Origin of the sequence: Thermus igniterrae ATCC 700962 (assembly GCF_000376265.1) — a bacterium.
In the GTDB taxonomy this organism is placed as follows: domain Bacteria; phylum Deinococcota; class Deinococci; order Deinococcales; family Thermaceae; genus Thermus; species Thermus igniterrae.
Genome location: NZ_AQWU01000062.1, coordinates 1 through 54,503 on the forward strand (window position 1 = coordinate 1; position 54,503 = coordinate 54,503).

Sequence of the window (54,503 nt, forward strand, 5' to 3'; positions counted from 1 at the left end):
CCTCCCGGGCCAGGCGCAGGCAGTGTTCCAAGACCTCCTTGGGGCTTGCCTCCCTGCGAAGGAAGCCTCGCTTGCCCATCAGGAGAGAGATATACACCCGTCCTCCTGACCTTTGCAAGGCAAGCCCAGCTTGAGCTGGAGCGAGGTCTTTGCCTTCCACGGCACCCGCAGGGGGATCGGTCGGCAAAGCCTCCTGGTGGACCGGGGGGAGTCGGGCTACCGGAATGTCTTTTTGCCCGATGGGCGCATCCTCTACATGGGGGAGGGGAAGCGGGGGCACCAGGAGCCCCTTGGGGGCAACCTCCGCCTCCTCCTGGCCCACCGGGAGAGCATCCCCTTGCGGGTCTTCCTGCGGGAGCGGCCAGGGCGCTGGCGGGACCTGGGCTGGTACCGGGTGGAGGGGTGGCGGTATGCCCTCCTGCCCGAGGAGGGGCGGTATGTTTACTGGTTCACCCTTGCCCCTGGTGGATGCGCAGGAGGCCCTTGAGGGTGAGGTCCTCGTCCACCACGTCAAAGGAGGGGCAGAGGTCCTTGAGGGTTTCCGCAAACCCCCCGGTGGCGATCACCAGGGCCTCCCCCGTCTCCTCCTTGAAGCGGCGCACCATCCCCTCCACCAGGGCGGCGTAACCCAGGACGAGGCCGGAGCGGAGGGCTTCCAGGGTGTTCCTGCCCACCACCCCCTTGGGCGGCACCAGGTCTATACGGGGGAGCTTGGCGGTGCGGGCCGCCAGGGCGTCCGCCGCCGTCTGGGGGCCGATGGTGATGGCCCCGCCCAGGTAGCGGTTGGGGGCCTCCACCAGGTCAAAAGTGGTGGCGGTGCCGAAGTCCACCACGATGTAGCGGCCCGTGGGGCTTTCGTAGCCCAAAGCGCCCACGGCGTTCACCAGGCGGTCGGTGCCAGCTTCCTTGGGGTTGTCTATGCACACCTCGAGCCCTGTGGCCCCGGCATCCACCACCTGGGCTTTGATGCTGAAGAGCTTCTCTATGGCTTCCTTCATCTCCCTCTCCACGGGGGGCACCACGCTGGAGAGGAGGGCGGCATTGGGAGGGGGGAGGTTTTCCAGGGCGAAGAGATTTCTTAGCATTACCCGGTACTCGCTTTCCATGCGCATCCGATCGGTGTGGATGCGGAAGTGGGCGATGAGATCCTCCCCGGAGAAGACCCCAAGGGCGGTGGAGGTGTTGCCGATGTCTATGGCCAGGAGCATGGCGCTTAGCCTTGGGTCTCTTGGCCTTCTTCCCAGGGCTCCAGCACCACCTTGACGGTGATCTCGGCGTTGAGGCTGGCGGAAACGGAGCAGTACTTGGTGTGGGAAAGGTGGGCGGCGCGCTCGAGGGCCTCCAGGGTCACGTTGGGCCCTGAGGCGATGTGGGTCACGGTGATGTGGGTGTAGCGCCTGGGGTGGGTTTCCGCCCGGATGCCCTCCACCTCCACCCGGTAGCGGGCCAGGGGCTGCTTTTTCTTCTTCATGATGTCCACCACGTCGTAGGCAGTGCAGGCCCCTAGGGCCATGAGGAGGAGCTCCATGGGACGGGGGCCGGTGGCGGGCTGGTCCCCGTCGATCATCACCTTGTCCCCCTGCTCGTTGACCCCAAGGAAGCGATGCCCCACCAGGTTGTAGACCACCACCTTCTTCGTCATGAGCCGGATTTTACCAAGCCTTCATCTGGACCGCTAGAATGGCCGTAGATGCGGCTATTGCCTTGGCTTTTGCTGGTATGGAGCCTGGCCTGGGCCTTTCCCCGAGTGGGGGTGCACGAGGGCTTCACCCGCCTGGTCTTTGACCTGCCTTCCCCGGAGGTGGCCCACACCCTCACCCAGGAAAACGGCCTTCTCACCCTGGTCCTGGTGGGGGTGAAGGCGGCGCCCCTGGACCAGGTAGTGAACTCCCCCGAGGTGGTCTCGGTGCAGACCCTTCCCGAGGAGGGGCGGGTGCGGGTCCATGTGCGCCTCAAGGCCCCGGTGGAGGTCTCGGTACGCCGCTTTTCCGACCCCGAGCGCCTGGTGGTGGACCTGGCCCTGAAGAAGGAGACCCCTCCTGCCGAGAAGCCGGCACCCTCACCTTCCCAGACCCGGGCGCCCAAGCCTCCCAGGCCCGTGGTGCTTCTGGACCCCGGGCACGGCGGGGTGGACCCGGGCATGGTGGGCTATGTGGTGGAGAAGGAGGCGGTGCTGGACGTGGCCCTGCGCCTGAAGCGCCTCCTGGAGCGGGAAGGGGTTGAGGTGCGCCTCACCCGGGACAAGGACGTCCACCTCTCCCCCGACAAGCGGGAGGACCTCTCCCGCCGGGCGGCCATGGCCGACAGTTCCCAGGTGAACCTCTTCATCTCCATCCACGTGAACGCCACGCCCACCCATACCGGGCGCGGGGTGGAGGCCTTCTACTTCGGCCGGACCCAGGACGCCCGGGTCCTGGCCCAGGTAATCCGGGAAAACGGTGGGGGGGAGCTGGGCCAGCGCCTCACCCAGGAGGCGCGTTCCGTGGCCGAGCGGATCCTTACTGACATCGTGGCCCAGGCCAACCAGCGCTACAGCCAGCGCCTGGCGGAGACCCTGGGGCGCCACCTGGCCCAGGCCACGGGGAGCCCCTACCGGGGGGCTTTCCCCGGCGACCTCTTCGTCCTGCGCTACGCCAAGGTGCCGGCGGTGCTGGTGGAAATCGGCTTTGGCGACCATCCGGTGGAGGGGCGGCAGCTGGCGGACCCCGCCTATCGGGAGAAGGTGGCCCAGGGCCTCCTGGCGGGCATCCTCACCTTTCTGGCCCACGGGGCCTACGCCCGCTAGCCCCAGGGGGGCTAAAAGGGAAAGGCCCTGAGGGCCTCCTGAGCGTTAGGGAAGCGGTCCTCTGGCCGCTTGGCCAGGAGGCGCTCCAGGAACGCTGCCGCCTTGGCCTCGAGGCCCGGGATAGGGGGTACGGGGTTTTGCAGGTGCCCCAGCATCACCTCCTCGGGGGCGCCCACGAAGGGGTGCTCCCCGGAAAGAATCCAGTAGAGGATGATGCCGGCCGCGTAGACATCCGCCTCGGGGCCGGGGCTTTTCCCCAGAACCTGCTCGGGGGCCAGGTAGGGAAGGGTGCCCACGCGCAGGGGTTTTTTGAAGGCCTCCAGGGCCGGCCCCGAGAGGTCAAAGTCCACCAGCCGGGCCTCGTCCGTACCGGCCACGATGATGTTTTCCGGCTTCACGTCCCGATGGACCAGGCCCTTCTCGTGCATGTGGGCCAGGGCCATGAGGAGCTGGCGGAAGACGAAAAAGGCCCGATGCTGTTCCGGGCGGCGCAGCATCCACCTGCCCATTTCCTCTCCGGGGGCGTAGGCCAGGAGGAGGGCGGGGCCCTCCTCGAGGTCCAGGCTTTCCAGGACGGGGTTGAGGTTGGGGTGGTCAAGCTGCTTCCCCACCCAGAACTCCCGGTTGCGCCTTCCCTCGGCCCCCTTGGGGAAGACCTTCAGGGCGTAGGGGGTGCCGAAGGGGTCAAAGGCCAGGTAGACGGTGGCCAAGGCTCCCTGCCCCAAGGGGCGCACCACCCGGTACCTGTCCAAGAGGGTCTTCCCCGCCAGGCTCACTGCTTCCACTATACCCGTCCCTCATTCCTTTCACCCTTGAGTCGTTAGGATTTTCCCGTGCGCGGGCTGGCGCTTTCCGGAGGTGGGGCCAGGGGCCTGGCCCATATCGGGGCCCTGGAGGCCTTCCTGGAGGCGGGCCTGGACTTCCAGGTGGTGGCAGGCACCAGCATGGGGGCCATCGTGGGGGCCCTCTTCGCCGCGGGGAAGACCCCGGAGGAGATGCTCCACATCGCCCGCCGGACGCCCTGGCTGGGGCTTTTGGGCCTTTCCCCGCGGGAGGGGATTTTCTCCCGCAAAAAGCTCAAGGACTTCCTGGCCGAGCACCTGCCCCCAAGCTTTGCCGAGCTGAAGCGCCCCCTGGCGGTCACCGCGGTGGACGTGGTCTCGGGGCGCCTCCTCTTCCTCACCCAAGGGGACCTGGTGAGCGCGGTTTTGGCCTCCGCCGCCTACCCGGGCCTCCTGGCCCCGGTGGAGCGGGAAGGGAGGCTTCTTTTTGACGGGGGCGTCCTGGACAACCTGCCCGTAGACGCCGCCCGCCTCCTAGGGGCCACGGAGGTTTACGCCGTGGACGTCACCCCCGAGCGCATGGCAGACGAGGCCCCCCGGGGGCTTTTGGCCCTGGCCCGGCGGGCGGTGGATCTGATGCAGCTCCACCTCACCTCCGTGCGCCTCACCCTCTATGCCCCCGAGGTGTACGTGAAGCCCAGCCTCCCGGGGGTGGGCCTGGAGGACTTCCGGCGCCTGGAGGAGATTGTGCAAGCAGGGCGCGAGGCGGCAAAGCGGGCTCTAGGGGGTAGAGTGGGAGGGGTATGAAGGCCTTTTGGGACTACCTTTTCAAAGAATGGTTTCGGCAGGTGGGGGAGGCCCTCCTGGTGGCCTTTTTGGTCACCACCTTCGTTTTCACCACCGTGGGGGTGGTGGGGCAGAGCATGTTCCCCACCTTGAAAAACGGCGAGCGGGTTCTGGTGCCCAAGTGGGAGACCTGGCTGGTGCGCTTCGGCCTCACGGAGTGGCGTCGGGGGGAGATCGCCATCCTCAAGCCCCCGGAGGGTACCCCCTACGCCACAGCCCGCTTCCCGGTGCTGGGCTTCTCCTTCCGGGCCTTCTTCATCAAGCGCATCGTGGCCGTGCCCGGGGATGAGGTTTACGTGGAGCGGGGGGTGGTCTATGTGAACGGAAGGCCCCTGGAGGAGCGGCACATCACCGACTACCTTTCCCCCTGGCCCGACTCCTTCCCCGGGGTCTGCTACAAGGAGGGGCGCATGACCCGCATCATCACCCAGCAGGGGGATTTTCCCGTGGACCTCCTCCCCGCCTACCTAAGACCCCTTCGGGAGATGCTCCTTCCCCCTTCCCCCGGGGTCTTGGAGCGGAGCCGGCTGGAGGAGTCCTGCGAGGTGGGGCGCATCCGCCTCAAGGAGGGGTACTACTTTGTCATGGGGGACAACCGCACCCTGGGGGGCTCCGAGGACTCCCGCACCTTCGGCCCGGTGCCCGTGGAGGCCATCGCCGGGCGGGCCAACTTCGTCTGGTGGCCCCTTTTGGTCCGGGAGGAGGGGGGTGTGCGCTGGAACCTGCGGCGGCTCTCCCCCCCGGAGGCCTACCGCCTCAGATGAGGACCACCACCATGAGCCGTCCGGGGCCGTGGACCCCCTTCACCATCACCTGGCCGATGTCCGCGCTCTTGGAGGGGCCGGAGTGGAGGCCTAGGGCGCTGGGGAGAGGGCCCAGGTGGGAAAGGGCCATGAGCAGGGTGGGGTAGACCCTCTCCGCCTCCACCAGGACCAGGTGGGCGGGGGGAAGGAGCTGGGTCCGGCGGCCGTCTTCGGCGGAGAGGGCCACGGTCCCGGTCTCCGCCACGGCGAAGAGGGCCCAGGAAATCCCCAAGGGGGCCTCCTCCGGGGGGAGTTCCGGCAAGGGGGGGCGGAGCTCTGGGGGCACCCCCTTGCCGAAGGCGGCTCCAGGAAAGCCCGGGAGGAGCTCTTTAAGGAGGGCCAGGGCCTCCGCCCGATCTACCCGGTGCCCCTCGGCCCCGTTTTCCCCAAGCCGCTTCAGGAAGAGGTCCAGGGGGTCCTCGGGAAAGGTGGCGTGGGGGTGTTCGGGCAATAGGGCCTTGGGTCGGTCCTTGAGGGCCCGGCGGACCCGAGCGAGGATGCGGGTTTTAGCCTCCATCGCCTTCCTCCTTTGCCTCCTTTAGGGTCTGCCAGAGCTCGTGGAAGGGCTTGGGGCTGGGCTTCAGGGGGCCCCTTCCCTGGGTCCAGGCCCGGAGAAGGGGGAGGAGGTCCTGGGGAAGGGGCAGGCCCCGCAAGGCCCGGCTGAAGAGGCGGTAGAGGGTAGGGCTTGCCATCACCTTGAGGAAGGCCCCCATGGCGGCCTTCTCCCAGGCGGGGCTCAGGCCTTCCTCCGCCGCCCGGTGCCGCCAGGTGAGGAGGAGCTTGGGGATGGGGATTTTCACGGGGCAGGCCTCCTGGCAGGCCCCGCACAGGGTGGAGGCGAAGGGGAGGGGGTGGGCCTCCTCGAGGCCCAGAAGCCCCGGGTCCAGCACCGCCCCGATGGGGCCGGAGTAGACGTAGCCGTAGGGGTGGCCCCCGGTCTGGCGGTAGACGGGGCAGGCGTTCAGGCAGGCCCCACAGCGCACGCACCGAAGCACCTCCCAGGCCTCGGGGTCGTGCAGGAGAGCGGTGCGCCCGTGGTCCACCAGGACCACGTGCACCTCCTCGGGGCCCTCCTCCCCCGGCCTGGCCGGTCCCTGGAGGAGGGAGACGAAGGTGGAAAGCCGCTGCCCCGTGGCCGCCCGGGCGGTGAGGGGGAGGAAGAGGCCCAGGTCCTGGAAGCGGGGGAGGAGCTTCTCCAGGCCCACGAAGGCCACGTGGACCCGGGGGAGGCTGGTGGAAAGCCGGATGTTCCCCTCGTTTTCCATGAGGGCCAGGGTGCCGGTCTCCGCCACCAGGAAGTTGGCCCCGCTGATGCCGAGCTCCGCGGTCAGGAAGGCTTCCCTGAGCACCCGCCGGGCCACCTGGGCTAGCTCTTCCGGGCTGGCCTCCAGGGGCGTGCCGAAGCGCTGGTGGAATAGCCGCTGGATCTCCTCCAGGGGGAGGTGGATGGCGGGGCCCACGATGTGGCTTGGGGGTTCGCCCAGGAGCTGGATCAGGTACTCCCCCAGGTCGGTCTCGTAAACCTCCACCCCCAAGGACTCCAGCAGGGGGTTCACCCCCAGCTCCTCGGTGAGCATGCTCTTGGCCTTCACCGCCCGCCTGACCCCGTGGCGGGCCACCACCTCCCGCAGGACCCGGTGGGCGTCCTCCGGGGTCTCCGCCCAGTGGACCTGGACCCCGTTTTCCCGAAGCCGCTTCTCCGCCAGCTCCAGGTAGTGGTCCAGGTGGGTGAGGAGATGATTTTTCACTGCCTTGGCCCTCTCCCGCCAGGCCTCGGCGTCAATCTCCCCGTAGGCCTTAAGCCGGTTCCTTTCAAAGTGCAGGGTGGCTCCGGTGACGGCGGTGCGCACCTGGGGTTTTTCCTTGAGGAGGCGGGCGGCCTCCTCGGGGTAGCGCTTAGCCTTGGCCTGCATACGCCTCCCAAAGGAGGGTGGCCAGGGGGGCCACCCGTAGGTTCAGGCCCTTTTGCGCCAGGCGCCCGGAGAGGTGGAGGAGGCAGCCGGCATCCGTGGAGGTGAGGACCTGGGCCTCCGGCAGGGTGGTGAGCTTCCGGTCGGCCATGGCCAGGGAGACCTCGGGGAGCTTCACCGAGAAAAGCCCCCCGAAGCCACAGCACTCCTCCGCCGCCTCCCAAGGCAGGAGCTCGGCCCCGGCATTTTGCAGGAGAAGGAGGGGTTCTTCCTTAACCCCAAGCTCCCTTAGGGCATGGCAGCCGTGGTGGTAGGCCACCTTGACCCCCTTGAGGCCCTCCCCCAGCCGCTCCACCCCCAGGACCCTCACCAGGAACTCCGAGAGCTCATAGGTCTTTTCCGAAAGGGCCAGGGCTTCCTGATTGCCTGGGAGGAGCTCTAGGTAGTGGTGGCGCACCATGCTGGCGCAGCTTCCCGAGGGCAGGACCACATACTCCGCTTCGCCGAAGATCTCCAGGTTTCTCAGGGCCAGGGGCCTAGCCTCCCTCCAGTGGCCGGCGTTGAAGGCGGGCTGGCCGCAGCAGGTCTGGCCCTGGGGGAAGTCCACCTCCACCCCCAAGGCCCTGAGGAGCCGCACCGCCGCCACCCCGGCCTCGGCGTAGAACTGGTCGGCCAGGCAGGTGATGAAGAGGGCCACCCGCATTTGTGCCATAGCATACCCCCTTTGGCCCAGGAGTCTAGGGTTCCTCCTCCAGAAGGGGGAGGCGCACCCGGAAAAGGGTGCGCCCGGGCTGGCTTTCCACGGCGATCTCCCCCCCGTGGGCCCTGGCGATGGCCTGGGCGATGGCTAGGCCCAGCCCCGCCCCACCCCCGGGCCCCCGGGCAAAGCGCTGGAAGAGGCGGGGAAGGAGCTCGGGGGGGATGCCGGGCCCCTGGTCCTCCACCTCGAGGCGGGCGAAGCCCCCCTCCTTATGGAGGCGCACCTGCACCCCTTCAGGCCCCGCAGCCCGCACGCTGTTGGCGATGAGGTTGCGGAGGAGTTGCAGGAGGCGGTCGGGGTCCCCCAGGACCTCCGCCTCCTCCCCCGTGAAGCCCACCCCGTACTCCCGGGCGGCCTCCGCGGCCAGGGCGTGGAGGTCCACGATGTGGGGGTTGAGGGTGCGCTCCGCCTCCCCCCGGGCCAGGGCCAGGAGGTCCTCCACCAGGCGGCGCATCCTCTCCGCGGTGGCTTTAGCGGTGGCCAGGGCCTCGAGGTCCCCTGGGTTCCGCCCCAGGCGGTCCAGGTGGCCCAGGAGGACGGTGAGGGGGGTGCGGAGCTCGTGGCTGGCCTCGGCCAGGAAGGCCCGCTCCTTGGCCTTGGCCTCCTGCAGGGCAAGAAGGAGGCCGTTCACCGCTTCCACCATGCGGCCGAACTCGTCCTTGGGGAGGCGGAGGGGGACGGGGTCCAGGCGCTCGGGGCTCCGCTCGGCGATGGCCCGGGCCGCCTTTTCCAGGGGCCTGGCCGCCAGCCGGGCGGTGAGGTAGACCAGGACCACCCCCAGGGGAAAGAGGAGGAAGAAGGCCTCCAAAAGGGCCCGCCGCAGCGCCCTGAGGGCCAGCTCTATGGGGGCGGTGTCCTGGGTGAGGGCCAGGAGGCCCAGGGGGGTGCGCACCAGGGCGGCGGCGAAGCCCTCCTGCCAGACCACCTTGGGGACCTCCCCCACCCCCTGCAGGGCCTCCTGGGCCAGGCGGTGGGCCTCCTGGGTGAGGATCAGGGCCTCCCCGTCCTCGGCGTAGAGGTGGAGGTAGACCCCCCCCGTGGGGAGGAGGGTCCCTGCCTGGCCCTTGCGGTAGGCCTCCGCCGCCCGCCGGGCGTCCTCCAGGAGGGTGGCCTCGAGGTGCCCCCTCAGGGCCCGCTCCACCCCCCGGCCCGCCAGGTACAGGGCCGCCACCAAAAAAAGGAGCCAGAGGAGGCTGAAGGAGAGAAAAAGCCGAAAGCGGAAGGAGAAGGGCGGCATGCCCCCCTAACCCTCCTCTTCCCCTTTCCCGGGGCGCACCGCATACCCCAGGCCCCGCACCGTGCGCAGGTAGCCGTAGGCCCCCACCTCCCGCAGCTTGGCCCGCAGGTTGGCCACGTGCACGTCCAGGACGTTGGAGTCCCGGCCCAGGGGGCGCCCCCAGACCCTTTCCTCAATCTCCTGCCGGGGAAAGACCCTCCCCGGGCGGCTCATGAGGAGCTGGAGGAGCTCAAACTCCTTGGGGGAGAGGCGCACCTCCTGCTCCCCGAAGAAGACCTGGCGCCTTTTGGGGTAAAGCTCCAGCCGCCCCACGCTCAGGACCTCGCTGCCCCCCCTGTGGCGGAGCTGGACCTGGATGCGGGCCAAAAGCTCCGCGGGGTGGAAGGGCTTGACCAGGTAGTCGTCCGCCCCCTCGGAGAGGAGGCCCACCTTGCGCTCCACCGCATCTTGGGCGGTGAGGACCAGGATGGGGGTCTCGTCGGTGGCGCGGATCCTCCGGGCCACCTCGGCCCCGTCCAGGTCGGGCAGACCCAGGTCCAGGACCACCAGGTCGGGCTTTTTCTCCCGGTGCCGCACCAGCCCCTCCATGCCGCTTTTGGCCCACTCCACGGCAAAGCCGGCCTCCTTGAGCTCCAGCTCCACCAGCCGGGCCACCTCGGGGTCGTCTTCTATGAGCAGGATCCGCTTCATGGCCAGAGCCTTTCCGGCGGGGCGAGGCCATAGACCTCCTTCAGAAGCCTGAGGAGGCTCACCCGCTCCTTGTCCTGCAGGAGGAGCACGTCCCCCCGGTCCGCCACCCCGGGGAAATTGCGGGGCTTCTCCCCGGGGAGGACCAGGAGGAGCTGGACCTCCTGCCCCGTCCGGGGTGGCACGGGCGGGGAGAGGGCCAAAAGGCGCCTCCCCTCCACCCGCCAGGCCCCGTGCAGGGTGCGCAGGTCCTGGGAGAGGAGCCTAAGCTCCGTCCCCGGGGGCAGGGCGGGCCCCAGGAGGGGGAAGAGGACGGCCAGGCCCATCCCCAGAAGGAGAAGGAGAGCCAGGGGGCGCATCATGTCCCATTCTAGGAGGGCCGCTCGGCCCTTTGTGGGAGGGAGGTTAAGGGGCCTGAAGGTTTCTCCGGCAGGAGGAAACCCGCCGAGACCACGTACTTCAGGGCTTCCTCCACGCTGATCTCCAGGGGAATCACCTCCTCGGTGGGCACCAGGATCACCATGCCGCTGGCGGGCACGGGGCTGGTGGGCACCAGGACCACGGTGTACCCCTCGGGCAGAGGGGGAAGCCGCCGGTCCACGGGCTGGACCACGAAGCAGAGGGTGTAGAGGCCCCGCCTGGGGTACTCGATCACCGCGGCCCGGCTGAACTTCACCTCCTTCTGGCCGAAGAGGGTGTGGGCGATCTGCTGGACGGCCTTGTAGATGTCCCGGACGATGGGCAGGAGGAGGAGGGAGCGCTCCAGGGAGACGATGAGCTGGCGCCCCAGGTAGTGCTCCGCCAGGGCGCCCACCAGGTAGATGAGGACCGCGGCCAGGAATAGCCCCACGAAGGGAAGCAGGGGCTGGTAAGCGGCGGGAACCTCCAGGCTCAGGAAGCTGAGGAAGGTCTGGATGTAGCTGCCGGAATAGGTGTAGACCCAGCCCAGGAAGTAGAGGGTGACCAGGAGGGGCAGGAGGGTGACGAGGCCGGTGAGGAGACGCTGGCGCAACCGCATGGCCCTCAGTCTACGCAAAGGCCCCCGCCCCAGAGGCGGGCGGGGACGCATTCAGGCTGGGCAAGGGGCTAGCGCCCGTCCCCCCGGCTTTGGGCCAGCTCCTTGAGGCCCCTGAGGTCCTTGAGGACGATCTTGCCGTAGCCGGAGCGGATGTAGCCTTCGCGGGAAAGCTCCCCCACCACCTTGGTGACCGTCTCCCGCACGCTCCCCACGGCGGCGGCCAGCTCGTCGTGGGTGGCCCGGAGCACCAGCTGCCCTTCCTCCTCCCTGGCCAAGGGGGTCTCGGCCAGCTCCAGAAGGGCGGCGGCCATGCGGTTTTTGAGGCGTTGGGTGGCCAGGCGCTCAATGCGGCGGTAGGACTCGGAAAGGGCCTGGGCCAGCTGGGCCACCAGGTCCAGGACCTCCTCGGGGCCGGGCTCCTTGGGCAGGGCCTCGGCCACCACCTCGGTCACCGCCTCGGCGAAGTAGCCCCGCTCCAGGCCGGAGAGGGCCTCCTCGCCGAAGTAGCCCCCGGGGCGCACCAGGCGCAGGGTGAGGGCGTTGCCCTCCTCGTCCACGGCCTCGAGGCGCACCAGGCCCTCGAGGACCCGGTAGACCCGGTCCCTGGGGCCCGGCACCCCCGGGTAGAGGATGACCTCGCCGGGCTTGAAGCTTAGGGTTTCACGGGCCTGGGTCATGGCTTCCTCCTTCCCCCAGGCTAGCACGCCCCCGGGGATTTTGTAAACCTTTAGGTTGCAAAAATCCCGCCCGGCCTACCTTTGGCCCAGGGGGCGCTTGCGGGCAATGGGGAGGAGGCGCTCCGTGGCCAGCTCCGCCTCGCGGCCTTGCCGCCTGGCTTCTTCCCGCTCCATTTCCGCCCAGAAGAGGGCCATTTCCCAGACCGCCTGGAGCCGTTCCTCCAGGGACACCGCCTGCCACTCCTCCCGGTCCTTGGGGATGGTGTCCAGGGAGAACCTGCGGGCCAGGGGCTTGATCCTTCCCATCAGAGCTCCTCTATGTCCCTGAGGTCTATGGGCCTGCCGAAAGCCCTTTTCAGGGCCTTAAAGTCCTCCGGATGGACCACCCAGATGGGCACCCCCCGCACCTCCTTGGACAGCGCGCGGCCAAAGGCCTCCTCAAAGGAGGGGGTTTCCAGAATCACCAGGTCAATGCGGTTGGGCGCGTAGCCTAGCTGGACTACCCCGGGGGTGGCAAGGTCCTCTGGGGTGAGACCCAGATCGTCCCCCCCAAAAAAGGCCCGTATGGCGGAGAGAACCCTTTCCGCCTCCCTGGCGTCCACCCAGAGGTCCAGGTCTTTGGTAAAGCGGGGGCGGCCCAGGAAGGCCAGGGCGTACCCCCCGATGACCAGGAAGCGGGCGCCCGCCCCGTGCAGGGCCCGGACGAAGTCCAGCATGTCCTCCGTCATCCCACGTTCTCCCGCAGCCAGGCCAGGTACGCCCCGTGCCCCTCGGCCACGGGCAGGGCCAGGATCTCGGGCACGGTGTAGGGGTGGAGGGCCAGGACCCGCTCCTTCAGCCGGGGAAAGGCGAAGGTGGTGGTCTTGGCGATGAGGAGCACCTCCTGGTCCTCCACCACCTCCCCCTGCCAGCGGTAGACCGAGGTGAGGCCGGGGACCAGGTTCACGCAGGCGGCCAGGCGCTCCTCCACCAGGGTGCGGGCCAGGGTGCGGGCCACCTCCTCGTTGGGGGCGGTGATGAGCACCACCTCTTCCATCTACTTCTCCTCCTCCACCACGAAGGCGCTGGCCACCTCGTCCTCCTCGGGCAGGTTCATCACCTTGACCCCCGCGGTGGCGCGGGAGTACTGGCGGATCTCCGCCACCGGGGTGCGGATGGCCAGGCCCTTTTTGGAAAGGACGAGGAGGTCCTCCGGGCCCCGCACCTTCAGGAGGGCGCTTAGGCGGCCCACCTTCAGGGAGACGGCGTAGGTGATGACCCCCATCCCCCCCCGGCCCTGCCGGGGGTACTCCGCCAGGGGGGTGCGCTTGCCGTAGCCCCGGGTGCTTACGGAGAGGAGGTCCGCCATCTCCCCGGGCTTGACGGTGACCAGGGAGACCACCCGGTCCCCCGGCTTCTTGAAGCGGATGCCCACCACCCCCTGGCTGTCCCGGCCCGTGGCCCGCACCTCCTCCAGGGGGAAGCGGATGGCCTGCCCCTCCGCCGTGGCCAGGATGGCCTCGTCCTCGGGGTCGGAGAGGGCCACCCCCACCAGGCGGTCCCCCTCCTGCAGGCGGATGGCGATGAGGCCGGCGGTGCCCAGGTTGGCGTACTCCTTGAGGGCGGTGCGCTTGATCAGGCCCCTTTCCGTGGCGAAGACCAGGTAGCCCTCCCCCTCCAGGCCCCGCACGGAGAGGAGGGCGGCCACCTCCTCCTCCTCGGTGAGGGGCAGGAGGGTTTTCACGTGCACCCCCCGGGCCTGGCGGCCCATCTCCGGCAGGTCGTAGACCTTGAGGCGGTAGACCCGGCCGCGGTTGGTGAAGAGGAGGAGGTCGTCGTGGGCGTCGGCCACGAAGACCTGGGTGGCCTCGTCCTCCTCCTTGGTCTTGCCGGCCAAAAGGCCCTTGCCCCCCCGCCCCTGGGCCCGGTAGCTCTCCAGGGGAAGGCGCTTCAGGAAGCCCTGGGCGGTGCGGGTGATGACCATGGGCTCGTCCTCAATGAGGTCCTCGGGGTTGAAGCTTTCCTCAAACTCGGTGAGGAGGGTACGCCGGGCGTCCCCGTAGCGCGCCTTGATGCGGAGGAGCTCCTCCTTTACCTCCTGCCAGAGCCGGCCCTCGTCCTCGAGGATGGCCCTCAGCCGGGCGATCTCCTCCATGAGCTCCCGGTATTCCTCCAAGAGCTTCTCCCGCTCCAGGGCCACCAGGCGTTGCAGGCGCATGTCCAGGATGGCCTGGGCCTGGGCCTCGGAGAGGCCGAAGCGCTCCGTGAGCCGGGCCCGGGCCTGGGCGGCGTCCTCCGAGCCGCGGATGAGGGCGATGACCTCGTCGATGTGGTCCAGGGCGATGAGGAGGCCTTCCAGGATGTGCGCCCTTTCCTCGGCCTTCTTCAGGTCAAAGAGGCTCCGGCGCCGCACCACCTCCTTGCGGTGGTCCAGGTAGTGGCGCATGAGCCCAAGGAGGGGGAGGACCTTGGGCTCCCCGTTCACGATGGCCAGGAGGTTCACCGTGAAGGAGGTCTGCAGGGCGGTGTGCTTGTAGAGCTGGTTCAGCACCACCTGGGGGTTGGCCCCCCGCTTGAGCTCAATGGCGATCCTGAGCCCCTGGCGGTCGGACTCGTCCCGCAGGGCCACGATGTCCTCAATCTTCTTGGCCTTGACCAGGGCGGCGATCTGGGCGATGAGGCTGGCCTTGTTGACCTGGTAGGGGATTTCCGTGACCACCAGCATGGGCCGCTGGCCCTTCTCCTCCACCCGCACCTTGGCCCGCACCTTGAGGCTGCCCCGGCCGGTGGCGTAGGCCTCCTTGATCCCCCGGCGGGAGAGCTTGCCCCCTGTGGGGAAGTCGGGGCCCGGCAGGTGGCGCATCACCTCCTCCAGGGTGATCCCGGGGTTGTCGATCATGGCCACCAGGGCGTCCACCACCTCGGAGAGGTTGTGGGGGGGAAGGCTGGTGGCCATGCCCACGGCGATGCCGCTGGCCCCGTTCACCAGGAGGTTGGGGATGGCCGCGGGGAGCACCTCGGGCTCCTTGAGGGAGCCGTCATAGTTGGGGCGGAAGGGTACCGTTTCCTTGTCGATGTCGGCCAGCATCTCCGCCCCCAGGGGGGAGAGGCGGGCCTCGGTGTAGCGCTGGGCAGCGGGGGGGTCGCCGTCAATGGAGCCGAAGTTCCCCTGCCCGTCCATGAGGGGGTAGCGCAGGTTCCAGGGCTGGGCCATGCGCACCAGGGCCTCGTAGATGGCCGCGTCCCCGTGGGGGTGGTATTTGCCCATGACCTCGCCCGTGATCTTGGCGCTCTTCACGTGCTTGCGGTTGGGAAGCACCCCCTCCTGGTAGGCCCCGAAGAGGATGCGCCGCTGGACCGGCTTGAGCCCGTCCCGCACGTCGGGAAGGGCCCGGTCCACGATGACGGACATGGCGTAGTTGATGAAGCTCTGCTTGAGCTCCTCGGTGATTTCCACGGGTACGATCTGGGCCATAGCGTTCCTCGAGGGCGTTCAGACGCCTCTTCTCATTATAGCAGTCCCCCGGGTTCCCGGGGGTAAAGCTAATGGATTCTAAAAAATCGGGCTTACTTCCCCCCCACCTCCAGGGCCTCGGCCAGGTAGGTGAGGGCCAGCTTGTAGGAGAGGGGGCCAAAGCCGGAGATGATGCCCCGGCAGGCCCCCGCGGTCACGGAGTGCTGGCGGAAGGGCTCCCGGGCGTGGAGGTTGGAGAGGTGGACCTCCACCACGGGGAGGGGCTGGGCCCGGATGGCGTCCAGGAGGGCGTAGGAGTAGTGGGTGAGGGCCCCGGGGTTCAGGACGATGGCCAAGAAGCCCTCCCGGTGGGCCTGCTGCACCCACTCAATGAGCTGGCCCTCGTAGTTGCTCTGCCGGAAGGCCACCCCCAGGCCCAGCTCGGCCCCCCAGGCCTCGCAGAGGGCCTCCAGCTCCTCCAGGGTGGTGTGGCCGTAGATGTGGGGCTCCCGCCTGCCCAAAAGGTTCAGGTTGGGACCGTTGAGGATCAGCACCATAGGGGGCTCCTTTCCCCCTAGGATAAGCCCATGGCCCGCTTCCTGGCCCTTTCCCTCCTCCTTCTCTTCGCCTGGGCAAAGACCCATACCGTGGCCCCGGGGGAGACCCTCTTCTCCTTGGCCCGGCGCTACGGCACCACGGTGGAGGAGCTCATGCGCCTCAACGGGCTCAAGGACCCTGACCGCATCTATGCCGGCCAGGTGCTCCGGGTGCGGCCGGGGGTGGAGGTGCGCCTCCCCCGGGGCTGGGCCCTCTACCGGCCCCCCGTCCAGGGGCAGGCCTTCGGCCTCTGGGTGGAGGGGTACGCCCAGGGGGAGGCGGAATTCCTGGGCCTGCGCTACCCCCTGGTCCCTGGGGAGGGGAGGCTTTGGGCCCTTTTGGCGGTGGGGGCTCTGGTGGAGCCCGGGGCCTACCCCTTGCGCCTCCTTTTGGGGGATGAGGCCGTGGTCTTCCCGGTGCGGGTGGCCCCGGGGGGGTACGGGCGGGAAACCCTGGCCCTCACCCCGGCCCTCGAGGCCCTCCTAAAAGACCCCGGGCTCAAAGCGGAGCGGCAGAAGGTGGTGGGGGCCTGTTCCCAAACGACCCCTTCCCGCCCCCTGGGCCCCTTCCGCAGGCCCCTGGAGGGGCGCCCCACCAGCCCCTTCGGCACCAGGCGCCGGTACGGCACCCTCCTCACCGCCTACCACGAGGGCCTGGACTTTGCCGCCCCGGTGGGGACCCCGGTGCGGGCGGTGGCCGAGGGGGTGGTGGTCCTCTCCGAGCGGCTCAGGGTGCGGGGGGAGGCCGTGGTCCTGGCCCACGGCATGGGGCTTTGCACGGGGTACTGGCACCTCCAAAGGCGGCTTGTCCGGGTGGGGGAGCGCCTGCGGGCGGGGGAGGTGCTGGGGCTTTTGGGGAGCACGGGGCTTTCCACCGGCCCCCACCTGCACCTGGAGGTGCGCCTTAAGGGGGTGCCCGTGGACCCCATGCCCTTCTTCCAGGGGCTTCCCCTACCCTAGGCGGAGGAGGGAGAGCACCTCCACGTGGTGGGTGAAGGGGAAGAAGTCGTAGGGGCGGGCGAAGGCCAGGCGGTAGCCCCCCTGGACCAGGGCCCCCACGTCCCGGGCCCAGGTGGCGGGGTCGCAGGTGATGTAGAGGACCTCCTGGGGCCGGGTTTCCAGGAGGTAGGCCCGCACCTCGGGGGCAAGCCCCGCCCGGGGCGGGTCCAGGAGCACCAGGTCAAAGGCCCCGAGCCGGGCCGCCTCCCGGGCGTCCCCCCGGTGAAAGCGCACGTTTTCCACCCCAAGCCGCCTGCGGTCGGCCTCGCCCCGGCGCACCGCTTCCTTGCTGATCTCCACCGCCACCACCTCCCGGTACCGGGGGGCGAGGAGGAGGGAAAGGAGGCCTGAGCCGGCGTAGAGCTCCAGGGCCCTTTCCCCCCCGGAGGGGAGGCCCTGGGCCTCCTGCAAAAGCTCCCCTGCCGCCAGGGGGTTCACCTGGCTGAAGCTCTCCACGCTCACGCTGGCGGTGAGGGGGCCAAAGCGCTCCAGGAGGGTTCTTTCCCCGTGGAGGGGGCGCACCTGGCCGCGGAAGCGGCCCTTGGCCGAGGGCTCCCCCCAGACCACCCCGGCAAAGCCCTCCGCCACCAGGGCCTTGGCGGGGCGCTTCAGGGCCTCGGGGCTTCCCCCGATAAGCCCTAAGAGCACCCGCCCCTCCAGGAGGCTTCCCCTTAGGACCACCTCCTCCACGGGCAGGGGCCAGCCCGAGAGCACCCCCAGGGCCCAGGCCAGGGGCTCCGCCAGGAGGGGGTCCTCGGCCACCCGCACCAGGGCGTGGCTTTCCGGAAGGCGGTAGGCCAGGCCTCCCAGGGGGTGGCGGGCGTACTGGGCGGCGGTGCGGTAGCCGAGCGCCCTGGGGGAGGGGCGGATGGGGCTTAGGGGGAAGGGGAGCTTGGCGATGCGCTCCAGGGCCTCCCGCACCAGCCCCTCCTTCAGGGGGAGCTGGCGCTCGTAGACCAGAGGCAGGTCAGCCGTGGGGGGGAGGGGGTGGGGGTAGCGGTCGGGGTGGGGTTGCAAAAGCTCAACTTCTTCCAGGAAAAGCGCCCCCCTGCGGCGCACCGGGCGGCCCCGCACCACCTCCCCCGGGAGGGCCCCCTTGACCAGGACGGCCCCCTCCTCCGTGCGGGCCAGGCCGTAGCCCCCGGGGACCAGCTTCTCCACGGTGAGAACCCTCATCCCTCCACCATACCCCACACCCCTTGGCGCTAAGATGGAAGGGTGATTCGCATCCTTTTGGCGGACGACCATGCCCTCTTTCGCCAGGGGCTCAAAAGCCTCTTGGAGGCGGAGGGGGACTTCCGGGTGGTGGGGGAGGCCAAGGACGGTTGGGAGGCCTTGCGCCATGCCCTCGAGGCCAAGCCTGACGTGATCCTCATGGACATCCAGATGCCCGGCCTGGACGGGGTGCAGGCCACCCAGGCCATCCTCAAGGAGTGGCCGGCGGCCAAGGTGATCATCCTCACCATGTACCGCCAGGACGCCTACGTGTTTGAGGCGGTGAAGGCGGGGGCCAGGGGCTACCTCCTGAAGGACACCGACGCCAGCGAGCTCATCGGGGCCATCCGCCGGGTGCACGCGGGGGAGGTGCTCCTGGACGCCGAACTGGCGGGGCGCATCATCCAGGACTTCCGGGCCAAGAAGGAGGCCAGCACCCCCTTGCACGCCGAGCTCTCCGAGCGGGAGATCCAGATCCTCAAGCTGGTGGCCCAGGGGTACACCAACCTGGAGATCGCCGCCGAGCTGCAGCTTTCCGAGAAGACGGTGCGCAACCGCCTCTCCGAGATCTTCCAGAAGCTCCACCTCAACAACCGTACCCAGGCCGCCCTCTACGCCATCCGCGAAGGGCTGGCCCAGCCGGAACCCGAGGAGTAGTGGACCCGGTGCGCTTCCTCCTGGAGCTGGCTCCCCTGGCCGGGGAGGAGGCCAGGGGGGAGTACGTGGCCCGTCACCTCCCGGGGGCCCGGCGGGATGGCCTGGGCAACGTCTTTGCCGGGGAGGGGCGGCTCCTCCTCCTGGCCCATCTGGACACGGTCCTGCCCCCCACCCCCCTCAGGCGGCGGGGGGAGCGCCTCTACGGCCCGGGGGTGGGGGACAACTCCGCCGGGGTGGCCGTCTTGCTCTCCCTGCCCCAGCGCCCCGGGGTGGTGTGGGGCTTCACCGTGGGGGAGGAGGGCCTGGGGAACCTGCGGGGGGCGAGGGCCCTGGTGGAGGCCCTGGCCCCCAGGGTGGTGGTGGCGGTGGACGGCTACCTCCCCGGGGTGGTGGACCGCGCCCTGGGCTCCTTGCGCTTTCGGGTGCGCTACCTGGGAAGGGGAGGGCACGCCTGGGGGGACCGGGGCACCCCAAGCCCAGTCTTCGCCCTGGCCGAGGGGCTTGCCGCCCTCCATGCCCTCTTCCAGGGCCAGGAGGAGGCGAGCCTCAACGCCAGCAGCCTGCGGGGGGGTGAGGCGGTGAACGCCATCCCCAAGGAGGCCTCGGCCCTCCTGGAGATCCGCGCCCTCGCTCCCGAGGCGCTAAAGGCCCTTTACGAGAAGGCGGTGGCGGCCCTCAAGGAGGCGGCCCGGCGGCACGGGGTGGAGATGGCCCTCGAGGTCCTGGGGGAGCGGCCCGCGGGCGCCACCGCCACCCCGGAGTTGTTGCGGGCGGCCGAGGAGGCCCTGGCCACCATCGGGGAGAGGCCCCTGTTCCAGCCAGGCTCCACGGATGCCGGCGCCGCCATAGAGCGGGGCATTCCCGCCTTGGCCCTGGGGGTCTACCGGGGGGGTGGGGCCCACACCGAGGAGGAGTGGGTCCTTCCCCAGAGCCTCAAGGAGGGACAGCAGGTGCTCCTGGCCTTTCTGGAGGCCCTTGGCGTAGGATAGGGCGTATGCGCGTGGGTGTGCTTTCGGGCTTCCTTTCCCGGCGGTACCTGGGCTTCTGGGCGGCTTACCTGGAGGCCCTGGGGGCGGAGGTGGTGCGGGCCGAGGTATCCCCGGACCTCCGCCAGCCCTACTGCCTTCCCGTCCAGGGGCTTTTGGCCCAGGTGGAGGCCCTGAAGGCCCGGGGTGTGGACTACCTCCTCCTTCCCGACCTGCAGGGCGGGGTGGAGTCGGAGCGGGGCGGGGGGGGATGCCCCTGGCTTCTGGACCTCGAGGCCGCCCTCCTCCGCTACTACCCCGGGCTTCCCCCGGTCCTCAAGGTTCCCGCCGAGCTTTCCGAAAAGGCCCTGGGCCGCGCCGCCGAGGTGGGCCACCTGCTCACCCAGAACCCCATGCTGGTGGGCCGCGCCCTGGACCGGGCCAAGGGGTTCCTTAAGCCCCCTTCTCCCCTCAAGACACCCCTGGGAAGCGTGGGGGTGGTGGCCCAGCCCTACCTCCTGGAGGAGGAAGGCTTCCGGGAGGTGGTGCGGCAGGCCCTGGCCCGGGTGGACCTCTTGCCCTACTTCCCCGACCTGCCCCCCGAGAGGCTCCGGGAGGAGGGGGAGCGCTTTTTGCCCATGGACCTTCCCACCGACCTGGAGCTTTTGGGCATGGTCCACTACCTCCACCGGCTGGGCCGGGTGAAGGCCCTCTTACTGGTGGTCTCCTACGCCTGCCCCCCCATCCCCGGCCTCCTGCGCAAGGCGGCCCGGCGGCTTGCCAAGCCCCACCGCCTCCTCACCCTGGGGGAGGACTGGACCGAGGCCCTGAAGGGCCTGAAGGCGGAGCTCCAGGGGTAGGGGCCTGTGGCCCAGGCCCCAAGGGGCGGGGGATTTCGCGGTAAACTGGTGGGCATGACCGGTCGGTCAGTCCTCTACCGCCTCCTCCCCTACCTGGCCCCCTACCGGGGGCGCTACCTCCTGGGCGTCTTCTTGGGCCTCCTCTCCATCCTCTTCTTCGTCCTCACCCCCTACTTCCTGCGCCTGGCGGTGGATGCAGTGGGGCACGGGGGGCCCTACGGGCGCTACGCCCTCTTCCTCCTCCTTTCCGGTGGGGTGAGCGCCCTCCTCTCCTACTTCATGCGCCGCCTGGCGGTGGTGGCCAGCCGGCAGGTGGAGTATGACCTGCGCAGGGACCTCTTCCACCACCTCCTCCGCCTGGACCGCTCCTTCCACCAGAAGACCCGGGTGGGGGACCTGATGAACCGCCTGAACACCGACCTCTCCGCGGTGCGGGAGATGGTGGGGCCGGGCATCATGATGGGAAGCCGGCTTTCCTTCCTGGTCCTCCTGGCCTTCGCCTCCATGTACGCCGTGGATGCCCGCCTGGCCTTCTACCTCACCCTGATCCTCCCGGCCATCGCCGGGGTCATGTTCTACCTCCTCCGGCTGATAGACCGCCGCTACCGCGAGGCCCAGGAGGCCTTTGACGCCATCAGCACCCTGGCCCAGGAGGCCTTCAGCGGCATCCGGGTGGTGAAGGGGTACGCCCTGGAGGGGCGGATGCTCACCCGCTTCCAGGACCTCAACCGGGCCTACATGGCCAAGAGCCTGGCCCTGGTCAAGGTGGAAGGCCCCATGCAGGCCCTTCTGGGCTTCCTCATGGGCTTTGCCTTCCTCACCGTCCTCTGGGCCGGCGGGGGGATGGTGGTGCGGGGGGAGCTTTCCGTGGGGGAGCTGGTGCAGTTCAACGCCTACCTGGCCCAGCTCACCTGGCCCATCCTGGGCCTGGGCTGGGTGATGGCCATGTACCAGCGGGGCCTCACCAGCCTGAGGCGCCTTTTGGAGCTTTTGGACCAGGAGCCCGCCATCCGCGATGAAGACCCCCTGCCCCTCCGCCTGGAGGACCTTTCCGGGGAGGTGCGCTTTGAGGGGGTGGGCCTCCAGCTGGGGGGGCGCTGGCTCCTCAAGGACATCACCCTCACCGTGCCCGAGGGCATGACCCTGGGCATCACTGGGCGCACCGGGGCGGGGAAGAGCCTCCTGGCCGCCCTGGTGCCCCGGCTTCTGGACCCCACGGAGGGGCGGGTCTACGTGGGGGGGTACGAGGTGAAGCGGATTCCCCTGGCCGTCCTGCGCCGGGCCGTGGGGATGGCCCCCCAGGAGCCCTTCCTCTTCAGCGAGACCCTGATGGAGAACATGGCCTTTGGCCTCGAGGCCCAAGACCCCGAGCGGGTGGCCTGGGCCGCCCAGCTGGCCGGGGTCCACGAGGAAATCCTGGCCTTCCCCAAGGGCTACGAGACCGTCCTGGGGGAAAGGGGGGTGACCCTTTCCGGGGGGCAAAGGCAGCGGGTGGCCCTGGCCCGGGCCCTGGCCAAGCGCCCCAAGGTCCTCATCCTGGACGATGCCCTAAGCGCGGTGGACACCGAGACCGAGGCCAGGATTCTCCAGGGCCTGAAGACGGTGCTGGGCCGCCAGACCACCTTCCTCATCTCCCACCGCACCGCCACCCTGCGCCATGCGGACTGGATCATCGTCCTGGAGGGGGGGAGGATCGTGGAGGAGGGCACCCATGAGAGCCTCCTGGAGGCGGGCGGCCTCTACGCCGAGCTGGACCGCATCCAGCGCATGGAAAGCGAGGTGGAGGGATGACCCACGAGGACGCCTACAGCAAGGCCTTTGACCGGGTGCTCTTCGCCCGCATCTTGCAGTACGTGAAGCCCTACCGCCTGCAGGTGGGCCTGGCCCTCCTCTTCCTCCTCCTCACCACCCTGACCGCGGCCGCCACCCCCCTCTTCTTCAAGTGGGCCATTGACGGGGCCCTGGTGCCCAAGGAGGCCAAGCCCCTGGAGGAACGCTTTTCCCTCCTCCTCTGGGTGAGCCTGGGCTTTTTGCTGGTGCGGGGGCTCAACTTTGCCGCCACCTACGGCCAGACCTACCTCATCCAGTGGGTGGGGCAGCGGGTGCTCTTTGACCTAAGGAGTGCCCTCTTCGCCAAGCTCATGCGCCTCCACCCGGGCTTCTACGACAAAAACCCCGTGGGCCGCCTCATGACCCGGGTCACCTCCGATGTGGACGCCATCAACCAGTTCATCACCGGGGGGCTGGTGGGGGTCATCGCCGACCTCTTCACCCTCTTTGGCCTCCTGGCCTTCATGTTCGCCCTAAGCCCCAAGCTCACCCTGGTGGTCCTCCTGGTGGTGCCCGTGCTCCTTTGGGTCACCGCCTGGGTGCGCAACGGGATGCGCCTGGCCTACCGGGAGATGCGCCTGAGGCTTGCCCGGGTGAACGCCGCCCTGCAGGAGAACCTTTCCGGGGTGGAGACCATCCAGCTTTTCGTCCGGGAGAAGGACCGGGAGGCCCGCTTTGACCGGCTGGCCCAGGACCTCCTGCGCGCCTGGGTGGAGATCGTGCGCTGGTTCGCCCTCTTCTTCCCCGTGGTGGGCTTTCTGGGGGACCTGGCCGTGGCGGGCCTCCTCTTCTACGGCGGGGGAGAGGTGGTGCGGGGGGTGGCCTCCTTGGGGCTTCTGGTGGCCTTCGTGGACTACACCCGCCAGCTCTTCCAGCCCCTGCAGGACCTCTCCGACAAGTTCAACCTCTTCCAGGGGGCCATGGCCAGCGCCGAGCGCATCTTCGGCGTGCTGGACGCCGAGGAGGAGCTCAAGGACCCCACCTCCCCCAAGCCCGTCCAACGCTTCCGGGGGGAGGTGGTCTTCAAGGACGTGTGGCTGGCCTACACCCCCAAGGGGGTGGAGCCCACGGAGAAGGACTGGGTCCTGCGGGGGGTTTCCTTCCGCATCGCCCCCGGGGAGAAGGTGGCCCTGGTGGGGGCCACGGGGGCGGGGAAGACCAGCGTGGTGAGCCTTATCGCCCGCTTTTACGACCCCCAGCGGGGCGAGGTGCGCATAGACGGGGAGGACGTGCGCAACTACCGCCAGGAGGAGCTCAGGCGGCACGTGGGCATCGTGCTCCAGGACCCCTTCCTCTTCTCCGGCACCATCCTGGACAACCTGCGCCTCTTTGACGAGAGCATCCCCGAGGAGCGGGTGGTGGAGGTGGCCCGCTTCCTGGGCGTGCACGAGGCCATCCTCCGCCTGCCCCAGGGCTACCACACCCGGGTGGGGGAGCGGGGGGCGGGGCTTTCCACGGGGGAGAAGCAGCTCCTGGCCCTGGTGCGGGCCCTGCTGGCCAGCCCCGACATCCTCCTCATCCTGGACGAGGCCACGGCCAACGTGGACTCCGAAACGGAAAAGCGCCTGCAGGAGGCCCTCTACAAGGCCATGGAGGGACGCACCTCCCTGATCATCGCCCACCGGCTCTCCACCATCCGCCGGGTGGACCGCATCCTGGTCTTCCGCAAGGGGCGGCTGGTGGAGGAGGGGACGCACGAGGCCCTCCTGGAGCGGGGAGGGTACTACGCCACCCTCTACCGCCTGCAGTACGCGGAGCCATGACCTACCGGGAGGCCTTGGAATGGCTCTACGCCCGGCGCCGCCAGGGGGAGCGGGGCACGGGGCGGGTGCGCGCCTTGCTGGAGCGCCTGGGCCACCCCGAAGGGGCCTTCCGGGCGGTGCACGTCCTGGGCACCAACGGCAAGGGGAGCGTGGTGGCCTACCTGGAAGCGGCCTTCCGGGCGGCAGGCGTCCCCTTTGGCGCCTACACCAGCCCCCACCTCCAGGACTTTCGCGAGCGCATCCGCACCCACCTGGGCCTCATCCCCGAGGAGGAGGTGGTGGCCTTCGCCGCCTGGGCCCGGGAGGAGGCCTGGCCCGAGCCCCCCGGCTTCTTTGACCTGGCCACCGCCTTGGCCTTCCACCACTTCCGGAAGGCAGGGGTGGCCCTGGCCGCGGTGGAGGCGGGGGTGGGAGGGGAGAAGGACGCCACCAACGCCCTGGCCCACGTGACCCTCACCGTGCTCACCAACGTGGGGGAGGACCACCTGGAGGCCCTGGGGGGAAGCCTCCAGGCGGTGGCCCAGGACAAGGCCGGGGCCTTTCGCCCCGGGGTGCCGGTGGTCACCGGGGCCAGGGGGGTGGGCCTCGAGGTGGCCCGGCAGGTGGCCGAGGCCAGGGGGGCACCCCTTTATCCCCTGGACCCCGAAGACTCCCTCTTTGCCCTCCCGGTGCCTCCCGGGCTTAAGGGCCGCTTCCAGGAGGAAAACGCCCGCCTGGCGGCGGCCGCCCTGCGCCTTCTGGGCTTTGCGGAAGAGGTCATCGCCCGGGGGCTCAGGGAGGCCCGCCACCCTGGGCGCTTGGAGCGCTTCTTGCTGGAAGGGGTGGAGGTCTACCTGGACGGGGCCCACAACCCCCCTGCGGCGGCGGCCTTAGCCCAGGAGCTCCCCGCCTACCACCTGGTCTTTGGGGCCTTTCCCCGGAAGGACGTCCGGGGGGTGCTGGCCCACCTCCTGCCCCAGGCCCGAAGCGTCCGCTACACCCGGGCTGGGGAGGGCGCTTTGGGCCCCGAGCTGGGGAAGCCCTTCTTTGAGGAGCCCTGGGAAGCCCTCCTGGACGCGGTGGAGGCCGCCAGGAAGGATGGGCTTCCTATCTTGGCCACGGGGTCCTTGTACCTGGTGGGGGCCCTGCGGGGCCGCCTTACTCCCTAGCCTCCGCCAGCACCTTGCCCGCGGGGTCGGCGAAGACCACCCGCCGCACCCGCTCCAGCTCCAGGATCACGTAGGGGCTGGTGAGGGCCTGGGTGACGATGGCCCCTGGCCTGGGGCTTTGCAGGTTCAGGATCACCCGCGCCACCTCCCCGCCGTAGGTGACCCCCACCACCTCCATGGCGTACCCCCCCGTGGGCTTCAGGCCCCAGAAGAAGGCGGCCACGCTCCGGGTGCGGAAGTCCACGCTGGGGGCAGGGGGACGGGGGATGCGGTTGCCCACCGCCAGGTTCCAGACCTCGGCGAAGCGGGTGGGGTTGTTGGCCAGGAAGGCCCGGGGCTCGGTCTCCTGATAAGCGGCGTTGGCGCCGCGGTCCAGGATCTGGTAGGGAGGCGTGGGCGGGGTCACCAGCTCCACTCTAAGCCCGTACTGGACCAGGAGGGCGCCCACCCGGTAGCCGTCGGGGGTGGGGTCTAGGGTGAGGGGCCTGAGGACGGGCTCGCTGAGCTCAAAGACCACCACCTGCCGCCCGCCCCGCCGGGCCAGGATTTCCCGCAGGAGGACCTGGGTCTCGGGGCCGGTAAAGGCGTAGAGGTCCGGGGTCAGGTAGTTGGCGGGCTGCACCAGGGCCCGCTTTTCCCCTTCCCGCATGGCGGCCGTGAGGCGGACCCAGCCCACGCCGTCATAGAGCCAGGTGGCCCGCAGGTTGGCCTGGGTTCGCACCTCCACCAGGTTCCCCGAGAACCCCCTCACCGCCTCGGCCGCCGGCCTCAGGGCGGGCCCCACCTCCCTGAGGACCGGGCTTCCCTCCACCCAAAGGGCCCCGGGGACGGCCCAGAGGTTCTCCCCGGTGCCCTTTTCCAGCCGCAGGACCTTGGGCCCCAGCTTCACCTCCCGGGGCTCCCCGTAGAAGTAGGTCCAGCGCTCCGTGGCCTCGGGGAAGAGGAGCTGGGCCTCGGCCACCCGGTAGCCCGAGCCTTCCAGCACCTCGCAGGCGGAGAGGAGGGGCACCAGGAGGAGGGTGGCGTACAGGGCTTTTCTCATGGTTCCATGATACCCCTCTAGGGGATGGGGGTGTTGAGCCTTTTTTAAGCCTTGGCCGGGGGTAGGAGGGCGGGCTAGCGGCTCCTGGGGTCCAGGGCGTCCCGCAGGGCGTCGCCCAGGAGGTTGAAGGCCAGGACCAAGCCCACGATGGCCAGCCCCGGGAACGTGGCCACGTGCGGGGCCACCGCCAGGTACTCCCGTCCCCGGGCCAGCATCAGCCCCCACTCGGGCTCCGGGGGTCTGGCCCCCAGGCCCAGGAAGCCCAGGCCGGCGGCGAAGAGGATGGCGATGGCCATCTGCAGGCTGGTTTGGATCAGGATGGGCCCCAGGGCGTTGGGGAGGAGGTGGCGGAGGAGGATGCGGGCGTGGCTTGCTCCCAGGGCACGGGCGGCCTCCACGTAGTCCAGGGCCTTCAGGGAGAGGACCACGCCCCGCACCAGCCGGGCGTAGATGGGGATGGCGGCGATGCCCACGGCGATCATGGCATTCCCCAGCCCCGTGCCCAGGATGGCCACCAGGACGATGGCCAAGAGGATGCCGGGAAAGGCCAGCATCACGTCCACCAGGCGCTGGACCAGGAGATCTATCCGCCCCCCGAAGTAGGCGGAGAGGGCTCCCAGAGGGGCTCCCAGGAGAAGCCCGATGCCCACGGCCACCAGCCCGATGGTGAGGGAGACGGGGATGCCGTAGAGGATGCGGGAGAAGAGGTCCCGGCCCTGCTCGTCCGTGCCCAGGAGGTAGAGGCGCACCGGGCCCTCCACCCCGAAGAGGTGGAGGTTGCCCGTAAGGCCAAACCAGCGCCACTCCTCCCCCCGCACCCAAAGCCGCACGGGGTACTTCTCCTCCCAGCGGACCTGGACCCCCTCCAGGGGATGCCGGAAGACCGGGCTCACGAAGAGGCCTATCTGCCCCTCTGGTCCCCGCAGGCTCACCCCGGCCAGGGGGGGCACGTAGGCCGCCCGCAGGTCCTGGGTGTAGGGGGAGTAGGGGGCGAGGAGGGGGGCGAGCACGCCCCCGAGGAGGTAGAGCCCCAGCAGGACCAGGCCCGCCTGGGCCAGGCGGTTTCTCAGGAAGCGGCGCAGGGGTCTAGTCATAGCGCACCCTCGGGTCAATCCAGGCGTAGAGGAGGTCCACCAGCAGGTTGACCAGGATGAAGCTGACGGCCACCAGGAGCACGGCCCCTTGGACCACGGGGTAGTCCCTGGCCAGGATGGAGCCCACCAGGAGCTGGCCGATGCCCGGCCAGGCGAAGATGGTCTCGGTGATGACTGCCCCTGCCAGGAGGCTACCGAACTCCAGGCCCGCCACCGTGACCACGGGGATGAGGGCGTTTCTGAGGGCATGCTTGAAGATGACCACCCGCTCCGCCAGGCCCTTGGCCCGGGCGGTGCGGATGTAGTCCTGGGAGAGCACCTCCAGGAGGGTGCCCCGGGTCATGCGGGCCAGGAGGGCGGTGGCGTTCACCCCCAGGGTGATGGCGGGCAGGACCAGGTGGGCCAGGGTGCCCTTGCCGGCCACGGGGAACCAGCCCAGCTCCACGGAGAAGATGAGGATGGCCAAAAGCCCAAACCAGAAGACGGGCATGGAGACCCCCAGGAGGGCCAGGACCATCACGAAAAGGTCCAGCCCGCTTCCCGGGCGCAGGGCGGCCAGGATGCCCAGGGGGATGCCCGAGAGGAGGGCCACCAGGATGGCGGCGCTGGCCAGCTCCACGGTGTTGGGGAAGTAGGTCCTTAGCTCCAGGAGCACGGGGCGGCGGCTCCGGGCCGACTCGCCCAGGTCGCCCTGTAGGAGGGCTCCCAGATAGATGGCAAACTGCTCGGGGAGGGACTTGTCCAGGCCGTAGCGGGCCCGGATGGCCTCGAGGGTCTCCGGCGTGGCGAACTCCCCCGCCAGGAGCACCGCCGGGTCCCCCGGGGCCAGGCGCACCATGAGGAAGACCAGGAGCACCACCCCGAACAGGGTGGGCACGGCGATCAGCAGGCGGCGAAGAGCGTAGGTGAACATGTTCCTCCGCACCTTACCCCGTGGGGGGTACCCCCCCACGGGGTAGGGGCAATGGGGCCTCCTAGCGGAAGCGGGCCTTGTAGGCCAGGTAGCGCTCCGTGGGGTGGACGATGAAGCCCTGGACCTCCTGGCGGATGGCGGTCACCTGCACCTCGGAGTGGAGGAAGAGCCAAGGGGCATCCCGGAAGATGCGGGTCATGGCCTCGCGGTAGAGCTGCTGTCTGCCCTGGGGCAGGGTGGAGATGCGGGCCTGGGCCAGCAGCTTGTCCACCTCGGCGTTCTTGTAGAAGGCCCGGTTAAAGCCCGGGGCCCACTGGCTGGAGTGGAAGAGGGGGTAGAGGCCGTAGTCCGCATCCCCCGTCACCGTGCCCCAGCCCAGCATGGCCATCTGGATCCGGTTTTCCTTCAGGGGCCGCTGGGTCTCCTGCAGGTAGGCCCCCCATTCCATGGTCTGGATGGTGGCCTCCACCCCTACCCGCCGCAGCTGGCCCTGGATGGCCTCACACACCTGGATGTCCTGGAAGTAGCGGCCCGTGGGGCAGTGCAGGGTGATGCGCAGGGGGGTGCTCACCCCTGCCTGGCGCAACAGCTCCTGGGCCCGCTGGGGGTTGTACTCGTAGCGGCCGATGCTGGCATAGCCAAAGATGCTGGGGGCGATGGGGGCATCGGAGATACGGCCAATCCCTCCCAGGACGAACTGCAGGATCTCCTCCCGGTTCACCGCGTGGTTCAGGGCCTGCCGCACCCGCACGTCGTTGAAGGGGGGGCGCTGGGTGTTGAAGTAGATGTAGATGGTGCGCAGGCTGGGGGTGCGCACCACCTCAATGGCCCGGTTGGCCTGGAGCCGGGGGATGTCCTGGGGCGGGATGCGCACCGCCACGTGGGCCTGTCCCGTCTCCACCAGGGCCACCCGCGTGGTCCCCTCGGGTACGGGGATGAAGCGCACCTGGGGGATGGCGGGTTTTTCGCCCCAGTAGTTCTCATTGCGCACCAGGTCCACGAACTGCCCTTTCTGCCAGGCCTGGAAGCGGTAGGGACCGGTGCCCACGGGGTTGTCCCGGTACTGGGCCCCGAAGCGCTGGATGGCCGTGGGGCTCTGCATGGCAGTGGAGCTGTGGGTCAGGTGGGCCAGCACCGGGGCAAAGGGGTTCTTGAGGCGTAGCCGCACCGTGTGGCTGTCCACCACCTCCACCCGCTCCAGCTCGGAGAGCAGGAAGGCGAAGGGGCTGGCCAGCTCCCGGGAGACGAAGCGCTCCAGGTTGAACTTCACCGCCTCGGCGTTGAAGGGGGTGCCGTCGTGGAAGGTGATGCCCCGCTTGAGGCGGATGGTGAGGGTCTTGCCCCCGTCGGAAAAGCTATGCCCCTCGGCCAGGAGGGGGACGATCCGCCCCTCGGGGGTGAGTTCAAAGAGGGTTTCGCTGATGTGGGTTACCACTGTGGCCGAAGGGGAGTCCTGGGCCAGGGGGGCGTCCAGGGTGATGGGGTCGGTGCCTTGGGCCACCACCAGGCGTTGCTGGGCCCAGGCACCCGCCAGGGCCAGTAAACCGAGGGCCAGGAACAGCTTTCTCATACTCGCTCCTTTCTGGGGACCACCCTTGTAATTCAGGCCAAGTATAATGCGCCCCCTTCCGGGGGCGCAAGCCGGGGTATGGGCTCAGCCTTCCCCCAGGTAGGCCTTCTGCACCTCGGGGTTTTGCGCCAGCTCCCGGGCAGGCCCAAAGAGGGTGATCTCCCCCGTGGCCAGCACGTAGCCCCGGTGGGCGATCTGCAGGGCCAGCCGGGCGTTTTGCTCCACCAAGAGGATGGTCTTGCCCTCCTGGTTCAGCTTCTGGATGGTTTCAAAGATGAAGTCCACCAGCACCGGGGCCAGGCCCATGGAAGGCTCGTCCATGAGGAGGATCCGGGGGTTTTGCATGAGGGCCCGGCCGATGGCCAGCATCTGTTGCTCCCCGCCGGAGAGGGTGCCTCCCTTCTGGCCCCGCCGCTCGTAGAGCCGGGGGAAGAGGGCGAAGACCTGGTCCTTCCGCTCCTGAACCACCTTGCGGTCCGTCTCCAGGTAGGCCCCGATCTCCAGGTTCTCCTCCACGGTGAGCCGGGGGAAGATCCGCCGCCCCTCGGGCACGTGCCCCACCCCCAGGGCCACGATCTGGTGGGCAGGGAGGCGGTGGATGGGCCGGCCCTGGAAGAGCACCTCCCCCTGCCGCGGCTTCACCAGGCCGCTGATGGTGCGCAAGGTGGTGCTCTTGCCCGCCCCGTTGGAGCCAATCAGGGTGACGATCTCCCCTTCCTCCACCTTCAGGGAGACCCCCTTCAGGGCGTGGATGTGGCCGTAGTAGGTGTGGACGCCCCGGAGTTCCAGGAGGCTCATGCCGCACCTCCTGCCGCCCCCTTGCCCAGGTAGGCCTCGATGACCCGGGGGTTCTGCCGCACCTCCTCCGGGGTGCCCTCGGCGATCTTGGAGCCGTACTCCAAGACGGCGATGCGGTCGGAGATGCGCATCACCAGGCGCATGTCGTGCTCAATGAGCACGATGGTGATGCCAAGCTCCTCCCGTAGCCGCCCGATGAAGTGCTGGAGCTCCTCGGTCTCCTTGGGGTTCATGCCGGCGGCGGGCTCGTCCAGGAGGAGAAGCCGGGGCTTTAGGGCCAGGGCCCGGGCGATCTCCAGCTTGCGCTGTTCCCCGTAGGGGAGGTTTTTGGCCAGCTCGTCCTTGCGGTGGAGGAGACCCACGTATTCCAGGAGGCGCTTGGCCTCCTCTTCGGCCCGCTTCTCCTCCCGCCGCGCCAGGGGGGTGCGGAAGACCGCGTGGAAGTAGGGCACGCGGATGTGGATGTGCATGCCCACCAGGAGGTTTTCCAGCACGGTCATGGCCCCGAAGAGGCGGATGTTCTGGAAGGTGCGCCCCACCCCTTCCTTGGCCACCCGGTCGGGGGGGAAGCCGGTGATGTCCTTGCCGAAGAGGAGAATCTTCCCCTCGTCGGGGGCGTAGATGCCGGTGAGGAGGTTGAAGAAGGTGGTCTTGCCCGCCCCGTTGGGGCCGATGACGGAGAAGATCTCCCCCTGGTTCACGGTGAGGCTCACGTCGTTGACGGCCACCAGGCCGCCGAAGCGTTTGGTGGCGTGGGCGACCTCGAGGGCCTTCATGCTTCCTCCATCTCCGCCTTGTGCCGCTTCTCGGGGATGAGCCCCTCCGGGCGGAAGATCATCATCAGCACCAGGATAAGGCCGAAGACCAGGCGCTCGTACTTGGCGGGGTCCACCTGGCTCGGGATCTGGGGCAGGCTGGTGCGCACGAACTCGCTGAAGGTCTTGAGCACGTCCAGGTTGAGGATGGTGAGGGCGGCCGCCCCCAGGATGGCCCCGGGGATGGACCCCATCCCGCCCAGGATCACCATGCCCAGGATGGTGATGGAGGCCAAAAGGGTGAAGGACTCGGGGGAGACGAAGGTGCGCTGGGCGGCGAAGATCACCCCCATGACCCCGGAAAAGGCCGCCCCGGTCATGAAGGCCAGGAGCTTGGTGGGCAGGAGGGGGATGCCCATGGAACGGGCGGCGATCTCGTCCTCGCGGATGGCCACCCAGGCCCGGCCGAAGCGGGAGTTGGCCAGGTTCACGTTCACCAGCACCACCAGACCGATCATGAGGAGGACCAGGAGGTAGAAGAAGAGCTGGTAGTCCGTGGTCTGGTCCAGGCGCACCCCCATGGCGGCCATCAGCTCGCGGAACCAGTCAATGGGCGGGCGCTGGATGGGGGTGATGCCCTGGGGGCCGTTGGTGAAGTTGATGGGGTGGTCCAGGTTGTTGGCCAGGATGCGCACCACCTCCCCCAGGCCCAGGGTGACGATGGCCAGGTAGTCCCCCCGGAGGCGGAGGGCGGGCAGGCCGATGAGGAGGCCCGTCAGGGCGGTGGTGGCGATGGCGATCAGCATGAAGGGGTAGATGTACTCCCCAGGCAAGGGGAAGTTGCCCGCCATGAAGTTCTTGGCCTGCTGGCTGCCGAAGATGGCCCAGGTGTAGGCCCCCACGGCGAAGAAGGCGGCATAGCCCAGGTCCAGAAGCCCCGCCATGCCCACCACCACGTTGAGCCCCAGGGCCATGGCCGCGTAGATGCCGATCTGGATGCCCAGCTCAAAGACGAAGGTGTTGGCGAAGCCCGCCAGGGGCACGCTGATGAGGAGGATGGCCAGGCCCAGGGCCGCTCGGATCCAGGTGGGGACCCGGGGCAGGGTGGTGAGGGCCACCAGGATGCCCACCAGGCCGATGAGGCCCAGGGTGTTCCCTGAGCGCACCAGGCCCACGGTGAAGGCCAGGGTGAGGAGGGCCAGGTTCAGGGTCCTGAGGTTGGGGGAGAGGCGCAAAAAGGCCGCCGCCGCCAGGGCCCCCAGGCCGAACAGGTTGGCTAGGGCCCCAGGGGCCAGGAAGGCCAGGCCCAGGTAGGCCAGGCTGAGGAGGAGGGAAAGGGCGCTCATACCTTCTCCTTGACCACCTGTCCCAGGAGGCCTTGGGGCCGCAGGAGGAGGATGAGGATCAGGATGAGGAAGGCCACCACGTCCTTGTACTCGGTGCCGAAGTTGCCGTTTGTGAGGATGGGCAGGTAGGTGCCGAAGAAGTTTTCCAGCTGGCCCAGCACCAGCCCGCCCAGCATGGCCCCGGGAATGTTGCCGATGCCCCCCAGGACCGCGGCGGTGAAGGCCTTGAGGCCGGGCAGGAAGCCCACGTAGGGGGTGATGGTGGTGTACTGCAGGGCAAAGAGCACCCCCGCCACCCCGCCCAAGGAGCCCCCGATGAGGAAGGTGCGGGAGATGATGCGGTCGGGGTCAATGCCCATGAGGCTGGCAGTGGAGAGGTCCTGGGCCACGGCGCGGATGGCCACCCCCAGCTTGGTGCGGTTCACCAGGTAGGTGAGGCCCAGGAGCATGAGGATGGAGACCCCCATGAGGACGAAGGATTTGGTCTGGGCGAAGATGGCCCCCCCGAAGAGGCTCACCGAGCCCTCCAGGTCCTCCACCGTGCGCATGCGCAGGAAGAACTCGTTGTGCCAGAGCCCCTCAATGAGCCGCACCAGGTCCTGCAGGATGAAGGAGACCCCGATGGCGGTGATGAGGGGCACCAGGCGGTTGGTGGTGCCCCGCTTGCGCAGGGGGCGGTAGGCGAAACGCTCCACCAGGATGGCGGTGAGCCCGGCGATGGCCCCGCCCAGGAGGAGGGCCAAAAGGAGCAGGAGGAAGCCATTCCCCACGTGGGGGGCCAGGTAGCGGAAGACCTCCACCCCCACCACGGCTCCGATCATGAAGATCTCGGAGTGGGCAAAGTTTATGAGCTCCAGTACGCCGTACACCATGGTGTATCCCAGAGCCACCATGGCGTAGACGAACCCCAGCACAAAGCCGTCAAAGATGACCTGGGGGAGTAGAGCCAGAATCTGTTCTAGCAAAACGCCTCCTTTCTCCGGGCCAAGGGGGTGGCCTCGAGGCCACCCCCTTGAGGCTTGGGCAGAGTTTACCTGGCGCCGGGGGCCGCCATCTCAATGGTGCGGATCAGCTTGTTGTCGGCCCAGTTGCCGGTGCTGGCCACCTGCATGACGAAGTACTTGGCCTTCTTGTTGTCGCCCTTGTCGTCAAACTCAATGGCCCCGGTGAGGCCCTCCATCTTGACCTTGCGCACCTCCTGGGCCACCTGCTCCCGGGTGGGCTTCTTGCCCCCGGCGGCCTTGATGGCGGCCTCGAGGGCGGTGAGGATCACGTTGGCGGAGTCGTAGGCGTAGATGCCGAAGCCCTCCATGTCCTTGCCGAACTTCTGCTTGAAGCGCTCCGCCACCGCCTTGGCCTTGGGGAAGGCGGAGACGGGGCCGGCCACGGTGGTGTAGTAGGTGCCGGCAGCGTTTTGCGCACCCGCCAGGCGCAGGAACTCGCTGGAGTCCAGGCCGTCGCCGCCCATGAGCCGGGTCTTGAGGCCCCGCTCCCGGAGCTGCTTCAGGAAGGGCCCAATCTGGCTGTAGATGCCCCCGAAGTAGATGAGCTCAGGGGTGGGACGGGCGCCGCGGATCTGGTTGATGATGGGCACGAAATTGGACTGCTCCTCAGTGCCCACGAAGGCCACCGCTTTGCCGCCCAGGGCCTCGAGGCGCTTCCTGAACTCCTCGGCCAGCCCCTGGCCGTAGGCGGTCTTGTCGTGGATGACGAAGACGTTCTTCACCTTCAGGTTGTTGAAGGCGTACTCCGCCCCCACCGGCCCCTGCACGTCATCCCGCCCGCAGATGCGGTTCACGTTGGGAAGCCGGCGGTCGGTGACCCGGGGGTTGGTGTTGGCCGGGGAGACCATGACCAGGCCCACCCGGGCGTAGACCTCGCTGGAGGGGATGGCCACGCCGGAGTTCAGGTGGCCCACCACGCCCAGGATGTCGGGGTCGTTGATGATGCGGTTGGCATTGGCCACGCCCACGTCGGGGTTGGCCTGGTCGTCGTAGGGTACCAGGACCAGGTCAAAGCCCAGGGCCTTGAACTTGGCCTTGGCCTCCTCCACCGCCAGCTCCGCCCCCAGCTTGATCTGCTCCCCCAGGGCGGCCTGGGGGCCAGAGAGGGGGGACTGGGTGGCGATCTTGATGACGTTGGCCTGGCCCAACGCCATGCCCAAGGCGGCTACACCTGCTACCAGAAGGCCGATTTTCCTCATAGGCACCTCCCAAGCACGCGTTCGCGTTGCGGCCCCATTCTAAGGGGGGGGTAGCGGGCTTTGTCAATGCCCCCGGTGAATGTTTATGCCTGACCCATGGGTCAATCCCTCCCTTCCCCGGGGAAGGGAGGGAGCCATACCCCTTCTCAGTACGTGGCCAGGTACTGGTCCAGCTCCCACTGGTGGACCGTGACCCGGTAGTCGTCCCACTCCATCTGCTTGGCCTGGAGGAAGTGGGTGTAGACATGCTCCCCCAGGGCTTCGCGGATCACAGGGTCCTTCCTCAGGGCCTCGAGGGCCTCCCGCAGGGTACCGGGGAGCTCGCGGATCTTGTGCTTGCGGCGGTCGCGCACGCTCATCTGGTAGATGTTGCGCTGGATGGGCGGGGGCGGCAGGAGCTTCCGCTCAATGCCGTCAATGGCGGCGGCGGCCATGACCGCCAGGGCCAGGTAGGGGTTGGAGGAGGGGTCGGGCATCCTGAGCTCCGCCCGGGTGCCCACCCCCCGGCGGGCGGGGATGCGGATCATGGCGGAGCGGTTGGAGGCGGACCAGGCGATGTTGGTGGGGGCCTCGTACCCCGGGGTGAGGCGCTTGTAGGAGTTCACCAGGGGGTTGGTGATGGCCACCATGCCCTCGGCATGCTCCAGGAGCCCGGCGATGAAGTGGAGGGCGGTCTTGGAGAGCTGGTACTCGGCGTTGGGGTCAAAGAAGGCGTTCTGCCCGTCCTTGAAGAGGGAGAGGTGGGTGTGCATGCCGCTGCCGTTGATGCCGCGGATGGGCTTGGGCAGGAAGGTGGCGTGGAGGCCATGGTTCAGGGCCACCCGCTTCACCACCCACTTGAAGGTGGCGATGTTGTCCGCGGTGGTGAGGGCATCGGCGTACTTGAAGTCAATCTCGTGCTGCCCGGGGGCCACCTCGTGGTGGGAGGCCTCAATCTCAAAGCCCATGGCCACCAGGGCGTTCACCATGTCCCGCCGGGCCTCCTCCCCCTTGTCCACCGGGGCCAGGTCAAAGTAGCCCGCCTTGTCGTGGGTCTCCACCGTGGGCAGGCCCTCGGGGGTGCGCAGGAAGAGGAAGAACTCGGGCTCGGGGCCGGCGTACATGTTGTCAAACCCCAGCTTCTGCAGGCGCTCCACCTGGCGCTTCAGCACGTACCGGGGGTCCCCCTCAAAGGGACGGCCATCGGGGTAGGTGACGTCGCAGATGAGCCGGGCCACCCGCCCCCGCGTGGGGTCCTCCACCAGGTCGGGCAGGATGACGAAGGTGTTGTAGTCGGGCTTGAGGAGCATGTCCGACTCCTCAATGCGGGTGAAGCCCTCAATGGAGGAGCCGTCAAACATGATCTCCCCGTCCAGGGCCTTCTCAAACTGGGAGGCCGGCACCTCCACGTTCTTCACCACCCCGAGGATGTCGGTGATCTGCAACCGCAGGAAAGTGACCTTTTCCTCTTTCAGCGCCTTGAGGATCTCTGCCTTGGTGTACCCCATCTTCCGCCTCCTTTGCCGCCTTGCCCAGGGTTTTTCGCCAACAACCCGGGCAGGTTGTGCAGAGTGTACGGCATAAATCTGCATGATGTCAAGTCTTTGCTGAACGGGCGTGCCAAAAATCCCGGACGCCCGGCCGGGTCCCTCTTGACCCTTTCCTGACCCAGGGGCGAATAGACTGGTCGGTGGAGGGGCTTATGGTAAAACGGCGCAACCTATTGAAAGCGGGAGCGGCCCTGGGGGCTTTGGGGCTTGGCCTGGGGCGGGCCCAGGGGGCCTTCACCCTGACCCTGGTGCACACCAACGACACCCACGCTCACCTGGAGCCCATGGAGCTCACCCTCTCCGGGCAGCGGGTCAAGGTGGGGGGTGTGGCCCAGCGGGTGGCCTTCCTGGACCGCCTCCGGGCCCAGCGGCGCAACCTCCTCCTCCTGGACGCGGGGGACGTCTTCCAGGGCACCCTGTACTTCAACCAGTACCGGGGGCTGGCCGACCGCTACTTCATGCACCGCATGCTCTACCGGGTGATGGCCCTGGGCAACCACGAGTTTGACCTGGGCCCTGGCCCCCTGGCCGAGTTTTTGCGGGGGACCAAGTTCAAGGTGGTCTCCGCCAACGTGGGGGTGGAGCGGGAGCCAAGGCTCAAGGGGCTGATCGCCCCCTATGCCGTCCTGAGCGTGGGGGGGGAGAAGGTGGGGGTGATCGGCCTCACCACCCCGGACACCCGGGAGATTGCCAACCCCGGGCCCACGGTGGACTTCCTGGACCCCTACGAAAGCGCCCAGAAGGCGGTCTTTGAGCTGCTTAAGCAGGGGGTGAACAAGATCGTGGTCCTCTCCCACCTGGGCTACGGGGAGGACCTGAAGCTGGCCCGGCGGCTGGTGGGGGCCCAGGTGATCGTGGGCGGCCACTCCCACACCCTCCTGGGAAGCTTCCCCCACCGGGAGCTCACCCCGGCGGGTCCCTACCCCACGGTGGTGAAGAACCCCGAGGGCAAGGACGTCCTGGTGGTGCAGGCCTGGGAGTGGGGCAAGGTGGTGGGGGTCCTCGAGGTCACCTTCGGCCCCAAGGGGGAGGTGGTGGCCTACAAGGGGGAGCCCTTCCTCATGATCCCCCAGGTGGCCCCCGAGGACTTCTTCGCCAAGGAGGCCCTCATGGCCTACGCCCAGCCGGTGATGGCCCTCATGGGCCAGGTGATCGCCGAGGCCCGGGTGGACCTGGTGGGCGAGCGGGCCATCGTGCGGCGGCGGGAGAGCAACCTGGGCAACCTGATCGCCGACGGCATGCTCTGGAAGACCAAAAACGCCGGGGTGCAGATTGCCCTGCAAAACGGCGGGGGCATCCGCGCCTCCATCCCCAAGGGGCCCATCACCGTGGGTAAGGTCTACGAGGTCCTGCCTTTCGGCAACACCCTGGTGGTCATGGACCTGAAGGGTAAGGAGATCAAGGCCGCCCTGGAGAACGGGGTCTCCCAGTGGGAGCAGACCGCGGGCCGCTTCCTCCAGGTGGCCGGCCTGCGCTACGCCTTTGACCTTTCCCGGCCGGCGGGGGACCGGGTGGTGCGGGTGGAGGTGAAGACGCCCCAGGGCTTCCGTCCCCTGGACCTCGAGGCCACCTACCGGGTGGTGGTCAACAACTTCATCGCCGCCGGGGGCGATGGCTTCACCGTGCTCAAGGAGGCCCAGGGCTATAGGGTGGACACCGGCTTCAGCGACGCCGAAAGCTTCATGGACTACCTCCGGGAGCTCAGGGTGGTGGAGGCAGGGCTGGAGGGGCGGATTGAGGTGCTGAACGAGCCCCGTGGGGAAAAGCCCGCTTACTGGGCCTACGGGGGCCTGGTGGGGGCTTAGGCCCCAAGGCCAGACCCCCCGGGGCCAGCCCCGGGGGGTCTTTCCGTCCCCTTATCCTGCAGGGGTCAGAACCTGCACCGGGTCTCCCACCCGCACCAAGCCCCCCACCAGCACCCGGGCATAGAGCCCACGGCCGCCAAAGAGGAGCTTGGGCAGGCGGAGGTCAAACTGGGAGAGGCTCTGGCACACGGTGCAGACCTGGGCCAGCTCCAGAAGGGCCTCCCCCACCTGGAGCCGGGCCTTTGGGGGTAGCCCGTGGGGGTCCAGGTCCAGGAGGAGGTTTTCCCCCAGGGCGCCATAGGGCAGGGTAATCCCGGCGCCAAGGGCCTTCTCGTAGGCGGAAAGCCCCGCCACCAAAACCGCCCGGTCGGGGTCCTTGCCCGCGTGCCGGTCCCCCCTGGCGCCAAACCCGGCCACCAGCTCCAGGGCCTCCACCGGGGGCTTGGGAAGCCCCGGGGTGGTGCCCAGGTGCAGGGAGACCACCCGGCCCGTCATGGCAGCTTGAGCCCCTGGCGGAGCTTGAGGACCTCCTCGGGGGTGAGGGGTTTGGCCCGGGCGGCCTTGACCTCCTCGGGGGCGTAGGCCTTGAAGCCCTGGGGGGCGCCCCAGGCGGCCAGGTGGTTCAGCACCAGGGCCAGGTCCTCGTCGGAGAGCCAGGCAAACCCCGGCATGATGCCGCTATACTCCTGCCCCTCAATCTTCAGGGTTCCCTGGACCCCATAGAGCACGGCCAGGAGGAGGTAGTCCCGGCCTCCCTGGGCCTTTAGGAGCTTTTCCGTGTGGCCCTTCAAGGGCGGGAAGATGGGGGGGTTGCCCTCGCCCTGGGGGCCGTGGCAGCCCAGGCAGTTGGCGTAGACCTGGGCCCCCGTCTTGGAGGCGGGGGCGGCCGCCACCGGGGCCGGGGCGGGCGGCGGCTGGGTGCCCAGGTAGAGGGCCAGGTAGTCCAGGATGGCCCCCCGTTCCTCGGGGGTGACCTGGAGGCCGCGGGAGACCATCTCGGTCATGATGGCGTCCCAGCGCTCCCGGGAGAGCCGCTCCCGGGCCACGAAGCCGATGTCGTGGCAGGCCTGGCACTTGGCCAGGACCAGCTCCTTGCCCGGGCCCTCGGGGAGGGTGTACTGGCTCAAGGCCCAGTACCCGCCAAGCCCCAGGGCCAAGGCGCCCAAAAGAACCAGGGTTTTCCTCATGGGTAAAGACTACCTCCCTCTTCTTGGGGCCGCCATGGGGCGGCCCACAAAGCCCCCGGGGAAACCCCCGGGGGCAACCGCAAGCCTCAGGCCACGGTGAAGTTCACCCGCATCACGCCGCTGTACTCGTAGCCCCGCTCGTTCCAGGCGATGTTGCCGTCCAGGGGCTGGCTACGGCCCAAGGCGTCCCAGGCCCGGGCCATGACCTCGTGGGCCCCGGGCCGCAGGTAGACCGTGGCCCGCCAGCGCACCCAGCCGAAGGTCTTCTCCTTGCGCTCCAGTTCGGCCTGGTGCCAGGTGCGGCCGCCGTTGGTGGACACCTCCACGCTCACGATGGGGGCGATGCCGTCGTTGAAGGCCACCCCCTCCACCCGCACGTAGGGGCCCCGGACGGTCTGGCCCTCGAGGGGGGCGAAGATGAAGCTGTTGAGGGTTACCAGCCAGTTGGAGCGGGAGTTGGCGAAGTTGTAGGGGTAGGTCTTGCCCGGCTCCTGGGGGAGGAAGGGGAGGCTGGTGTTGGGGATGGTGGGCACCCGGTAGCGGGGCATCTGCTCGGCGGTGGTGTTCTCCCCCTCGGTGAACTCAATCTTCTCCACCCACTTCACGTTGTTCACCCCGAAGTACCCGGGGAAGACCAGCCGCACCGGCCCCCCGTGCACCGCGGGCAGGGGCTCCCCGTTCATGGAGAGGGCTAGCAGGGCGTTTTCCAGGGCGTGGATGGGCACGGAGCGCACGAACTCGGGGGCGTTCCCCTGGCGGCTGGCGTGGGCGGTGATGTGCAAGGCCTTCTCCCCCAGCTTCACCCCCTTGGCGGCCAGGAGGTCCTTGAGGCGCACGCCGCGGAAGGTGACGTTGCCCACCCCACCCCGCTTCCAGGGGTTGCCCGAAGGGCGGGGCTGGTAGAGGGTGCGCCCGTTCCCCGAGCACTGCAGGACCATGGTGACCTCGTGCTGGGGGAGGGTCAGGAGCTCCTTGGCCTCAAAGGTAAAGGGCTTGTCCACCAGGCCCCCCACCTGGATCTTCCAGCCCTCCAGGTTCGCCCCCTCCACGGTGTTGTACCCGGGCAGGTCCACGTTGTTGCGGATGTAGAGGAGCTCTTTGGGGGTGCGCTCGGGGTTGGCGGCCAGGAGGTCGTAGGGGGTCTCCAGGACGATGGGGCGTTGGGAGAGCACGATCAGCTTGGCGTTTTTGCCCTTTACCAGCTGGTCCGCCGTGGGGGCCTGCTGGGCCAGCCCTCGTCCCCCCGCGGCCAGCACCGCCGCGCCCAGGCCCATGAGCTTCAAGGTGGTGCGCCGGTTCACCTTTTCCATACCTTGCCTCCCGTGCGAGCCGGGGGGACTTTTGTCCCCGCTTTCCGGTTGCCCCCAATCTAGGCGGCACACCTTACCCCTGTCAAGTGAGGGTTTGCCCTCCTGAAGCCCATAGCTAAGGGAAAGGTCAAGGAGTCTACAGGGGGGTATGGGGAGGCGTATCATGGAGGACATGCTCAAGGGCGAAGGCCCGGGTCCCCTCCCTCCCCTCCTGCAGCAGTACGTGGAGCTCCGGGACCGCTACCCCGAGTACCTCCTCCTCTTCCAGGTGGGGGACTTCTACGAGTGCTTTGGCGAGGACGCCGAGCGCCTGGCCCGCGCCCTGGGCCTGGCCCTCACCCACAAGTCCAGCAAGGACTTCACCACCCCCATGGCGGGCATCCCCATCCGGGCCTTTGACGGCTACGCGGAGCGCCTCCTCAAGATGGGCTTCCGCCTGGCGGTGGCCGACCAGGTGGAGCCGGCGGAGGAGGCCGAGGGCCTGGTGCGCCGGGAGGTGACCCAGCTCCTCACCCCGGGCACCCTGGTCCAGGAGACCCTTCTCCCCAAGGAGGCCAACTACCTGGCGGCGGTGGCCACGGGGGACGGCTTTGGCGTGGCCTTCCTGGATGTGTCCACCGGGGAGTTCAAGGGAACGCTCTTGCAGAGCAAGAGTGCTCTTTACGACGAGCTTTTCCGCCACCGGCCCGCCGAGGTCCTCCTGGCCCCCGAGCTGCGGGAGAACGAGGCCTTCCTGGAGGAGTTCCGCAAGCGCTTCCCGGTGATGCTCTCCGAGGCCCCCTTTGACCCGGAAGGGGAAGGCCCCCTGGCCTTGCGCCGGGCCCAGGGGGCGCTTCTCCGCTATGCCGCCCGGACGCAGGGGGGAAGTTTTGTCCCCAGGCCTTTCCGCTTCTACGACCCCGGGGCCTTCATGCGCCTGCCCGAGGCCACCCTGCGGGCTTTGGAGGTCTTTGAACCCCTGCGGGGGCAGGACACCCTCTTCGGCGTCCTGGACGAGACCCGCACCGCCCCGGGCCGCAGGCTCCTGCAGGCCTGGCTCCGCCATCCCCTCCTGGACCGGGGGCCCCTGGAGGCCCGGCTTGACCGGGTGGAGGCCTTCGTGCGGGAGGGCACCCTTCGGGAAGGGGTGCGGCGCCTCCTCTTCCGCCTGGCCGACCTGGAGCGGCTCGCCACCCGGCTGGAGCTGGGGCGGGCGGGGCCTAGGGATTTGGCTGCCCTGCGCCGCAGCCTGGAGATCCTGCCCGAGCTCAAGGCCCTCCTGGGGGAGGAGGTGGGGCTTCCCGAGCTCTCCTTCCTCCTGGCGGAGCTCCGGGCTGCCCTGGTGGACGACCCCCCCCTGAAGCTCTCCGAGGGGGGGCTCATCCGGGAGGGGTACGACCCCCACCTGGACGCCCTGCGCCAGGCCCACCGGGAGGGGGTGGCCTACTTCCTGGCCCTGGAGGAAAGGGAGCGGGAGCGCACCGGCATCCCCACCCTGAAGGTGGGCTACAACGCCGTCTTCGGCTACCACCTGGAGGTGACCCGGCCCTATTACGACCGGGTCCCCCCGGAGTACAAGGCGGTGCAGACCCTCAAGGACCGGCAGCGCTACACCCTGCCGGAGATCAAGGAGCGGGAACGGGAGCTCTACCGCCTCGAGGCCCAGATCCGCCGCCGGGAGGAGGAGGTCTTCCTGGAGGTGCGGGAGAAGGCCAAGAAGGAGGCCGAGGCCCTCAGGGAGGCGGCCCGGGTGCTGGCCGAGCTGGACGTCTTCGCCGCCTTGGCCGAGGTGGCCGTGCGCCACGGGTACACCAGGCCCCGCTTCGGAGAGCGCCTTCGCATCCGCGCCGGGCGCCACCCGGTGGTGGAACGCCGCACGGTCTTCGTCCCCAACGACCTGGAGATGGCGGGGGAGCTCGTGCTGGTCACCGGGCCCAACATGGCGGGGAAGAGCACCTTTTTGCGCCAGACCGCCCTCATCGCCCTGCTGGCCCAGATGGGGAGCTTCGTTCCCGCGGAGGAGGCGGAGCTTCCCCTTTTTGACCGCATCCTCACCCGCATCGGCGCCTCCGACGACCTGGCCGGGGGGCGGAGCACCTTCATGGTGGAGATGGAGGAGGTGGCCCTCATCCTCAAGGAGGCCACGGAGCGGAGCCTGGTCCTCCTGGACGAGGTGGGGCGGGGCACCTCCAGCCTGGATGGGGTGGCCATCGCCACCGCCGTGGCTGAGGCCCTGCACGAGCGGGGTTGCTACGCCCTTTTTGCCACCCACTACTTTGAGCTCACCGCCTTGCCCCTACCCCGGCTTAGGAACCTGCACGTGGCCGCCAAGGAGGAGGAGGGGGGGCTTACCTTCTACCACCAGGTCCTGCCGGGCCCTGCCTCCAAGAGCTACGGGGTGGAGGTGGCCCGGATGGCCGGCCTGCCCAAGGAGGTGGTGGAGCGGGCCCAGCACCTCCTCAGGGCCATGGCCGCCCGGCGAGAGGGGCCGGGGGAGGCGGTTTTGCAGAGGCTCCTGGCCTTGGACCCCGACCGCCTCACCCCTCTGGAGGCCCTCCGCCTCCTCCACGAGCTCAGGGCCTTGGTCCTGGGGACCCCCTTGGGTACCATGAAGGGGTGAGGGTCTGGCCGCGCCGCGGGCCTGCTTCCCCGCTGGCCCGGGTGGGGGCTCCATGATCCGGCCCCTGCCCGAGTCCCTCCGGGGCCTTCTGGCCCGGGGGGAGGTGCTCCTTTCCGTAAAGGACGCGGTGCGGGAGCTTTTGGAAAACGCCCTGGACGCGGGGGCCAAGAGGGTGCGGGTGGAGCTTTGGGGTGGGGGCCTGGAGCGGCTGGTGGTGGAGGACGACGGAGCGGGCATCCCCCTGGCCGAGCTTCCCCTGGCCGTGGAGCCCTACGCCACCAGCAAGCTGGAGACCCCTGAGCGCATCGCCACCCTGGGCTTCCGCGGCCAGGCCCTTTATGCCCTTAGGCAGGCGGCCCACCTGCGCCTCCGCTCCCGCCCCCGGGGGCAGGTGGGGGGCGGGCTCCTCCTGGCCTCGAGGGAGGAGGTGGCCCTCCAGGAGGTGCCAGCCCCCCCGGGCACCCGGGTGGAGGTCCTGGGCCTCTTCCGGGGAGAGGGGCGGGACCCGGCGCGGGAGGCCCGGGGGGTGCAGGAGCTCCTCAGGCGCTACCTCCTCCACCACCCCCACCTCTCCCTGGCCCTCTTCGTGGAGGGGGAGGCCCGGCTCCTTTTCCCGGGTTCGGGCCTCAAGGAAGCGGCCCGGCTGGCCTTTGGCCGGGTCCTGGCCCAGAGGCTTATTCCCCTCGAGGCCCACCAAGGGGAGATGCACCTACTAGGCCTCCTTTCCGGCCCCCAGGCCTCCCGCACCCGGCCCGACCTCCTCTTCCTGGCGGTGAATGGCCGCCCCGTGGCCTGGCCCGAGGGGCTCCTTAGGGCCCTGCGCCGGGCCTACCGCGAGCTTCTCCCCGAGGGGCACTTCCCCCTCGGGGTGGTCAACCTTACCCTTCCCCCAGAGGCCTTCCGCCTGCGCCTGGACGCCCGCAAGGAGGAGGTGGCCGTGGCGGAAGGGGTAGAGGCCTTCCTGGAGGAGGCCCTGCGGGAGACCTTCCAGCGCCACAGCCTGGCCCGGGCCCTGCCGGAGCCCAAGCCCCTCCTGCCCCTCCTGCCCCCCACGCCCTCGGGCCTCCCCCGGCTACGCTACCTGGGCCAGTTCCGGGAGAGCTACCTCCTGGCCGAGGCGGGGGACACCCTCTACGTGGTGGACCAGCACGCGGCCCACGAGCGGGTGATCTTTGAGGAGTTCCAGCGGAGGCTTGGGGAAGAGGGGCTACGCCCCCTGCCCCGCCCGGTCCTGGTGGAGCTCGCCCCCGAGGAGGAAGCCCTCTTAGAGGAGGGGCACCCAGCCCCCCTCTTCGCCTACGAGCCCTTCGGCCCGGGGCGGGTGCGGCTCCTGGCCGCCCCCCCCTTTCTCCACCCCTACCCCCTGCTCCTGCCCGAGGTCTTCCGCGAGGCCCTAAGGGGGGAGGGGAGGAGCCTCAAGGACCTCCTGGCCCGCCTGAGCTGCCTGCCCGCCCTGAAGGCCGGTCACCCCCTGGGCCGGGCCGAGGGCCAGGCCCTTCTGGACGCCCTCCTGGCCTGCGAGACCCCTTGGGTCTGCCCCCACGGCCGGCCGGTGCTCCTGGCCCTTAGGGAGGAGGACCTCATCCGCCGCTTTGGCCGCCGCTCGGGGGCCCGGGCAGGAGGAGAATCCCGTCCTCATCGGCCACGAGAAAGCTCCCCGGAAGAACCCTCACCCCAAGGAGGCTGAGGGGCACATCCACCTCCCCCTTCCCCTCCTTGGCGCTTTTTTTGGGGGTGGCGGCCAGGGCGCGGACGCCGATGGGCACCTCCTTCAGCTCCACCGCATCCCGCACCGCCCCGTGGACCACCACGCCCGCCCAGCCCCGCTCCCAGGCCAGCCGGGCCAGGTTCCCTCCCAAAAGGGCGGTGCGCAGGGAACCTCCCCCGTCCACGAAGAGGACCTGGCCCTGGCCTCCCTCCTCCAGCACCCTTCGCACCAGGGCGTTGTCCTCAAAGACCTTTAGGGTCCGGACCCGGCCGAAAAAGTGGGTTTTGCCGCCGAAGTCCCGGAAGACCATGGGTAGGGCCTCTGCCTCAGGATGGGCATCGGAAAGGTCCGTGGTGCGCCATGCCATGGGTATATAGTAGCCCCCATGGACGAGGCGCGGCTCCTCATCACCTGCCCGGACCGCCCCGGCATCGTGGCCGCGGTCTCGGGCTTCCTCTACGCCCATGGGGCCAACATCACGGATTTGCAGCAGCACTCCACCGATCCCGAAGGGGGGACCTTCTTCATGCGGGTGGCCTTCACCACCCCGCACCTGGACCTCTCCCGCCCCGCCCTGGAGCGGGCCTTCCAGGAGGTGGTGGCCGAGCGCTTCGCCATGGCCTGGCGCCTGGCCTACGCCTCGGAGCCCAAGCGGGCGGCCATCCTGGTCTCCCGGCCGGCCCATGCCCTGCTGGAACTCCTTTGGCGCTATCGGGTGGGAGAGTTGCCCATGGACCTGCGCCTGGTGGTCTCCAACCACCCCCACCACCGGGAGGAGGTGGAGCGCTTCGGGGTGACCTACCACCACGTACCCGTGGAGCCGGGACGCAAGGAGGAGGCCGAGGAGCGCATCCTTGACCTCCTCGAGGCCGCGGGGGTGGAGGTGGTGATCCTGGCCCGCTACATGCAGATCCTCTCCCCGGCCTTCGTGGCCCGCTACCCCATGCGCATCCTCAACATCCACCACTCCTTCCTCCCCGCCTTCGCCGGGGCCAATCCCTACCGCCAGGCCCACGAGCGGGGGGTGAAGCTCATCGGGGCCACGGCCCACTACGTGACCGAGGAGCTGGACGCCGGCCCCATCATTGAGCAGGACGTGGCCCGGGTCTCCCACCGCCACTCCGTGGAGGACCTGCGGCGGATCGGCCAGGAGTTGGAACGCACGGTCCTGGCCCGGGCGGTGCGCTGGCACCTGGAGGACCGGGTGATCGTCCACGGCAACAAGACCGTGGTCTTCGTCTAATCGCCCCCTAACCCCCGGGGCTTAGGGTAAGGCCAGGAGGTGGCGCATGAACCTCGGGCGTTCTTTCGTGGGTTTTCTGGTGCTCTCCCTCATGGCCGGGGCGGTGCTCTGGTGGGGGCTTGGGAACGGGCAGACCCAGCGTCCCCAGGCTTCCCAGGCGGCCCCTGCCGAGGCCGGGCTTCTGGAGTACGAGCGCAACACCGTGGAAATCGTGGAGCGCTACGGGGACGGAGTGGTGTACGTAGGGGTGGTGGCCCGCCCCCAGAACGTGCAGCTTCCCCCGGGGTTTGAGTTCTTTGCCCCCTTCCTGCCTCCCCAGGAGGGCACGGGCTCAGGGTTCGTCATTGACAAGGAGGGCTACATCCTCACCAACTACCACGTGGTGGAGGGGGCAAGCCGCATCACGGTGAAGTTCCACAACGACCCTAAGGAGTACACCGCCCGCCTGGTGGGGGCAGCCCCGCCCCTGGACCTAGCCCTCCTGCGGGTGGACGCCCCTCGGGAGAAGCTGGTGCCTCTGGTCCTAGGGGACTCGGACCGCATCCGCGTGGGGCAGAAGGCCATCGCCATGGGTAACCCCTTTGGCCTGGAGTTCACCGTGACTCAGGGGATTGTCTCCGCCATCCGCGAGAACCCCGGGGCCATCGGGGATGACTCCGGCCTGGTGCCCCAGGTGATCCAGACGGATGCCGCCATCAACCCTGGCAACTCCGGTGGGCCCCTCCTCAACTCCCGGGGGGAGGTGATCGGCATCAACACCGCCATCTTCACCCCCACGGGCCAGATGGGGGCGGCCCAGTTCGCCGGGGTGGGCTTCGCCCTGCCCATCAACCTGGTGAAGCAGTACCTGCCGGAGCTTAGGGCGGGCAAGACCCTCACCGCTGAGGCCATCATCCGCTCCCGGCCCCGGCTTGGGGTTGCCCTCATCCCCCTCTCCGTGTACCCGGAGAGGCTACGCCAGCAGTACAACCTGCCCGCAAGCGGCCTCATGGTGCAGGAGGTGGAGCGAAATAGCCCCGCCGAGCGGGCTGGCCTCCGCCCCCCCACCCGCTTCGCCTACGTCCAGCTGGCCAGCGGGGAGACCCTCCAGGTGGGGGTGGACGGGGATGTGCTCCTCAAGGCGGATGGGGTGGCCCTCACCTCCATCGCCCAGCTACGCCAGGTCCTCTACGCCAAGAAGCCCAATGAGGCGGTGGTCCTCGAGGTCTGGCGCCAGGGCCGCACCCTCACCCTGAAGGTGGTCCCCCAGGTCCTCCGCTAGGGGGGCCACAGGAGGCGGACCCTGAGGCACCCCCCTTCCACCGGGAACCAGGTGCCGCCCAGCCGTAGGGCCAGCCCCACCTGGGAGCAGTAGCGGAGCTCCCGCCGCCTTTCCTGAGCCAGGGCCTGGTTCCAGGCGTACTCCCCGCCCGTGTAGTAGGCCTCCGTCTCCGGGTCGGTGTAGGCCTTGAAGCCCTGGAACCCGCGAACGAGGCGGAACTCCAGGAGGACCGGCCTCCCCGTTACCGAGTTCATAAACTCCACCCGCCCGCTGTCCCAGGGGGTGAGGAGGAGGTAGGTCTTCTTCCCTTCTTCCTCCACCTCCACCACCCGCACCAGGGCGAGGAGGAGGCCAAGCCCCAAGACCAGGAGGAGCCCACCCACCCCCCTGGCGGGTGGGCTTCCTTGGGCCGGAGGCCCGTCTGCTGGCTTGCCGCGTCCTGGGCTCAAGGGCGGCTGGCCCTAGCGGAGCGCCCCCACCTCGCGGAAGTAGCGCAAGGCCCCCTCGTGGTAGGGGATGGTGCCCCCCACGAAGCGCACCGCATTTTCCAGGCTGGTGTCCCGGGCGGCGGCCACCGCCTGGCGCAGGGTGGCCAGGTTTTCAAAGGTGGCCTTGGTGAGGGCGTAGGCGGCCTCAGCGGGCAGGCTCTCGGGGCAGACGAAGAGGTTCCAGAAGGCCAGGGTGGGGGTGTCGGTGCGGGCCCCGTAGGTGGCCTTGGGGATTACCCCGGGCCCGGCCAGGCCGGGGAAGCGCCGCTGGAAGGTCTGGACCACGGTGCTCTTGGGGTCCAGGGGCACCAGGTAGATGCGTTGCCCCTTCCGGGCCAGGGCGGCGGAGAGCTCGGTGATGGCCCCGGTGGGTAGCCCCCCGGACCAGAAGAAGGCGTCAATGTTGCCCTCCGCCAGGGCGTTGGCGCTCTCCTGGGCCCCCAGGCGCTCCTGCTTGGCGAAGTCCTTGGGGGAAAGCCCCGCCGCCTGGAGCACCAGGAGGGCCTCCACCTCGGTGCCCGAGCCCGGGGCCCCGGTGGAGACCCGCTTGCCCTTCAGGTCCTGCACCACCCGGATTCCCGACCCCTCCCGGGCCACGATGTGCAGGAAGTTGGGGTACATGGCGAAGAGGATGCGGGCGCTCTTGGCAGGCCTTTCCCGGAAGCGCTCGTGTTGCCCGGTGAAGGCCAGGTAGGCGGAGTCGGGGAGCACGGTGCCGCAGTAGAAGGTCCCGCCGCCGGTGCGGGTTTCCAGGAGGAGGAGGTTGTCGATGGAGGCCGCGGTCTGGATGGCCTGGGCCTCGGCCACCCCGGCCTTGTTCCAGACCTCGGCCAGGGTGGTGCCGTAGTAGAAGTACACCCCTCCCACCCCCCCGGTGGCGATGACCACCCGGGGCTTCTGGGCCGCAGCCATACCCAACAGGGCCAAAAGGGCAAGCAACACGCCTCTCATAGCCTTTCTCCTTTCGCTCCTACCCTAAGCCCCCTTTCCCGCCGGCGTCAAGCCCTTGAAGAAGAAGGGGAGGCCGAGGAGGAAAGCCAGGAGGTTCAGGGGACCGTAGGGGACAAAGAGCATCACCGCCAGAAGGCCCAGGGTCCAGGCCTCCCAGCGCCTTAGGGGCCTGCGGGTGTACCCGGCCCCGGAGGCCGAGAGGTAGATGATGCCCGCGGCCACGGAGAGGAAGCGCTCCAGGATCATCGCCCAGGCCTCGGCCGGCGGGGAGTTCTCCAGGACGGGGACGATGAGCAAGGCGGTACCCGAGTAGGAGAGGAGGAAGAAGAAGCCCACCAGGTACTTGGACAGGGCCACCCGGGCGGCGTACACCCCGGTCTGGAGGGGGTTGGTGCCGAAGACGCTGCTGGCGGCGTAGGCGGAAAGGGCTACCGGCGGGGTCACGTCCGCCAGGACCGCGTAGTAGAAGAGGAACATGTGGGTGGCGAAGATGGCGGCGGACTCGGGGATGCCGTTTTCCTTGGCCAAGGCGATGATGGCCGGGGCGGTGAGGGCCGAGGTGAGCACGTAGGTGGCCGTGGGCGGCACTCCCATCCCCAGGACCAGGCTGAAGACGGCGGTGATGAGGGTGGCCAGGAGGAGGCTCTCCCCGGAGACCTGCTGCAGGAGCTGGCTGAACTTGGAGGGCAGGCCGGAGATGACCATCATGGCGAAGATGAGGTTGGCGGCGGTCACCGCTGTGCCGATGGGCAGGAGGGTGCGGAAGCCCTCGGCCAGCCCCTCGAGGACCGGCCCAACCCCCCTAGGCCTTAAGGTGGGGTCCAGGTAGGTGAGGACGATGAAGAGGACCAGGGCCAGGCTGGCGGCCGTGCGCACCTCGTACCCCAGGTAGAGCATGGCCACGATGAGGAGGATGGGGAGGAAGATGAAGCCGTAGCGCAGGAGGTAGCGCCTCCGGCTCATGCCCAGCTCCGGGGCCACGGCCTTCAGCCCTGCCTTCCGGGCGTAGAACTCGTTGAAGGCCAGGACGGTGGTGAGGTAGAGGAGGGCGGGGCCGATGGTCATGACGATCACCTTCAGGAGGGGGATCTGGAGGATCTCCACCATGATGAAGGCGATGGAGCCCAGGACCGGGGGGGTGATGAGGGCGATGGTGCCGGCGGTGGCCACCAGGCCGGCGGCGATGAGACGCTCGTACCCTGCCCGCTCGTAGAGGGGCTTGGTGAGGGCGGCCACGAACTGGGTGTCCGCGGCCCCGCTGCCCGAGAACATGCCCATGAAGACGCTGGCCACCCCGGTGACCCGGCCCGGGGTGGCGGGGTGTTTGCCCACCAGGGCCAGGGCGTAGTTGGCCACCACCCTGCCCAGGCCTAGGGCCCCGATCATCCCGGAAAGCAGGGTGAAGTAGACCAGGTACTTGGCGGAAACCCCGGTGATGAGGCCGTAGATGCCGGCCTCCGTCTCGTTGAAGGTCTTGCCCAGGAGGAGGTCAATCCCCTGGGGGCTTCCCTTGAAGGCCCCGGGGAAGAGGTTAGCGTAGAGGTTGTAGCTGAAGAAGAAGAGGACCAGGACCGGCATCACCGGGCCCAGAAGCCGGTACACCAGCCCCAGGACCAGCATGATGAGGCCGAAGGACATGGCCATGTCCCAGGGCTGGGGCAGCACCGCCCGGTAGACCAGCTCCTCAAAGTAGCGGAGCTGGTACAGGGTAGGGAAGAGGGCCAGGAGGACCGCCAGGAGGTCGGCGGGGCGCTTCAGGCCGGGCAGAAGGGCCGGCAGGACCGCCACCCCCCAGTAGAGGAGGCCCACCGCCTTGGCCTCCCAGGGGAGGCTGACCCCGGGCACGCTGGGGAAGAGGAAGTTGTAGAGGGGGACCAGGGTGAAAAGCGCGTAGATCCAGGCGCCCAGGGTGCGCTTCCTGGGCAGGTAGAAGGAGACCAGGTACCCTCCTAAGAGGAGGAAGAGCACGTGGGTGCTCCGCTGTAGCTGGACGATGTCCAGGATGGGGATCTCCGCCCTGGCCAGGGGGGTGAAGGGGTGGAGGACCAGGTAGAGGCTGTAGAGGGCCCCCAGGATCAGCACCCAGCGGGTGAGCCGGGCCAAGGGGGTTTCAGGGGTTGTGGGGCGTTCCAGTTCCATCCTTGCCTCCGAAAACGCCCGGGGCCTGGGGAGGCCCAGGGCACCCGGGCGCGGCTTGGGACTACTTGATGAGGCCCTTCTCCTTCAGGTAGCGCTCGGCCCCCGGGTGGAAGGGGATGGGGAGCTTGCCGTAGAGCTTGGCGGTGGCCTCGAGGCTGGTGTCCTTGGCCGCGGCCACGGCGGTGCGCAGGGTGTCCAGGTTCTCAAAGACCGCCTTGACCATGGCGTAGCCGGCCTCGGCGGGGAGGCTTTCGGGGCAGACCACCACGTTGCCCGTGGCCAGACCCGGCACATCCGTGCGGGTGTTGTAGACGCTCTTGGGCACGGTGTAGGTGTCCACCAGCCCGGGGAAGCGCTTCATGACCACCTGGGCGGTGGTGCTCTTGGGGTCCACGGGGACGAGGTACACCCGGTCCCCCTTGCGGGCCAGGGTCTGGGAGAGCTCCACGATGGAGCTGGTGGGCACGCCCCCCACCCAGAAGAAGGCGTCCAGGGTGCCTTCGGCCAGGGCCTTGGCCCCCTCGGCCACGGGCAGGCGCTCCCGCTTGGCGAAGCTCTCCACCTTCACCCCTGCCCCCTGGAGGACCAGAAGGGCCAGGTTCTCCGTGCTGGAACCGGGCTGGCCAGTGGAGACCCGCTTGCCCTTCAGGTCCTGCACCACCTTGATGCCCGCCTTCTCCGTGGTCACGATGTGGATGAAGGAGGGGTACATGTAGAAGAGGACCCGCTGGGCCTTGGCGGGCCGATCCTTGAAGCGGGGCTCCTCCCCGGTATAGGCCACGTAGGCGGAGTCCGTGGTGGTGAGGGCGCAGTAGTAGGTGCCGCCCCCCGTGCGGTCGCGCAGGAGTTGCAGGTTGTCGTAAGACCCCCCGGTCTGCACCGGCTGGGCCTCCACCACCCCGGCCTTGTTGAGGATGTCGGCCATGGCGGTGCCGTAGTAGAAGAAGACGCCGCCGGTGCTCCCGGTGCCGATGACCACCCTGGGCTTCTGGGCCAGGGCCAGGCCCAGAAGCGCAAGACCGATGAGTATAAAGGCTTTCTTCATGGCCACCTCCCGTATACTTTTGCGCCCCTAACCTACCCCACCCCCGTAGGTCTGTCAAGGCCGGGAGAGGCCGAGAAGCCTTACCTGGAAGGCCCTCAGGAGATCCGTCTTGCTGAGGATGCCCAGGAGGCGCCCCCCTTCCACCACCAGGGCCCGGGTGTAGTTTCTTTCCGCCATCCGCTCCAAGGCGGTAAGGGCTTCCTCCTCGGGGGAGAGGACCAGGGGGGGTTGGAGGTAGCGGCCCACGGGGGCTTGGGGGTCGGCCCCGTCCAGCCCTTCCAGCCCCACCACTCCCAAAACCCTTTCCCCCTCCACCACGGGGAAGCCCGAGACCCGGTGGGCTAGCGCCAGCCCCAGTACCTCCCGGACGCTCAGCTCGGGGGGAACGGTGAGGGGGTCTTGGGTCATCAGGTCACGCACCTTGAGGCCTTCCAGGGCCTGGGCCAGGAGGGTGGACTCAGCCTCGGCCCTCGAGGCCATGTACACGAAGAAGGCGATGAGGATCAGGAAGGGGTTGAAGACCACCAGGCCAAAGAGCCCCAGGGCCAGGGCCACCGCCTGGCTTAGGGCGGCCGCCTGGCGGGTGGCCTGCAGGTAGGGCTTGCGCAGGGCCAGGAGGGCCCGGTAGACCCGACCCCCGTCCAGGGGCAGGGCGGGGAGGAGGTTGAAAAGGCCCAGCATGAGGTTCACCAGGGCCAGGTAGTGGGTGAGGAAGCCCAAGGCCCCCGCCTCCACCCGGCCCAGGCGGAAGAGGAGGGCCAGGGCGAAGCTCACCAGAGGCCCTGCCAGGGCCACGGCCAGTTCCCTCCGGGGCTCCTTGGGGAGCCGTTCCATCTGGGCCATGCCCCCCAGAAGCCATAGGGTGATGCGCCGGGTCTCCACCCCGTAGCGCCGGGCGGTCAGGGCGTGCCCTAGCTCGTGCAGGAGCACGGAGAGGAAAAGCCCCAAGGCGGCCAGAAGGCCCAGGAGGAAGGGCCAAGGACCCATCAGAAGCCCAGGGTCCTGGGGTAGGCCGAAGAGCTCCAGGTAAAGGGGCAGGTTGCTACCGATGAGGAAGGCCAGCAGGGGGAGGACCAGGAGGAAGGAGGGGTCCAGGTGGATGGGGATCCCCAGGAGGCGGAAAAGGGGAAACCCACGGCCGAACATGCCTCAGTATAGGCCCCTTCCCCAGGGCCTCGGCTTGATAATGACCGGTCAGTCAGGGGTAGGATAGGGGGGTGCTGGCCCTCGCCCTTCTCCGGGACACCCGCTACCGCACCTACTGGTTGGCCCTCTTCACCTCCCAGATGGGCACCTGGATGCAGGCGGCGGCCCAGGGTTGGCTGGTCCTCCTCCTCACGGGAAGTGCGGAACGGCTCGGCCTGGTGGTGGCCCTGCAGTTTTTGCCCTCCTTGCTCTTCTCCCTCCCCGCCGGGGTCCTGGCGGACCGCTACCCCAAGCGCCACCTCCTCCTCCTCACCCAGGGGGGCATGATGCTTCTGGCCTTCCTCATGGCCCTTCTCATCCTCACCGGCTGGGTGCGCTACGGCCACGTGCTCCTCTTCGCCTTCCTCTACGGGGCCCTGAACGCCATGGACCTGCCCGTACGCCAGAGCTTCACCGTGGAGTTGGCGGGCCGGGAACGCTACCCGGGGGCCATCGCCCTCAACTCCTTCGGCTTCAATCTAAGCCGCCTCTTAGGACCAGCCTTGGCCGGTCTCCTCATCGCAGGTTTTGGCGTGGGCATGGCCTATCTGGCCAACGCCCTGTCCTTTCTCCCCCTCCTTTTGGTCCTCCGGGGCGTACCCCCGGGCCCCGCGGCCGGGGAGGGGGACGGCCGCTTCCTCCGGGAGGCCCTGGAGGGGGTGCGCTTTGTCCTGGAAAACCCCCTGGTGCGAAGGGTGGTGGGGCTTGTGCTCTTTGCCAGCCTCCTGGGCATGAACTTCCAGACCCTGGTGCCCGCCTACGCCCGCCTGGTCCTGGGGCTTTCCGCTACGGGCTACGGCTTCCTGGTCTCCAGCGTGGGGGTGGGGGCCTTGGGGGCCGCCTTGGTCATGGCCTTCACGGGAAGGCCCAGGCCAGGCCGCCTTCTCCTGGGGGTCTTCGCCCTGGCCCTGGCCCACCTGGGGCTTTTCCTGCCCCAGGCCTCCTGGGTGCCCCTCTTCCTCGCCCTGGGGGGGTTTGGCATGATCTCCGTCCTCATCAACGCCAATACCCTGGTGCAGCTCTCCGTGCCCGACCGCCTTAGGGGCCGGGTCATGGCGGTCTACAGCCTGGTCATGCTGGGCACCGGCCCCCTGGGGGCCTACCTCACGGGGCTTCTCTTTGAGCTTCTGGGGGGGCGGCTGGCCGCCTTAGCCTTGGGCGGGGGGGTGTTCCTGGTGGGCCTTTACCAGCTCCGGCCCTGGCCTAAGGGCGCCAGTCCGCCGGCCTAGGCCCAAGGCCGAGCCGCCAGGCCACCCCCTGGGCCACCCTTTGCCCGGCCTTGCCGTCCCCGTAGGGGTTGGGGGCGGCCCGCATGCGGGCCAGGGCCTGGGGGTCTTCCAGGAGGCCCTTCACCGTGCGGT

At 69.0% G+C, this 54,503-nt stretch carries 54 protein-coding genes (1 of these 54 running past the window's edge); 17 read left to right on the forward strand and 37 right to left on the reverse strand.

The features are described 5' to 3' along the window. The first annotated feature begins 112 nt into the window (after positions 1–112). Positions 113–487 carry an SRA domain-containing endonuclease gene (locus B128_RS0106315; protein WP_018111436.1) on the forward strand — a complete coding sequence of 125 codons (375 nt, stop codon included), beginning with the start codon at positions 113–115 and terminating at the stop codon, positions 485–487. On the opposite strand, the gene B128_RS0106320 is transcribed toward B128_RS0106315, so the two are convergent. Both B128_RS0106320 and B128_RS0106325 read right to left on the reverse strand, forming a co-directional pair. Then, entirely contained in the window at positions 450–1,208 is a 759-nt protein-coding gene (locus tag B128_RS0106320) for a type III pantothenate kinase (protein ID WP_018111437.1), read from the reverse strand. The genes B128_RS0106315 and B128_RS0106320 overlap by 38 nt on opposite strands. A gap of 5 nt (positions 1,209–1,213) precedes the next feature. Continuing rightward, a complete protein-coding gene (locus tag B128_RS0106325) occupies positions 1,214–1,642 on the reverse strand; it encodes an OsmC family protein (protein ID WP_018111438.1) in 429 nt (142 codons plus the stop codon). 48 nt (positions 1,643–1,690) lie between these two features. Here B128_RS0106325 and B128_RS0106330 point away from each other — a divergent pair, with 48 nt between their 5' ends. Continuing rightward, positions 1,691–2,785: an N-acetylmuramoyl-L-alanine amidase gene (locus tag B128_RS0106330; RefSeq protein ID WP_026175070.1), complete on the forward strand. Its 1,095-nt coding sequence runs from the start codon at positions 1,691–1,693 to the stop codon at positions 2,783–2,785. Between the two features lie 11 nt (positions 2,786–2,796). On the opposite strand, the gene B128_RS0106335 is transcribed toward B128_RS0106330, so the two are convergent. Further along, positions 2,797–3,570, reverse strand: coding sequence for a serine/threonine-protein kinase (locus B128_RS0106335; RefSeq protein ID WP_026175071.1), 774 nt, complete (start codon positions 3,568–3,570; stop codon positions 2,797–2,799). A gap of 48 nt (positions 3,571–3,618) precedes the next feature. Between B128_RS0106335 and B128_RS0106340 the strand changes: the two genes are divergently transcribed. After that, positions 3,619–4,374, forward strand: coding sequence for a patatin-like phospholipase family protein (locus tag B128_RS0106340; RefSeq protein WP_018111441.1), 756 nt, complete (start codon positions 3,619–3,621; stop codon positions 4,372–4,374). Next, positions 4,371–5,177 (forward strand): signal peptidase I, encoded by an 807-nt coding sequence (gene lepB / locus B128_RS0106345; RefSeq protein ID WP_018111442.1) that lies wholly within the window; start codon positions 4,371–4,373, stop codon positions 5,175–5,177. The genes B128_RS0106340 and lepB overlap by 4 nt, the downstream gene beginning before the upstream one ends. Here lepB and B128_RS0106350 read toward each other — a convergent pair. The 13 genes from B128_RS0106350 to aroQ all read right to left on the reverse strand — a co-directional run bounded on the left by B128_RS0106350 (position 5,170) and on the right by aroQ (position 15,495). Then, on the reverse strand, positions 5,170–5,733 hold the full coding sequence (locus B128_RS0106350) for a LutC/YkgG family protein (protein ID WP_018111443.1): 564 nt from the start codon (positions 5,731–5,733) through the stop codon (positions 5,170–5,172). The genes lepB and B128_RS0106350 overlap by 8 nt on opposite strands. Next, entirely contained in the window at positions 5,723–7,129 is a 1,407-nt protein-coding gene (locus tag B128_RS0106355; RefSeq protein ID WP_018111444.1) for a LutB/LldF family L-lactate oxidation iron-sulfur protein, read from the reverse strand. The genes B128_RS0106350 and B128_RS0106355 overlap by 11 nt, the downstream gene beginning before the upstream one ends. Beyond that, the gene (locus B128_RS0106360) at positions 7,113–7,829 is read right to left on the reverse strand and encodes a (Fe-S)-binding protein (protein WP_018111445.1); all 717 of its coding nucleotides are present in this window, start codon (positions 7,827–7,829) and stop codon (positions 7,113–7,115) included. The genes B128_RS0106355 and B128_RS0106360 overlap by 17 nt, the downstream gene beginning before the upstream one ends. 34 nt (positions 7,830–7,863) lie before the next feature. Beyond that, positions 7,864–9,123, reverse strand: a complete 1,260-nt coding sequence (locus B128_RS0106365; RefSeq protein WP_018111446.1) for a sensor histidine kinase — start codon at positions 9,121–9,123, stop codon at positions 7,864–7,866. Positions 9,124–9,129: 6 nt separating this feature from the next. After that, positions 9,130–9,813: a response regulator transcription factor gene (locus B128_RS0106370; protein ID WP_018111447.1), complete on the reverse strand. Its 684-nt coding sequence runs from the start codon at positions 9,811–9,813 to the stop codon at positions 9,130–9,132. Next, complete coding sequence (locus B128_RS0106375) at positions 9,810–10,172, reverse strand: hypothetical protein (RefSeq protein WP_018111448.1); 363 nt, start codon at positions 10,170–10,172, stop codon at positions 9,810–9,812. Before B128_RS0106375 ends, B128_RS0106370 begins: the two co-directional genes overlap by 4 nt. An 8-nt stretch (positions 10,173–10,180) precedes the next feature. After that, positions 10,181–10,828, reverse strand: coding sequence for a DUF502 domain-containing protein (locus tag B128_RS0106380; RefSeq protein ID WP_018111449.1), 648 nt, complete (start codon positions 10,826–10,828; stop codon positions 10,181–10,183). A gap of 68 nt (positions 10,829–10,896) precedes the next feature. Beyond that, positions 10,897–11,505 (reverse strand): helix-turn-helix domain-containing protein, encoded by a 609-nt coding sequence (locus B128_RS0106385; protein ID WP_018111450.1) that lies wholly within the window; start codon positions 11,503–11,505, stop codon positions 10,897–10,899. A 75-nt stretch (positions 11,506–11,580) separates the two neighbouring features. Further along, complete coding sequence (locus tag B128_RS0106390; RefSeq protein WP_018111451.1) at positions 11,581–11,811, reverse strand: hypothetical protein; 231 nt, start codon at positions 11,809–11,811, stop codon at positions 11,581–11,583. After that, positions 11,811–12,233, reverse strand: a complete 423-nt coding sequence (locus tag B128_RS0106395; RefSeq protein ID WP_026175072.1) for a nucleotidyltransferase — start codon at positions 12,231–12,233, stop codon at positions 11,811–11,813. The genes B128_RS0106390 and B128_RS0106395 overlap by 1 nt, the downstream gene beginning before the upstream one ends. Further along, on the reverse strand, positions 12,230–12,541 hold the full coding sequence (gene cutA / locus B128_RS0106400) for a divalent-cation tolerance protein CutA (RefSeq protein ID WP_018111453.1): 312 nt from the start codon (positions 12,539–12,541) through the stop codon (positions 12,230–12,232). The genes B128_RS0106395 and cutA overlap by 4 nt, the downstream gene beginning before the upstream one ends. Then, positions 12,542–14,959 carry a DNA gyrase subunit A gene (gyrA, locus tag B128_RS0106405; protein WP_018111454.1) on the reverse strand — a complete coding sequence of 806 codons (2,418 nt, stop codon included), beginning with the start codon at positions 14,957–14,959 and terminating at the stop codon, positions 12,542–12,544. Positions 14,960–15,051: 92 nt separating this feature from the next. Beyond that, entirely contained in the window at positions 15,052–15,495 is a 444-nt protein-coding gene (aroQ, locus tag B128_RS0106410) for a type II 3-dehydroquinate dehydratase (protein ID WP_018111455.1), read from the reverse strand. Positions 15,496–15,525: 30 nt separating this feature from the next. Between aroQ and B128_RS0106415 the strand changes: the two genes are divergently transcribed. Continuing rightward, positions 15,526–16,494: a peptidoglycan DD-metalloendopeptidase family protein gene (locus tag B128_RS0106415; RefSeq protein ID WP_018111456.1), complete on the forward strand. Its 969-nt coding sequence runs from the start codon at positions 15,526–15,528 to the stop codon at positions 16,492–16,494. Here the strand turns inward: B128_RS0106415 and B128_RS0106420 are convergent. Then, positions 16,486–17,709 carry a class I SAM-dependent RNA methyltransferase gene (locus B128_RS0106420; protein WP_018111457.1) on the reverse strand — a complete coding sequence of 408 codons (1,224 nt, stop codon included), beginning with the start codon at positions 17,707–17,709 and terminating at the stop codon, positions 16,486–16,488. The two genes, B128_RS0106415 and B128_RS0106420, sit on opposite strands and share 9 nt — an antisense overlap. Before the next feature lie 42 nt (positions 17,710–17,751). Between B128_RS0106420 and B128_RS0106425 the strand changes: the two genes are divergently transcribed. The 6 genes from B128_RS0106425 to B128_RS0106450 are packed head-to-tail and all read left to right on the forward strand — an operon-like array spanning position 17,752 to position 24,971. Beyond that, positions 17,752–18,405 carry a response regulator transcription factor gene (locus B128_RS0106425; RefSeq protein WP_018111458.1) on the forward strand — a complete coding sequence of 218 codons (654 nt, stop codon included), beginning with the start codon at positions 17,752–17,754 and terminating at the stop codon, positions 18,403–18,405. Next, positions 18,405–19,394: a M20/M25/M40 family metallo-hydrolase gene (locus B128_RS0106430; protein WP_018111459.1), complete on the forward strand. Its 990-nt coding sequence runs from the start codon at positions 18,405–18,407 to the stop codon at positions 19,392–19,394. The genes B128_RS0106425 and B128_RS0106430 overlap by 1 nt, the downstream gene beginning before the upstream one ends. A 5-nt stretch (positions 19,395–19,399) precedes the next feature. Next, on the forward strand, positions 19,400–20,230 hold the full coding sequence (locus tag B128_RS0106435) for a hypothetical protein (RefSeq protein ID WP_018111460.1): 831 nt from the start codon (positions 19,400–19,402) through the stop codon (positions 20,228–20,230). A 54-nt stretch (positions 20,231–20,284) separates the two neighbouring features. After that, positions 20,285–22,021: an ABC transporter ATP-binding protein gene (locus tag B128_RS0106440; protein WP_018111461.1), complete on the forward strand. Its 1,737-nt coding sequence runs from the start codon at positions 20,285–20,287 to the stop codon at positions 22,019–22,021. Then, positions 22,018–23,823 carry an ABC transporter ATP-binding protein gene (locus tag B128_RS0106445; protein WP_018111462.1) on the forward strand — a complete coding sequence of 602 codons (1,806 nt, stop codon included), beginning with the start codon at positions 22,018–22,020 and terminating at the stop codon, positions 23,821–23,823. The genes B128_RS0106440 and B128_RS0106445 overlap by 4 nt, the downstream gene beginning before the upstream one ends. Continuing rightward, positions 23,820–24,971, forward strand: coding sequence for a bifunctional folylpolyglutamate synthase/dihydrofolate synthase (locus B128_RS0106450; protein ID WP_018111463.1), 1,152 nt, complete (start codon positions 23,820–23,822; stop codon positions 24,969–24,971). Before B128_RS0106445 ends, B128_RS0106450 begins: the two co-directional genes overlap by 4 nt. Here B128_RS0106450 and B128_RS0106455 read toward each other — a convergent pair. The 10 genes from B128_RS0106455 to B128_RS0106500 all read right to left on the reverse strand — a co-directional run bounded on the left by B128_RS0106455 (position 24,961) and on the right by B128_RS0106500 (position 36,179). Next, entirely contained in the window at positions 24,961–26,013 is a 1,053-nt protein-coding gene (locus B128_RS0106455) for a protease complex subunit PrcB family protein (RefSeq protein ID WP_018111464.1), read from the reverse strand. The genes B128_RS0106450 and B128_RS0106455 overlap by 11 nt on opposite strands. Before the next feature lie 74 nt (positions 26,014–26,087). Further along, complete coding sequence (locus B128_RS0106460) at positions 26,088–27,107, reverse strand: ABC transporter permease (protein ID WP_018111465.1); 1,020 nt, start codon at positions 27,105–27,107, stop codon at positions 26,088–26,090. Next, positions 27,100–28,020 carry a nickel ABC transporter permease gene (nikB, locus tag B128_RS0106465; RefSeq protein WP_018111466.1) on the reverse strand — a complete coding sequence of 307 codons (921 nt, stop codon included), beginning with the start codon at positions 28,018–28,020 and terminating at the stop codon, positions 27,100–27,102. Before nikB ends, B128_RS0106460 begins: the two co-directional genes overlap by 8 nt. Positions 28,021–28,081: 61 nt before the next feature. After that, positions 28,082–29,590: a glutathione ABC transporter substrate-binding protein gene (locus B128_RS0106470; protein WP_018111467.1), complete on the reverse strand. Its 1,509-nt coding sequence runs from the start codon at positions 29,588–29,590 to the stop codon at positions 28,082–28,084. 84 nt (positions 29,591–29,674) lie between these two features. Continuing rightward, positions 29,675–30,388, reverse strand: coding sequence for an ABC transporter ATP-binding protein (locus B128_RS0106475; RefSeq protein WP_018111468.1), 714 nt, complete (start codon positions 30,386–30,388; stop codon positions 29,675–29,677). Then, on the reverse strand, positions 30,385–31,164 hold the full coding sequence (locus B128_RS0106480) for an ABC transporter ATP-binding protein (protein ID WP_018111469.1): 780 nt from the start codon (positions 31,162–31,164) through the stop codon (positions 30,385–30,387). Before B128_RS0106480 ends, B128_RS0106475 begins: the two co-directional genes overlap by 4 nt. Next, positions 31,161–32,489 carry a branched-chain amino acid ABC transporter permease gene (locus tag B128_RS0106485; RefSeq protein ID WP_018111470.1) on the reverse strand — a complete coding sequence of 443 codons (1,329 nt, stop codon included), beginning with the start codon at positions 32,487–32,489 and terminating at the stop codon, positions 31,161–31,163. The genes B128_RS0106480 and B128_RS0106485 overlap by 4 nt, the downstream gene beginning before the upstream one ends. Next, positions 32,486–33,454, reverse strand: a complete 969-nt coding sequence (locus B128_RS0106490; RefSeq protein WP_018111471.1) for a branched-chain amino acid ABC transporter permease — start codon at positions 33,452–33,454, stop codon at positions 32,486–32,488. The genes B128_RS0106485 and B128_RS0106490 overlap by 4 nt, the downstream gene beginning before the upstream one ends. A 65-nt stretch (positions 33,455–33,519) precedes the next feature. Next, positions 33,520–34,692, reverse strand: a complete 1,173-nt coding sequence (locus B128_RS0106495) for a branched-chain amino acid ABC transporter substrate-binding protein (RefSeq protein WP_026175073.1) — start codon at positions 34,690–34,692, stop codon at positions 33,520–33,522. 146 nt (positions 34,693–34,838) lie between these two features. Then, the gene (locus B128_RS0106500) at positions 34,839–36,179 is read right to left on the reverse strand and encodes a glutamine synthetase family protein (RefSeq protein WP_018111473.1); all 1,341 of its coding nucleotides are present in this window, start codon (positions 36,177–36,179) and stop codon (positions 34,839–34,841) included. 194 nt (positions 36,180–36,373) lie between these two features. Here B128_RS0106500 and B128_RS0106505 point away from each other — a divergent pair, with 194 nt between their 5' ends. Next, positions 36,374–38,026: a bifunctional metallophosphatase/5'-nucleotidase gene (locus B128_RS0106505; protein ID WP_018111474.1), complete on the forward strand. Its 1,653-nt coding sequence runs from the start codon at positions 36,374–36,376 to the stop codon at positions 38,024–38,026. 51 nt (positions 38,027–38,077) lie between these two features. Here B128_RS0106505 and B128_RS0106510 read toward each other — a convergent pair whose 3' ends face one another. From B128_RS0106510 to B128_RS0106520, 3 genes are all read right to left on the reverse strand, one after another. Next, complete coding sequence (locus B128_RS0106510; protein ID WP_018111475.1) at positions 38,078–38,521, reverse strand: MOSC domain-containing protein; 444 nt, start codon at positions 38,519–38,521, stop codon at positions 38,078–38,080. Then, positions 38,518–39,213, reverse strand: a complete 696-nt coding sequence (locus B128_RS0106515; protein WP_018111476.1) for a c-type cytochrome — start codon at positions 39,211–39,213, stop codon at positions 38,518–38,520. The genes B128_RS0106510 and B128_RS0106515 overlap by 4 nt, the downstream gene beginning before the upstream one ends. Positions 39,214–39,299: 86 nt before the next feature. After that, positions 39,300–40,523, reverse strand: a complete 1,224-nt coding sequence (locus B128_RS0106520) for a sulfite oxidase (protein WP_018111477.1) — start codon at positions 40,521–40,523, stop codon at positions 39,300–39,302. 163 nt (positions 40,524–40,686) lie between these two features. On the opposite strand from B128_RS0106520, the gene mutS reads away from it, so the two are divergent. Both mutS and mutL read left to right on the forward strand, forming a co-directional pair. Then, positions 40,687–43,122, forward strand: coding sequence for a DNA mismatch repair protein MutS (gene mutS, locus B128_RS0106525; RefSeq protein WP_026175074.1), 2,436 nt, complete (start codon positions 40,687–40,689; stop codon positions 43,120–43,122). A gap of 52 nt (positions 43,123–43,174) precedes the next feature. Beyond that, positions 43,175–44,809: a DNA mismatch repair endonuclease MutL gene (mutL, locus tag B128_RS0106530; protein ID WP_018111479.1), complete on the forward strand. Its 1,635-nt coding sequence runs from the start codon at positions 43,175–43,177 to the stop codon at positions 44,807–44,809. Here mutL and rraA read toward each other — a convergent pair. Further along, positions 44,703–45,197, reverse strand: coding sequence for a ribonuclease E activity regulator RraA (rraA, locus tag B128_RS12670; protein ID WP_071676674.1), 495 nt, complete (start codon positions 45,195–45,197; stop codon positions 44,703–44,705). The two genes, mutL and rraA, sit on opposite strands and share 107 nt — an antisense overlap. A gap of 18 nt (positions 45,198–45,215) precedes the next feature. On the opposite strand from rraA, the gene purU reads away from it, so the two are divergent. Both purU and B128_RS0106545 read left to right on the forward strand, forming a co-directional pair. Beyond that, complete coding sequence (purU, locus tag B128_RS0106540; protein WP_018111481.1) at positions 45,216–46,073, forward strand: formyltetrahydrofolate deformylase; 858 nt, start codon at positions 45,216–45,218, stop codon at positions 46,071–46,073. 46 nt (positions 46,074–46,119) lie between these two features. After that, positions 46,120–47,334, forward strand: a complete 1,215-nt coding sequence (locus B128_RS0106545) for a S1C family serine protease (RefSeq protein WP_018111482.1) — start codon at positions 46,120–46,122, stop codon at positions 47,332–47,334. Here the strand turns inward: B128_RS0106545 and B128_RS0106550 are convergent. The 5 genes from B128_RS0106550 to B128_RS0106570 form a co-directional block, all read right to left on the reverse strand. Continuing rightward, positions 47,331–47,717, reverse strand: coding sequence for a hypothetical protein (locus B128_RS0106550; RefSeq protein ID WP_018111483.1), 387 nt, complete (start codon positions 47,715–47,717; stop codon positions 47,331–47,333). The genes B128_RS0106545 and B128_RS0106550 overlap by 4 nt on opposite strands. Before the next feature lie 78 nt (positions 47,718–47,795). After that, positions 47,796–48,773, reverse strand: coding sequence for a TAXI family TRAP transporter solute-binding subunit (locus B128_RS0106555; RefSeq protein ID WP_026175075.1), 978 nt, complete (start codon positions 48,771–48,773; stop codon positions 47,796–47,798). Between the two features lie 24 nt (positions 48,774–48,797). Continuing rightward, positions 48,798–50,912: a TRAP transporter permease gene (locus B128_RS0106560; protein WP_018111485.1), complete on the reverse strand. Its 2,115-nt coding sequence runs from the start codon at positions 50,910–50,912 to the stop codon at positions 48,798–48,800. A gap of 61 nt (positions 50,913–50,973) precedes the next feature. Continuing rightward, positions 50,974–51,957, reverse strand: coding sequence for a TAXI family TRAP transporter solute-binding subunit (locus B128_RS0106565; RefSeq protein WP_018111486.1), 984 nt, complete (start codon positions 51,955–51,957; stop codon positions 50,974–50,976). 54 nt (positions 51,958–52,011) lie between these two features. Continuing rightward, a complete protein-coding gene (locus B128_RS0106570; RefSeq protein WP_018111487.1) occupies positions 52,012–53,103 on the reverse strand; it encodes a site-2 protease family protein in 1,092 nt (363 codons plus the stop codon). Between the two features lie 71 nt (positions 53,104–53,174). On the opposite strand from B128_RS0106570, the gene B128_RS0106575 reads away from it, so the two are divergent. Beyond that, positions 53,175–54,371, forward strand: coding sequence for an MFS transporter (locus tag B128_RS0106575; protein WP_018111488.1), 1,197 nt, complete (start codon positions 53,175–53,177; stop codon positions 54,369–54,371). Here the strand turns inward: B128_RS0106575 and wecB are convergent. Then, positions 54,346–54,503, reverse strand: partial view of a non-hydrolyzing UDP-N-acetylglucosamine 2-epimerase gene (gene wecB / locus B128_RS0106580; protein ID WP_018111489.1) — the 3' end only. Its footprint extends 961 nt past the window's final position; 158 of the gene's 1,119 nt are visible here — the last part of the coding sequence; the start codon falls outside the window, past its right edge — the gene reads right to left on this strand; the stop codon is at positions 54,346–54,348. The genes B128_RS0106575 and wecB overlap by 26 nt on opposite strands.

Bases quoted from the DNA above. Each gene is read 5' to 3' on its own strand.
- B128_RS0106320 (WP_018111437.1), bottom strand. From the start codon at position 1,208: ATGCTCCTGGCCATAGACATCGGCAACACCTCCACCGCCCTTGGGGTC.
- B128_RS0106325 (WP_018111438.1), bottom strand. From the start codon at position 1,642: ATGACGAAGAAGGTGGTGGTCTACAACCTGGTGGGGCATCGCTTCCTT.
- B128_RS0106330 (WP_026175070.1), top strand. From the start codon at position 1,691: ATGCGGCTATTGCCTTGGCTTTTGCTGGTATGGAGCCTGGCCTGGGCC.
- lepB (WP_018111442.1), top strand. From the start codon at position 4,371: ATGAAGGCCTTTTGGGACTACCTTTTCAAAGAATGGTTTCGGCAGGTG.
- B128_RS0106350 (WP_018111443.1), bottom strand. From the start codon at position 5,733: ATGGAGGCTAAAACCCGCATCCTCGCTCGGGTCCGCCGGGCCCTCAAG.
- B128_RS0106355 (WP_018111444.1), bottom strand. From the start codon at position 7,129: ATGCAGGCCAAGGCTAAGCGCTACCCCGAGGAGGCCGCCCGCCTCCTC.
- B128_RS0106360 (WP_018111445.1), bottom strand. From the start codon at position 7,829: ATGCGGGTGGCCCTCTTCATCACCTGCCTGGCCGACCAGTTCTACGCC.
- B128_RS0106365 (WP_018111446.1), bottom strand. From the start codon at position 9,123: ATGCCGCCCTTCTCCTTCCGCTTTCGGCTTTTTCTCTCCTTCAGCCTC.
- B128_RS0106370 (WP_018111447.1), bottom strand. From the start codon at position 9,813: ATGAAGCGGATCCTGCTCATAGAAGACGACCCCGAGGTGGCCCGGCTG.
- B128_RS0106375 (WP_018111448.1), bottom strand. From the start codon at position 10,172: ATGATGCGCCCCCTGGCTCTCCTTCTCCTTCTGGGGATGGGCCTGGCC.
- B128_RS0106380 (WP_018111449.1), bottom strand. From the start codon at position 10,828: ATGCGGTTGCGCCAGCGTCTCCTCACCGGCCTCGTCACCCTCCTGCCC.
- B128_RS0106385 (WP_018111450.1), bottom strand. From the start codon at position 11,505: ATGACCCAGGCCCGTGAAACCCTAAGCTTCAAGCCCGGCGAGGTCATC.
- B128_RS0106390 (WP_018111451.1), bottom strand. From the start codon at position 11,811: ATGGGAAGGATCAAGCCCCTGGCCCGCAGGTTCTCCCTGGACACCATC.
- B128_RS0106395 (WP_026175072.1), bottom strand. From the start codon at position 12,233: ATGACGGAGGACATGCTGGACTTCGTCCGGGCCCTGCACGGGGCGGGC.
- cutA (WP_018111453.1), bottom strand. From the start codon at position 12,541: ATGGAAGAGGTGGTGCTCATCACCGCCCCCAACGAGGAGGTGGCCCGC.
- gyrA (WP_018111454.1), bottom strand. From the start codon at position 14,959: ATGGCCCAGATCGTACCCGTGGAAATCACCGAGGAGCTCAAGCAGAGC.
- aroQ (WP_018111455.1), bottom strand. From the start codon at position 15,495: ATGGTGCTGATCCTCAACGGTCCCAACCTGAACCTTTTGGGCAGGCGG.
- B128_RS0106415 (WP_018111456.1), top strand. From the start codon at position 15,526: ATGGCCCGCTTCCTGGCCCTTTCCCTCCTCCTTCTCTTCGCCTGGGCA.
- B128_RS0106420 (WP_018111457.1), bottom strand. From the start codon at position 17,709: ATGAGGGTTCTCACCGTGGAGAAGCTGGTCCCCGGGGGCTACGGCCTG.
- B128_RS0106435 (WP_018111460.1), top strand. From the start codon at position 19,400: ATGCGCGTGGGTGTGCTTTCGGGCTTCCTTTCCCGGCGGTACCTGGGC.
- B128_RS0106440 (WP_018111461.1), top strand. From the start codon at position 20,285: ATGACCGGTCGGTCAGTCCTCTACCGCCTCCTCCCCTACCTGGCCCCC.
- B128_RS0106445 (WP_018111462.1), top strand. From the start codon at position 22,018: ATGACCCACGAGGACGCCTACAGCAAGGCCTTTGACCGGGTGCTCTTC.
- B128_RS0106450 (WP_018111463.1), top strand. From the start codon at position 23,820: ATGACCTACCGGGAGGCCTTGGAATGGCTCTACGCCCGGCGCCGCCAG.
- B128_RS0106455 (WP_018111464.1), bottom strand. From the start codon at position 26,013: ATGAGAAAAGCCCTGTACGCCACCCTCCTCCTGGTGCCCCTCCTCTCC.
- B128_RS0106460 (WP_018111465.1), bottom strand. From the start codon at position 27,107: ATGACTAGACCCCTGCGCCGCTTCCTGAGAAACCGCCTGGCCCAGGCG.
- nikB (WP_018111466.1), bottom strand. From the start codon at position 28,020: ATGTTCACCTACGCTCTTCGCCGCCTGCTGATCGCCGTGCCCACCCTG.
- B128_RS0106470 (WP_018111467.1), bottom strand. From the start codon at position 29,590: ATGAGAAAGCTGTTCCTGGCCCTCGGTTTACTGGCCCTGGCGGGTGCC.
- B128_RS0106475 (WP_018111468.1), bottom strand. From the start codon at position 30,388: ATGAGCCTCCTGGAACTCCGGGGCGTCCACACCTACTACGGCCACATC.
- B128_RS0106480 (WP_018111469.1), bottom strand. From the start codon at position 31,164: ATGAAGGCCCTCGAGGTCGCCCACGCCACCAAACGCTTCGGCGGCCTG.
- B128_RS0106485 (WP_018111470.1), bottom strand. From the start codon at position 32,489: ATGAGCGCCCTTTCCCTCCTCCTCAGCCTGGCCTACCTGGGCCTGGCC.
- B128_RS0106495 (WP_026175073.1), bottom strand. From the start codon at position 34,692: ATGAGGAAAATCGGCCTTCTGGTAGCAGGTGTAGCCGCCTTGGGCATG.
- B128_RS0106500 (WP_018111473.1), bottom strand. From the start codon at position 36,179: ATGGGGTACACCAAGGCAGAGATCCTCAAGGCGCTGAAAGAGGAAAAG.
- B128_RS0106505 (WP_018111474.1), top strand. From the start codon at position 36,374: ATGGTAAAACGGCGCAACCTATTGAAAGCGGGAGCGGCCCTGGGGGCT.
- B128_RS0106510 (WP_018111475.1), bottom strand. From the start codon at position 38,521: ATGACGGGCCGGGTGGTCTCCCTGCACCTGGGCACCACCCCGGGGCTT.
- B128_RS0106515 (WP_018111476.1), bottom strand. From the start codon at position 39,213: ATGAGGAAAACCCTGGTTCTTTTGGGCGCCTTGGCCCTGGGGCTTGGC.
- B128_RS0106520 (WP_018111477.1), bottom strand. From the start codon at position 40,523: ATGGAAAAGGTGAACCGGCGCACCACCTTGAAGCTCATGGGCCTGGGC.
- mutS (WP_026175074.1), top strand. From the start codon at position 40,687: ATGGAGGACATGCTCAAGGGCGAAGGCCCGGGTCCCCTCCCTCCCCTC.
- mutL (WP_018111479.1), top strand. From the start codon at position 43,175: ATGATCCGGCCCCTGCCCGAGTCCCTCCGGGGCCTTCTGGCCCGGGGG.
- rraA (WP_071676674.1), bottom strand. From the start codon at position 45,197: ATGGCATGGCGCACCACGGACCTTTCCGATGCCCATCCTGAGGCAGAG.
- purU (WP_018111481.1), top strand. From the start codon at position 45,216: ATGGACGAGGCGCGGCTCCTCATCACCTGCCCGGACCGCCCCGGCATC.
- B128_RS0106545 (WP_018111482.1), top strand. From the start codon at position 46,120: ATGAACCTCGGGCGTTCTTTCGTGGGTTTTCTGGTGCTCTCCCTCATG.
- B128_RS0106555 (WP_026175075.1), bottom strand. From the start codon at position 48,773: ATGAGAGGCGTGTTGCTTGCCCTTTTGGCCCTGTTGGGTATGGCTGCG.
- B128_RS0106560 (WP_018111485.1), bottom strand. From the start codon at position 50,912: ATGGAACTGGAACGCCCCACAACCCCTGAAACCCCCTTGGCCCGGCTC.
- B128_RS0106565 (WP_018111486.1), bottom strand. From the start codon at position 51,957: ATGAAGAAAGCCTTTATACTCATCGGTCTTGCGCTTCTGGGCCTGGCC.
- B128_RS0106570 (WP_018111487.1), bottom strand. From the start codon at position 53,103: ATGTTCGGCCGTGGGTTTCCCCTTTTCCGCCTCCTGGGGATCCCCATC.